The following is a 57,671-nucleotide window of genomic DNA, read 5'->3' as shown; positions in this document are numbered from 1 at the left end:
CAGCTTCGACGTGTCAATGCCGGGGGTGGGCTCTCTGCGCTGGCTCGATGTCACTTCCATCGCCTACTCCAATGGCACAAGTTGGCACGCCTCAAGCAAATCCGAGTGCCGGGCCATCCCCTCCAGCTTCGTCCTGGTAGGCAATAAGCAATAACGGCCGCGAAGAGTCCCCAGATGAAAATTTACAGCGGGATATTGCCATGCTTCCTGGCAGGATTTTTCTCTCGCTTCGTAGCCAGCATATCGAGCGCGGAGTTCAGCCGTCTGCGGGTCTCACTAGGCCGAACCACCGCATCGATGTATCCTCGCTCCGCCGCCACATAAGGGTTCGCAAACCGCTCGCGAAACTCCTCCACCTTGTCCTTGCGAGCCTCAGCGAGAACCGCCAGCTTCTCTTCTTCCGTAAACGCCTTCCCCTGTGGCCACATCGCCTCAGCCCGGCGCACGGTCGAATCAAGCTCCCGTTTGTAGACGATATTCACCGCGCCCTCTGGCCCCATCACCGCGATCTCCGCCGTAGGCCAAGCCAGATTTAAATCCGTCCGCAGATGCTTCGAGCTCATCACACAGTAAGCCCCACCATAGGCCTTGCGCGTAATCACTGTAAGCTTCGGAACCGTCGCCTCTGCGAACGCATACAGCAGCTTCGCTCCATGACGAATGATGCCGCCATGCTCCTGCTGAATTCCCGGCATGAACCCCGGCACATCTTCAAACGTAATCAGCGGAATATTGAACGCGTCGCAGAATCGCACAAACCGCGCACCCTTCACACTCGCGTTGATGTCCAGGACGCCCGCGAGAAACGCAGGCTGATTTGCAACGATCCCCACCGGCCGCCCCGCCATCCGCGCAAACCCCACCACAATATTCCGCGCGAAGTGCTCGTGCACCTGAAAGAAGTAGCCATCATCCACCACACGCGAGATCACATCCACCATGTCGTAGGGCTGGTTGCTCTCCTCCGGAATGATCGTGTCCAACGCAGCATCCGCACGCGCCGGATCGTCCTGCGTCGGCCTCCTCGGCGCGTCGTCGAGATTGTTCGAAGGCAGAAAACTCAACAACTCCCTCACCGTAGCCAAGCACTCCTGATCGTCGTGCGCCATAAAATGCGCCACGCCGGAGATCTCGTTGTGCGTCACCGCACCGCCAAGCGCCTCTTTGGTCACATCCTCGTGAGTCACCGTCTTGATCACGTCCGGCCCCGTCACGAACATGTAACTCGTCTTCTCCGTCATCACCGTAAAGTCAGTAATCGCCGGCGAATAAACCGCGCCCCCGGCACAAGGCCCCAGAATCGCCGAGATCTGCGGTACAACTCCACTAGCCAGCGTGTTCCTCAGAAAGATATCCGTATACCCAGCCAGCGAAACCACGCCCTCCTGAATACGCGCACCACCCGAGTCATTCAATCCCACTACCGGCGCGCCCACCCGCATCGCCATATCCATAATCTTCACGATCTTTGCGGCATTCGCCTCCGAGAGCGACCCACCAAACACCGTAAAGTCCTGCGCAAACACAAACACCACTCGCCCATGCACCCGTCCGTAGCCGGTAATAAATCCATCCCCCGGCACGCGCTGCTCAGCCATGCCAAAATCAGTCGCCCGATGCGTGACGAACTTATCTGTCTCCTCGAACGTGCCCTCATCCAACAGAAAATCGATCCGCTCCCTCGCCGAAAGCTTGCCCGACTTCCTCTCTCGCTCGCGTCGTTCCTCGCCGCCGCCCTCTTCCGCGATGGCATGGCGCGCGGCAAGCTCCGCGAGTTTACGTTGATGATTGAGTGACTTTGCCACAGGGATGTCTGCTTGAACCGGATGCTCAGCTGCTGCCATAGAACGGAATTCTAGCAGCGAGCCGCCAGTGCAGTCCTTCTATCGAGAAATAGACTGGACAGCTTCCATCCCGAAGTGATTACATCGACACCCTACCTCGAAGGGAGGATGCCGGAATGTTCAAGTCATCCGACTGCGTCGCAATTCACCTGCAGGACATCACGGCAGCCGAGAACTTCTACACCAACGTGATGAAGTTCACCCTCGTTAATCGCTCCGAAAGCCACCTCGAATACGACACCGGACTCTTCCGCCTCTGCGTCGATCGGGAGCTCAATGCTCGGCCACCACTCCCGAACTTCACCGTTCCGGACATCGGCAAAGTAAAGACAGGCCTGGTCGCAAACGGCTGCGTGATTCTTCGTGAAAGCCATAACTGTCTCAACTTCAGCGACCCCTTCGGCATCACCTATGCCATCGTCCAGGCGTGAGAACGGGAGCAAATAAAAGGCGAATATAATCCTCAGTACGAGCCGTGTCCGCCCACGTCCAACCCGACCGCTTCCACTTCCTCCATATCGACCTCAACAGCTTCTTCGCGTCCGTCGAACAGCAGCTCCACCCGGAGTACCGCGGCAAACCTCTCGCCGTCGTCCCCACCATGGCCGACACCACCTGCTGCATCGCCGCCAGCTATGAAGCCAAAGCCTTCAAGGTCAAAACCGGCACCCAGGTCGGCGAAGCCAAAAAGCTCTGCCCCGGCATCATCCTCATCGCCGGCGACCACGCCGACTACGCCAAATACTCCCACGACATCACCAAGGCCGTCGAACTAGCCTGCCCCGTCGCCCACAACCCTTCCATTGACGAGATGGTCTGCCAGCTCATCGGCCGCGAACAGGAACCCCCGCGCGCCCGCAAGATCGCCCTCGAGATCAAGCAGTCCATCTACAAAAATGTCGGCGTCGCCCTGCGCTGCTCCATCGGCATGGCGCCCAACCGCTACCTCGCCAAGATCGCCAGCGACATGCAGAAGCCCGACGGTCTCATCGGTCTGCTCCCCTCTCAACTACCCCGCGCCATCGCGCACCTCGAACTCCGCGACCTCCCCGGCGTAGGTGCCCGCACCGAACTCCGCCTGAACAAAAAAGGCATCACCACCATGGAGCAGCTCCTCGCGCTCGACCGCAACGGCATGCGCACCCTCTTCGACTCCGTCTGGGGCGATCGCATGTACCACTGGCTGCGCGGCGTCCAGACCGAAGACACCACAGGCAACAACGTCGCCCAGGCCGTCCAGAAGTCCCTCGGCCACTCCCACGTCCTCGCACCCGAACACCGCTCCCCCGAAGGCTCCTGGGCCGTCGCGCACAAGCTCCTCCACAAAGCCGCCATGCGCCTCCGCATGGAGCACTTCTACACCGGCTCCCTCTCCGTCACCATCCGCTACCAGCTCACGCGCGAACAAGCCGAAGCCAGGGCCGCGCACGGCAAAGTCAAGCAGCACTACTCCGGCATCAAAAACTCCGGCTGGGGCATGGAAGCCCGCTTTCGCGACTGCCAGGACACCCTCACCCTGCTCGAAATCCTGCGCTCTCTCTGGGCCCAGCGACCGCAAGGCGCCGAGTTTCAGAAACCCTTCTTCGTCGGCATCACCCTCCGCGACCTCATCCCCGAAGACGAGCACCAGCCCGAGCTCTTCGCCAACCCCAACAACCGCGCCGACCTCTCCGCCACCATGGACAAGCTCAACCTCAAGTACGGCCACACCACCCTACACTTCGCCGGCATGCTTCCCGCCCGCGAATCCGCCCCCACCCGCATCGCCTTCACCCAGATTCCCGTCCAGTACGGCGTCGACTACATGTAGCCTCGATCACCACAAAAAAGGCGCCGAAGGCGCGTCAGCCTCGATGGCAGATCGCGCCGTGCGCGCAGCACGCCTTTAATCTCCTAACCATCCGCATCAACCCTCTGCTTCTTAGCAGTAGTAATCAACACCACGCTAACCAAAACAAACGCAGTCCCCAAAACAGTCCGCATTCCAAGTCCTTCACCACCCACAAAATATCCCAGCATCACGGCCACCACCGGATTCACGTACGCATAAGTCCCAACCTTCGTAGGCGACTCATGATGAATCAGCCACACATAAGCCGTAAACCCAACGATCGACCCAGCAACAATCAGATACACCAAAGCGAACCAGGCCCCACGCGAAACACCTCCCGGATGAAAGTTTCGAAACTCGCCCACACCAGCCGCCACAAGCGCAAGCAGCAATCCCCCTGTCAACATCTGCGCCCCCGAGCTCATCACCTTCGACTCAGGCAGCGGCAGCAAACGCGACAACACCGAAGCCACCGACCAACTCAGCGATCCCACAATCAGAGCCACCGCGCCCGTAGTCTCAATCGCAGCCCCACCAAGGTTCAGCGAGTGGCTCATCAGCACAGCCACCCCGCCAACCCCGATCAGCAGCGCAAACGCCAGACGAACCGTAAGCCTCTGCGTCCGCAGAAACACAATCTCCGACAGCGCCATGAACACCGGAATCGTGGCCATCATTACCGCCGCAACTCCCGAAGCCACACGCTGCTCAGCCCAGAACAACAGCCCATAGTCGACCACGAAGATCAACAGAGCGATCAGCGATATCGAACCCCACTGCCGCACATTCGGCAGGCTCTCTCCTTTTGCAAGCATCCACCCAAAGAGCACAAGCCCCGCGACCACAAACCGCATTGCCGCACAGAGAAAAGGCGGGACCTCATGCACGCTCACCCGAATCGCAAGAAACGTCGATCCCCACACAAAATAAATAATCGCGAAAGCCAACAAGGTCTTCCACGCAGGACGATCAGTAACGGCTTCCATTGCCAATTTCTACCACGCGGTCGTGCCCAAAACTGTCACCAGTCTTCCGGCAACCGTTCATCCGCCCTTTTGTGACTCGGAACATGACATCTGTCACCCACAACTCCTGACGTCCCACACTACTGCCGCCGCGCAAACCATCGCATCATCATCCTGTAAACCAGACAGGAGACCGATCATGCCCTTGACCTCCATCGCTTACGAGACCGAAACACCGCCGGCCAACGGACCTCACATCGCGCACCGACAGCCCATCGCCACCCTCACCGGCGTCACCAAGCGCTACGGCAACGCCTCGGCCCCCACCTTCGCGTTGGACCGCCTCAACCTCGCCCTCCGCCCCGGCGAGATCGTCGCTCTCCTCGGCCCCAACGGCGCCGGAAAATCCACCGCCATCAAACTCCTTCTCGGCCTCATCGCCCCCACCTCCGGCTCCGTCCGCGTCTTCGGCAGCGATCCCCGCGAAGCTGCCACCCGCACCCGCGTCGGAGCCATGCTGCAGGTCTCGCGCATCACCGAGATGCTCAAAGTCCGTGAGCACCTCGACCTCTTTCGCAGCTACTACCCCAATCCCCTGCCCATCCCCGACATCCTCCGCATCGCCCACCTCCAGGGCATCGAAGATCGCCTCTTCGGCCAACTCAGCGGCGGCCAGAAGCAGCGTGTCCTCTTCGCCCTCGCCCTCTGCGGCAACCCCGACCTCATCTTCCTCGACGAGCCCACAGTAGGCATGGACATCGAAGCCCGCCGCGGCCTCTGGGCAGAGATCCGCGTCCTCTCCGCACTGGGAAAAACCGTCCTCCTCACCACGCACTATCTCGAAGAGGCCGACGCCCTCGCCGACCGCATCATCGTCATCAACAAAGGCCGCGTCATCTGCGAAGGCACCCCAGCCGAGATCAAACGCAACAGCGGCGGACGCCGCATCCGCTGCCACACAACTCTCTCAAGCGAACTCCTGCAAGCTCTCCCCTCTGTAACCAGCGTCGAGCGCAACGGAGAGACGACCATCGTCACAGCCGTCAACGCAGAAGACGTAGTCCGCGAAATGCTCCTGCGCGACGAGACTCTCACCGGTCTGGAGATCGCCAGCCCCGCACTCGAAGACGCCTTCCTCGCCCTGACAAGAAGCTAATGACGACGCAGACTCTATCCCGCCTTTGCTGTTCGAACTTAAGTCGCAGCCAAATAGATTTGCCAAGGAGCATCCAATGTCCACCTCCGCCATCACCCATCCTCTCCCGACTGCAACGAACTCCACCCGCACCATTCGCATCTTTCGCAAAGAATCAAAATACGAGTTCGTAAAACTCATCCGCACCCGCTCCTTCTCTCTTGCCACCATCGGCTTCCCGGTCATGTTCTACGTCCTCTTCGGCGTCGCCAACCGCCACGCCTACGAAGGCGGCATACACCTGGCAAAATATATGCTGGCCGGTTACGCCTGCTTCGGCCTTATCGGAGCGGCACTCTTCGGCATAGGCGTCGGCCTCTCCTCCGATCTCGCCGCCGGCTGGCTCGAACTCAAACGCGCAAGCCCAATGCCCGTCTCGGCCTACCTCTTTGCCAAATGCGCCTCCGCCGTAGCCTTCGGTCTCATCATCGTCAGCATCCTCACCATCATCGGAATCTCCTTCGGAGACGTCCACCTCTCCGCCGCCGAACTGTTCAAGATGCTCGGCATGACCGCCGTCGGTTCCATCAGCTTCGCCAGCATGGGCCTCCTCATCGCGCTCCTCGTCCCCGCAAACGCCGCACCCGGCATCATCAATCTCATCTACCTGCCCATGTCCTTCCTCAGCGGCCTGTGGGTGCCTATTCGCTTCATGCCTCACTGGCTGCAGGGCATAGCGCCACTTCTACCCACCTACCATCTCTCCCAGCTCATGCTCAGCATCTTCCACTACGGAGACTCGATGTCCCTCACCACTCACTGGAATGCACTCATCGGCTTCACCCTCCTAATGCTGGGAATCAGCCGCCTCCTCTTCCACCGAAAGGAACAGAACGCATAGCGCGTAAAGCGATACACTTTCGGCATCGGACGTACGTAGATGAGCTTCACGTCGAGCACACGATGAGCACAAACAACCAAAGGAACGACAGAAGGCATCCCCGATGATCTTTGGCGCGCACGTGGTCTTATACAGCACGGACCCAGCCGCCGACCGAGCCTTCCTGCGCGATGTCCTGGGGCTCGCCTCTGTGGACGCAGGCCATGGATGGCTGATCTTCGCATTGCCTCCCGCAGAGGTCGCCATTCATCCAGCCGAAGCGAATGGCCGGCACGAGCTCTATCTCATGTGCAACGACCTCAGGGCGGAGATCTCCGCACTCGCGAACAAAGCTGTCCAATGTTCCGAAGTGCACGAAGAGCGGTGGGGTTCTATCGTCAGAATCCGCCTTCCTGGCGGAGGCGAGGTCGGCCTCTATCAACCCAAACATCCAACAGCCTTCAGCGATCTTTCCGACTGACGCACGACCGTAATCTAAGCCACCGAAACCAACGGACCAACATGAGCGAAAGACCACAAAGATCGACCGATTCTCGGATTCAAGCGACTCCTCTTCCATCGCAAAGAACAGAACGAATAAACAGCAGAGGCACAAGACCACAGCGGCGTAAACTGCTCTGGAGCAATCCATGACCGGCAACGACAACATCTCGAGCGCGCGCGAAAGCAAGTGGCCATGGATTTGGTTGGCCTACACTGGCTTTCTCTTCATCGATCCCATCCTGGAGCCGAACCGGCATATCTGGCTCGGCACCATCGCAGTCTTCGTCACCTTTCTTGCGCTCTTCTTCGGCTACGTTCGCGCAACCGACGAGGGCCGCCCCCTCCGTTTCTGGATGATCGGCGCCACCTTTCTCCTCGGCCTCGTTACCTTCCCATGGAACTCCGGCGCCATAACTTTCTTCGTCTACGTCGCCGGCTTTCTTCCCTTCAGCGTCGAATCGAAGCGCCGCGTTCTCGCTCTCTTCTTCGTTGAGTCCCTCGCCATTCTCGGCGAAACCTATCTCTTCCGCGCACCGGGCCCACTACAGATCGGATGGCCGAACGCTATCATCGGAATCTTCCTCCTCATCATCATCGGCGGTGGCAACATCTTCTTCGCCGAGCAGAAACGAGCGGAATGCAAACTACGCGCGGCCCAGGAAGAGAACGTGGCCCTCGCCGCCGTCGCCGAACGAGAACGCATCGCCCGCGATCTCCACGACGTCCTCGGCCACACCCTCTCTGTCATCGTTCTCAAGGCAGAGCTCGCCGGCCGACTCATCGAGAGCGACCCGCAACGTGCAGTCCGCGAGATCGCCGACGTTGAAACTACCGCCCGAACAGCCCTTAGCGAAGTACGCGAGGCCATCGGCGGCTACCGCTCTCAGGGCCTCACCGCCGAAATGGAGCGAACCCGCAAAACCCTCCAATCCGCCGGTGTCGCGCTCTCCTGCGAATCTCCAGTCCCCCAACTCAACGCCTCGGAAGAGACCGTTCTGTGCCTCACCGTTCGCGAAGCCGTCACCAACATCGTGCGACACGCCAAGGCCACGCAGTGTCGCATCCGCTTCGCCCGCTCCGAAGACGGCTATCACTCCCTCCTCATCACCGACGACGGAAACCAGCCCAGGATCAGAGAAGGCAACGGCCTCCGCGGAATGCGAGAGCGCGTCCAATCGCTCGGCGGCCGCCTCTCCATCACAACCAGCCCAGGCGTCACGATCCTCATCGAGCTGCCTCACACTACTGACACCCAAAACGACCTGACACCGTCGACACATTCGAGTGAAATCAAAGCTCCCTTTGTGACCACATGAGCACAGCCATCCGCGTCATCCTAGCCGAAGATCAGGCCATGGTCCTGGGTGCTCTCTCCGCCCTCCTCGAGCTCGAAGCCGACATCTCCGTCGTCGCCACCACCGCCAACGGGCGCGACGCCTTCGAAGCCGTTGGTCGCCTGAAACCCGACGTCCTCGTCACCGACATCGAGATGCCTCACATGACCGGTCTCGAACTAGCCGCGAACCTGCGCACCAACCAACCCAACGTTCGCACCATCATCCTCACCACCTTCGCCCGTCCCGGCTACCTCCGCCGCGCCCTCGACGCCGGAGCTCGCGGCTATCTCCTCAAGGACCGCCCCGCAAAAGAATTAGCCGACGCCGTCCGTCGCGTCCATCGCGGCATGCGCGTCGTCGACCCCGCCCTCGCCGCCGAAGCCTGGAACGCCGAGCTCGACCCCCTCACCGACCGCGAGCGCCAAATCCTCCAGCGCGCCGGCGACGGCCGCAGCAGCACCGAAATCGCCAACGAACTTCACCTCTCCGAAGGCACCGTCCGCAACTACCTCTCCGAAGCCATCGCCAAACTCGGCGCCTCCAACCGCGTCGACGCCGCCCGCATCGCCCGCACCAAGGGCTGGCTCTAGCAACTCCCTAATTCCTTGCGCATGCAGCAGCCGTTCTTGCTGTTGTTGCGTTGAAGTTTCAGTTGCACCTTCAGTTTGGGTTCCGGTTGCCATTGCAGTTGTCGTTGCTTTTCTTGTTGTCATCCCCGAAGGGGATCTGCGTCTCTACTCTCCCATCAAAATCCCACTCAAATTGCCACACCCAAGGCAACCTTTCCCCGGTAAGCCGCGAACCACCTCTCCTGCATCCCACAATCTGAACAGGAGATACACATGAACATGCTTTCCATCCGCACCACCCTCCGCACAGCCGCCCTCTGCGGCGCACTCGTCGCACTCGCCTCCGGCTGCAACAAAAAGGCTGACAACACCCTCAACTTCACCAGCGCCATCAACACCTACTACTCCGCCCACCCTGCCTGCCTCTGGTCCGACCCCATAAAATTCCCCGTCCAGGCCGACACCTCCAATAACAGCAAGACCTCAAACTACGATGCCCTCGTCGATCAGGGCCTCCTCGTCCGCACCACCGCCGAAAAGAAGGTTCTCATCATCGCCAGCAAACAGGTCAACAACTACGATCTCTCCGACAAGGGCCGCGCCGCCTGGACCGCCGACACCACCCAACCCGGTTACGGAAACTTCTGCTACGGCCATCGCAAAGTCTCCAGCATCGACAGCTCCACTCCCACCACAAGCGACCCCGGTGCCACCACTCAGGTCACCTACCACTACAACATCCCCGACGCCCCCGCCTGGGCCACCGCCGCCGAAACTCAAAACGCCTATCCGCAACTCCAGACAGAACTGGCAGCCCCCCAGAACGCCCAGGCCACCCTCACCAACACCAGCAACGGCTGGCAGGTCTCCTCAGCCAAATCCACCAACTCCTCCAGCAACGACGGAAAGATCGTCGAATAAGCAGCCTTCCTGAATCAAAAATCTAAAGCCGACCAGCGGGAGGGCCCCACTCCCGCCCGGCCAGGACCGGTACACAAGCCACGAAGTGGCCGCGCGAATCGGGGTCCCCGCAAACAGGTCTTCGTTTGCGGGGTGACTGAGCGCAGCGGGCCTTTCACGCACTACCGATCGAAATCCTCCTCCGCATCCCCAGGCCCCGACCGCATCGCCGCCATCGCCGCAGCATACGACTTCATCTCGTACTCATGCGGCGGCACATCCCCCGCAAGATTCTTCACGAAATAATCCCACCGCCGCCGCGTCATGTACTGACTCGCCTCGCCATATCCATGAGCGACATTCGGAATGATCAGCAGATCAAAATCCTTATTCGCCTTGATCAACGCGTCCACCACCAGCAGCGTGTTATTCAACGGCACATTATTGTCCATCGAACCATGCGCCAGCAGCAGCTTGCCCTTCAGATTTTTCGCCACACTCTGATTCGCCTGGCTGTCATAGTTCGTCGTCCCATCGGCATTCTTCACCAGCAGCCCATTCCACTTCTCCGCCCAGTCATCTTCATAGTCCCTCTGGTCATGATTTCCACTCTCCGCAATCCCCACCTTGAAGAAGTCAGGATAATGAAACATTGCCGCGGCCGTGGCATTCCCACCGCCCGAGTGACCATACATCCCCGCTTTATCAATATCGATCCACGGATACTTCGCCGCCAGCTCCTTCATCCCCGCCACCTGATCCGGAATCGTGTTGTCACCAAGATCGCCGAAGTAAAACTCATGAAACGCCTTCGACCGGAACGACGTCCCCATCCCATCGATACACACCACCACAAACCCAAGCTCCGCCAACGACTGCATATCGCCGTGCGCCGCCGCGAAGCCCCGGCCACCGCACGAGCCCGTCTGCGGCCCAGGATAAACGTGGTTCACAATCGGATACTTCTTCGACGCATCCAGGTTCGTCGGCTTGAACATGTAACCGTACAAGTCCGTCTTCCCGTCCCGCGCCTTCACCACAATCGGCTCCGGAGCCACCCACCCCGCCGCCACCAGCTTCGAGATATCCTGCTTCGCCACCTCGACCACAACCTTGCCACTCTCATCCCGCACCACCGTCGTCTGTGGCTCGGTCGCAGTCGAGTACACATCGACAAAGTACCGCCCATCCTGCGACACCGTCACCGCATGATCCGCATTCTCCGGCGTCAGCAGCTTCATATCCTTCCCGGTAAACTTCACGCTGTAAAAGTGCGAGAAATAAGGATCGCGCCCAGGCTCCTTGCCCACCGCAAGAAAATAAATCGTCCGCGTCTTCTCGTCGACATGCAGTACCTGGGTCACATTTCCATCGCCGCGCGTAATCTTGTTCTTTAGACTGCCCGTAGCGGCATCGTACAAATACATCTGCCCCCAGCCATCTCGCTCGCTGAACCACAACAGCTCGTTCGTCTTCGAAAGATACTTCCAGTTCACCTTTCCGTTGCCGCTCTCGAAGAACTTCGATGCCGTCTCGCTCATCACACCCAGCACTTCGCCACTCGCAGCATCCGCAATCCGCACCCACTCCTGTTTGTGATCGCGGGAGGTCGAAACAAACATCAGCTGCTCCCCATCGTCGCTCCACTGCACATCATCCCACCCACTCCCACCGCGGCAACTCACGTCATCGCACAACGTCGAACGATGCTGATCAGGCGGCATCTTCAACCGGATCACCTTCGCCTTACCCACGTCGATGATCACCCGTTCAATCATCGTCACATCTGTATCTCCCACCAGCGGGTACTTCCACGCCTTCAGCTCCGGATGCCCATTCGTCACCGGAACCATGTACATCTCGCCGGTCTTCCGCTGATCCTGCTGAAATGTCGCGATCTTCTTTCCATCCGGCGACCAAACCAGGATCGGGTTATCGCTCATTGTCCACCCGGCGTTATCGGTCGCATAGCCATAGTCCTTCACACCATCGGTCGTCAGCTGCGTTTCTTTGCCGGTCGCAACCTCACGCACCCAAAGATTCCAATCACGAATAAATGCAGCCTTCGTCTTATCCGGCGAAAGTTCTCCATGCGCACCGTTCGCCTGCTCGCCATGAGACGCCTTCGCACCCGGCTCAATCACCTCGGTGCAAACGCCTACACCACTAAGATCACAACGAAACTTCCTCGAACCGTTCCCCACCACAATCGTCTTGTCGCCATCCGAAAAAACAATCTCCGAGATCATCAGGTGCTGTGCATCGGCCTTCATCTTGCCGCCCGTCGCACTCGTCAGCGCCGCCGCCAGCTTCTTCTGATCGAACGCCGGCGTCTTCGTCCCCCTCACGGGATCGACCACAATAAACGTGATCCCATCCGGCCCATTATCCCGATACCAGAACCGTCCGTCCCCCATCCACATCGGCCGCCGCCCCACACCGTGATACACCAGCGAACTGACGTTGTACCCCATGAACTTCTCTGCCCGCGCATAGTCCTCGGTCGTAAGCTGCTTGCCCTGCGCCATCCCACTCGCCGTGAAACAACACCCCACCACAACTCCCACAACAGCCGACAAACGCTGCTTCAAAAACATACTTAAAGCCTCCGGACGTTCCCGCCCTTCAAAATGTACGAATGACGCTTAGTCTACAGCCCGACCCGTTCCGGTGATATATGAAGTTGCATCTCCTCCCAGCGTTACTTGCCTTAGGCTTTATCTAAAAGAGAGGGCCCTTGTATTCGCGTTTGCTCACCTCATAGAAATTCGTCATCTCCACCGAAGCCGTTCACAGTCTCTCCGTGAACGGCGCAGTGGAGAGACCCCCGCATTTGCTGTTGCTGGTGCAGTTGTCTTTCTGGTTGTCATCCCATAGGGATCTGCTTTTGCATTTGCTTTTCTAGCTGTCATCCCCGGAGGGGAGCTGCGTTTTCACTCCCTTCCCTTCCACATCCGATCCACCCCCACCCACCTTCCACAACACCTGCCGCAGAATCCCCATCCAAATCGGCGCATCATTCGCCGTCACCCCCATCCTCAAAACCAGCCGCCGCACCTGCGCTTCATCGCAATTCGCAGGATGCCGCTTCGTATATCCAGTCGCCTCCAGCGCCTCAGTCAACAGTGCCGTCAACCGCTCCACCTCACCCGCACTAGCCGCCTTATCCGCACCACCCGCAGCAACCGCACTCCGCCCGCGCACCAGTTCATACAAACAAACCGCCACTGCCTGCCCAAGATTCATCGAAGGATGCCGAATCTCCTCCTGCTCCTCCATCGGAATCGTCAGCAGCCAATGACAGTAACTCAACTCATCGTTGCTCAGCCCCGTCTTCTCCGAACCGAACAGCAGCGCAACTCGTCCCTCACCCGCCAACTCGGAACTGATCTTCCCGCCCGCGTCCGCAAGCGCATATAAGGGATGCTGCAACGCCCGTTCGCCCACCGCCGTCGTACCCACCACCAGCGTGCAATCCCCAACCGCTTCGCCAACGCTGGCAAACACCTCCGCCCCCGCCAGCACCGCCGAAGCATCCACCGCCGACCGTGCAGTCTCGAACGGCACCGCATACTCATTCACGATCCGCAGATGGCGAAATCCAAAATCATGCATCGCCCGCGCCACCGCGCCGATGTTATTCGGGTTGCGTGCCCGCACCAGCACCACAACCACCCGATCCATCTCTTTCTTGACCATTCTTAAGATTCTAGGCACAAAAAAAGAGCGGTCGGCGAAAACCTCCGCCGGCCGCTCTCTCTTCGTTCTAAAACCGCCTACCGGTGCCCTTCATGTGCCTCGGCGTGCGGATGCTCCTGCGTGTTCGCATTGTGCTTATCGTTGTAGATCGACTTGCTGACGTTATTCTGACGTTGGTTGATCTGCTGGTGCTCCTGCGCGTTCAGATGTCCGCCGTTCGCCGCCCGGTCAGCCGCAGCCTGATGATTGATGCTCGCCTCGCGGTTCTCCAGGTTGCCCGTCTCATGCGCCGTCAGCTGACCCGACTGCACTCCCTGCCCGATACGCTGCTGCTGATTGGCCGCACGCACCCCGGGGCGAGAAAACGCTGCATTCTGCGGACGACCGCCGTTGACCGAAGCGAAGTTGCTGCGATCCGCGTGTGCCATCTGCACATGGCTCTGCTGCTCAGCCGTCGGTGCAATATGGTTCTCCCGCGCGAACGAAGCCTCCTGTGCCGACGGACGAGCCTGAAGTCCGCCGGTCCCGCCGTTGAAGCTCGTACGATTGTTAATCGCCGTGTGGTTGATCACCGTGTTATCGATGTACGTGTTGTGAATCACCGTCCGATTCACATTGACGACCGCGGTGTTATACGCAAAGCTGTTGCCCACCCAGCGTCCGCCCCCAAAACCTACGCCGCCGTAGCCGAACCCATAGTTCACGCCGCCGTAGAAGCCGACGTGCGGCCCCCAATAACCAGCGTGGAAGAGGTAAGCGCCACCACCCCATCCCCAGTAGCCCGGCGTCCACAGTAGTCCAACCTGCGGCGGACGAACCCACACACCCGGAACCCAGTAGTACCCCTCATCGCCATACGCCCAGTAGCCGGGATTCCACAGATATCCATCACCCGGGCAGATCGGCTGCGTATAAACCGGCAACACCGGCGGCGCAAAGCCCACCGAAATAAACACTCCCGCAAAAGAAGCCGCAGGCAAAAGCGCAAGAGCCGCGCCCACCACAAACTTACGGACTAAATTCGCCAATCTCATACATTCATCCTTTGGTTGGCCTAACGGCGCCTTGGCCGCGGCACTCAAGTTGTTGAATAGCCATGTATCTCAGCCGGCCATTCGCTCTCTACCCTCCATACAAACACACGCCTTCGACGGAAGTTCCGCACATGTACCGTAGGCCCGCGCGAATTCACGAAGATATCCCTCAATCGTTGTATGCAAACCGACTCCCGACCACCCAGTTCTCCCTGAACAGGAAAGGAGCAAAATAAAGTTCGAATTCGTGACGCATTTTTTTGACCTCAAAAGTGCACTGCTTTTTTTCCACGTTCACCATGCAGAACACCACGTTGTGACCAGCAAAAAACCATGGTCAAACACCCCAATCTGGCCCAACCCCCTCCAAAAAGCCCAGCAAATCCTCAAAGATCCAAGCCGCACCACGGCCAGAAAAAAATCTCCGTCTAAACTCATAAACAGGCCCAAAAAAACCTAAGCCCGTTGATCTGATCTCTCCAACTCCCATGTCCGACAACTTCGCACAAACCGTCAAGCAGCAGGCCGATATCGTCCGCATCATCGGCGACTACATCAAGCTGCGCAAATCCGGCGCTCAGAACTACACCGGCCTCTGCCCCTTTCACAAAGAAAAAACGGGATCGTTCTCCGTAAACGCCACCCATAACTACTTCTATTGCTTCGGCTGCCACGAAAAAGGCGACGTCTTCACCTTCGTCATGAAGCTCGAAAACATCAGCTTTCCCGAGGCCATCCGCGTAGTGGCCACCAAGTGCGGAATCCCCCTCCCCAAGCGCGAATTCAACTCCCCCGATGAGGTTCGCGAAGCCGGCATTCGCCGCCAACTCACCGACATTCACGAAGCCGCCACGCAGTACTTCGAAGCCGCACTCAAAGCTCCCGAAGCCGCACGCGCCCGCGAATACCTCACCGGTCGCGGCGTCACCGCCGAGACCATCGCGAAGTTCCGCATCGGCTACGCCCCCGACGACTTCAACCACATGCGCGAGCAGCTCGCCAAACACTTCCCCGACGAAGTCCTCCGCGCCAGCGGCCTCTTCAGCGCCAAAGAACAAAACGACGGCAGCCAAGGCCAGCTCTACGCACGCTTCCGCAAGCGCATCACCTTCCCCATCGCCAATGAACAAGGCAAAACCATCGCCTTCACAGCCCGCGCCCTCGACGCTGAAGATGAGAAGGGCCGCCCCATCGCGAAGTATCTTAACTCACCCGAAACCGCTCTCTACAGCAAAGGCCAGGTCCTCTTCAACCTCGATAAAGCTAAAGCCGACATCCGCGCCCTCGGCTTCGCGCTGCTGGTCGAGGGCCAGATGGACTGCATCTCTGTCTACATGGCCGGCATCAAAGGCGTTCTCGCAACCTCCGGTACTGCTTTCACAGAGATGCAGATCCGTCTCCTCAGCCGCTTCACCAAGCGCGTCATCGTCAACTTCGACCCGGACACCGCCGGCACCGCCGCTACCGAAAAATCCATCGCCCTCCTCACTGAAGAAGACTTCGAAGTGAAGATCGTCACCCTCGAAGGCGGTCTTGATCCCGACCGCTTCATCCGCGAGCAGGGCGTCCAGCAGTACATGGCAGCCCTGCGCGATGCGAAGCGCCACTCCGATTACCTCATCGACCGAGCCCGCGAACAATTCCCCACTCGTACTCCCGAAGGGAAGGTCAAAGCGATGAATTTCTTACTGCCGCACATCCGCCGTATGCCTTCAGTTCGACAGCGAGAAGAATTTGCAGTTGACGCGGCGCAGAAGCTTGGAATTTCGTTTGTTCACTCTAAAGAATTGAGTGACGCAGCGTCGAAAAAAGTTGAAAGCGTTAGTGCTCATCGGCTCGAACCGATCGATCGGAACGAGGAAATCCTCTTGCGCGTCCTCGTTCTCCCGGAGAACGACCCTGCGCGCATCCTGGCCGTCGAGCAGCTCACACAGCATCCGGAATGGTACGACAGCCTTTCGTCCGCCGCTTTACTTGAGTCACTCGCGAACGCGCCAGCACCCCCCAACCCTCTCGACGCGGCGCCCGACGAGCCCAGCCGAATTCTTCTAGCACGCACCCTTCAAAACGCCGAGAACCCTGATTCTGCCTCCACCAACGCGCAATCCATGACCGAGCTTGTCGAAAACGCGCTCGAAACCCTCAAGTGCCGCCAGCTCGAACGCCGCCAACGTGAGCTCCGCACCCTCATCGCCGAGGCAGACCGCCATGGCGACCATGAGATGCTGACTAAGCTCACCGCAGAAAAGCTTCAAATCGACCGTAAGCTGCGGGAGCAATAACGCAGCGATCGTCGATTTCTCGTGAACATCCTCCAAACCAACGGGTTATAAGAAAGTAGACTTGCCCTGTATCCGGGAAAATATTTAGGAAGCAAATCTCACTCATGAGCATGGACATCTCTACAAAGCGAAGGCTGATGCTTGGCTTCTTGACCAACTGGGTAGGGAAACTCTCCTCTACCGTGATTCAGTTCGTCCAGATCCCGGTCTTCCTCCACTTCTGGAGCGTGCCCCTCTACGGCGAATGGATGATCGTCAACTCCATCCCCGCCTATCTCAGCTTCAGCAATGTGGGCTTCGGCTCTGTCGCGGGCAACGAGATGACGATGCTGGTCGCCCGCGATGACCGTGCTGCCGCTCTCCGCGTCTTCCAGAGCTGTTGGTGGCTCATCGCCATCATCTGCACAGCGACGATCGTACTGCTCTCCGGAACCCTCTACTATCTTCCCGCCTCCCGCCTCCTCAAGCTCACCACGCTGGGTGAGGCCGACACCAAGTGGATCATCTTTTATCTCGGCGTCTCCGTCCTGCTCGGGCAATTAGAGCAGCTCCTTCAATCTGCTTACCGAGCCATCGGCCGCTACCCCTACGGCACCTTCCTCAAAAACATGTTCTCCCTCTTCGCCTTTGGCTGCATGATCGCCGCAGTCACACTGGGTGCAGGCGCACGCATGACAGCGTTGGTCTTTGCCTCGGTTAACGTAGCCATCACCATATTCTTCTGCATTCTCGTCCGGCGCGACATCCCCTGGATCGAATATGGGTGGCAACACGCGAGCTTCGCCGAGATTCGCAAGCTCGCCCGACCGGCCTTCGCCTACATGGGATTCCCCCTCGGTAACGCCCTCAGCCTGCAAGGCAGCCTGCTCGCCGTCGGATACGCTCTCGGGCCCACCGACGTCGTTATCTTCAGCACTGCCCGCACTGTCTCGCGGGTAGCCCTGCAGATGGTCCAAATGGTCAACAACACCTTCGAACCCGAGATGTCGATCGCCTTCGGAGCCGGAAACTACGAACTCACTCGAACTCTGCTCCGCCGCGCCTGCCAGCTGGCCCTGCTCGTAGCCCTGATCCTGGTTATCGTCATGCTCAGCTTCGGCCCATGGTTTCTGGTTCATTGGACCGGTGGCCACGTCCCACCCAGCCGACCCCTCCTCAGCATCCTTCTCGCCGTTGTCGTCCTCTACGCGTTGTGGTCCACCAGCGGCACGCTGATGACCTCCACCAACCAGCACCAGCGCCTGGCCACCTACTATATCCTTGGCACCAGCGTCGCCTGCGTTCTCTGCTACGTCCTGGCGCGAGCCTACGGGCTCTATGGAGCGGCGGCCTCACTCCTGATCTCAGAGATCGTCATGAATCTTTACGTCGTCCCTGCCTGCCTGCGCATCGCCCACGATACCCTGCCCGCCTTCCTGGCCAGCATGCTCCACTACCCATCCTCCCTCCGCCCTGCATCCCTGTTAGCCAGGATCCGCCGCTCAAAACCCGGCTTCGAAAGCTGAAATCACACCCGCAAATCACTCTGATCGGCTTACAGTAGCGGGTGATCGCGAGCGAACCGCCGATTCATCAAACACACGAAACCCTGCAAAAATGACCAACTTCCAGAGCACTACCCCCGGATACAAGAACAAACACGGCCAGATCGTAATCTCCCGGACCGGATTTCCCTCAGAATCCTTCCCCGGCCAGACCATCTACCACTTACGTTGTACCCATTGCCACCACGATTACGGCTCGGCTGGCAAAGATATTCACCTCCGCCGCTGTCCCCGCCACCAGAATGGCACCCAAGGCGAATCACTTCGCGCCGCTGCCCTGAATCTTTTTCCCTCGGAAAGCGTCTAACTTATGTGGTATCCTGTGATTCGCTGGGGACGTGTGCCTTCGAATGCCCGGACTCTCTTTAGGGTCATCGGGCTTGCCAACGCGGTCTAAACCGTAATCTGCTCCCTGCCCATTACGATACAACCAAGGGACATGTCCGCCTGAATACCACAATCGACACCAGCGGCATCCCAGTTATCAGAATCTTTCGCAGGAGTGCGCACAGCCGTGGCTGAAGAAATTGACAAGTACGAAGACGATATAGACAAGCTCATCGACACAGGGAAAGAAAAGGGATATCTCACCTACGGCGAGGTCAACGACCTCCTCCCAGGCGATATCACCACCCCCGACGATCTCGATGACCTTCTCACCACAATCAACACCCAGGGCATCGACGTCCTTTCAGGGGAAGAGCGCGCCAGTGGCCGCGACAAATACGAACCGGAAGCCGGCGAAGAGTCCGACGACGTAGAACTCGACCTCTCGCCCGGAACCCTCGAGAAGACCAACGACCCCGTCCGCATGTATCTCCGCGAGATGGGAACCGTTCCCCTGCTCACCCGTGAGGGAGAAGTCGAGATCGCCAAGCGCATCGAGCGCGGACAGCTCCGCGTCATGAAGGCCATCTCGCGCTCGCCCATCGTGATCCGCGAGATCGTAGGCCTGGGCGAAGACCTCCGTCGCGGCGTCCGCAACATCAAGGAAGTCGTTACCTTCGATGAAGAAGAGCTCACCGAAGAGATCCTGCAAGCCCGCGTTCGCGCAACCGCCGGCCGCATCGACGTCATCGTCAAGCACCAGAAGAAGCTTCACGGCCTTGAAGAAAAACTCGAAGCGCCCGCAGGTAAAGACGCCAAGGCCAAAGCCAAAGAGACCCGCAAGACCCGCTGGCTCATCGGCCGCGAGCACGTCTACATCAATCGCATCGTTCGCGAGCTGAAGTACACCAACGGCGAGAAGAAACGCCTGCTCGACAAGGTCAACAAGACCGTCGACGCCATGCGCACCCTGGAGCGTCAGATCAAGACTCTCGAGGTCAAGCACGAAGCCTCGAAGTCCGAAGAGCTGCGCAAAGAGTACCGCCGCCAGCAGAAGAACTGCCGCACCGACCTCGAACGCGTCGAAGCTGACGCCGGTATCTCGCTGGTCGACCTCAAGCGCACCCAGCGCGAGATGATCCAGGGCGACATGGACGCGGAGCGCGCCAAGCGCGAGCTCATCGAGGCCAACCTTCGCCTTGTCGTCTCCATCGCCAAGAAGTACACCAACCGCGGCCTCCAGTTCCTCGACCTCATCCAGGAGGGCAACATTGGCCTCATGAAGGCCGTCGACAAGTTCGAGTACCGTCGCGGTTACAAATTCTCGACCTACGCCACCTGGTGGATCCGTCAGGCCATCACCCGCGCCATCGCGGACCAGGCCCGCACCATCCGTATCCCGGTGCACATGATCGAGACCATCAATAAGCTCATCCGCACATCGCGTCAGCTGGTGCAGGAGCTTGGCCGCGAAGCCTCCTCAGAAGAAATAGCCCGCCGCATGGACATCCCGGTCGCCAAGGTCCGCAAGGTCCTCAAGATCGCCCAGGAGCCCATCTCCCTCGAGACCCCCATCGGAGAAGAGGAAGATTCGCACCTCGGAGACTTCATCGAAGACCGCATGGCCGTCTCCCCGGCTGACGCAGTCATCAGCGTCAACCTCAAGGAGTACACCTCGCAGGTCCTCCGCACCCTGACCCCGCGCGAAGAGCGTGTGATCAAGATGCGCTTCGGCCTCGAAGACGGCTCCGAGCACACCCTTGAAGAGGTCGGCCAGTCCTTCCAGGTCACCCGCGAGCGCATCCGCCAGATAGAGGCCAAGGCACTCCGCAAGCTCCGTCACCCCAGCCGCAGCCGCAAGCTGAAGGCCTTCGTCGACGGCGTCAAGGACATGTAACTCCATTCATCACAATTCAACACGGACGACGGGCGCCAACGAAAGCTGGCGCCCTTTCCTTTGCAGCAAACAAACGCCATCTCTCGACCAGCGGGAGGGCCAACCGAAGGAGTATATAAGTCACGAAGTGCCCGCCCCGCGCGGAGCGGGCACTTCCGGCAGGACAAAAGATTTACAGGTTCTTTCTTTTCTTCTGAGATGATAAGAAAGATCGATCAGCAACACGGAGGACCCCGCCCCCGCATGACACTCCCCTCGTCGGAGCCCAACCGTCTCCCCTATTGGCTGCGTCGTCTCTGGCCTATCTACTGCTTCCTCGCCGCCCTCGTCACCTTCGGCTACGCTCTCTACGATCCCTACCAGATCGACGGCGACGCAGTCTCCTACATGGATATCGGCGACCTCATCCGCGCTCACAACTGGCACGCCGTCATCAACGGCTACTGGAACCCCCTCTATCCCGCCTTCCTTGCCCTCGGCCACACCCTCTTCCACTCCACCCGCTACACCGAACTCCACGCCTACTACATGGTCAACTTCGGCATCTTCCTCCTGGAGATGCTCGCCATCATCGCTTTCACAGACGCCCTCATCCAACTCCGCGACCTCCGCGAAACCTCGACTCACCCACCAGGCGCAGCGTCCTCCCTTCCAGCATCTTTCCTTTTAGATCACTACACCCTCCGTTACCTCGGCATCGGCCTCCTCGTCATCTCCACCCAACGCGAACTCAGCATGGGAAAGGTCCGTCCCGACGCGCTCCTTCAAGCCTTCCTGCTCTTGGGCGTAGCTGCGCTCCTGAAGCACCTCGCAACCAGCCATCTGCGTTACGCCACTCTCATGGGCATCGCGCTCGGCCTCGCCTATCTCACTAAATCCTTCGCCTTCCTCTTCACCTTGCTCTGCATTCTCGCGCTGATCCTCTTCCGTACCTTCTGGCAACGACACTCGGCCGCTCGGGTCGCCGCAGCCAGTCTCCTTGCACTGGTCTGCTTCTCTGTTATCGCCGGCCCCTACATCGCCGCGCTCTCCAAACAGAAAGGCCGCTTCGACTTCGGCGACTCTGGCAGCCTCAACTACGCCTGGTTCATCAGCGGCACCGAGAAGATGCACCTCCAAGCCAACCAGACATCTCTCTTCGGCTCCTCCGAAGTTCACCTCAAACATCCTGAGAAGCAGCTTCTGCAAGCGCCCGCCATCTTCAGTTACAAAGAACTACCCTACGGCACCTATCCTGACTGGTTCGACAACTCCTACTGGAACGATCAGGTCAAGGCGCACATGAACCCGCGGCTCGAAGTCGTCGTCATTGGTCAGTGCATCGTGCGCATCATTCGTTACATCGCGAACCACCCCGAGGCCTGGATTCTCCTCATTGTCACGTTCCTTCTGAGCGCGCGTCTTCACCGCGACTGGCAACCTGCTGCGAATGCTTTCTGGCTCGCGCCGATGCTCCTTGGCCTCGGCATCTTAGGCATCTACGGCATGGTGAACATCGAAGACCGCTACATCACCGTCGGCCTCCTCGCCATCCTGCTACCGCTCTTCGCGTCGCTCCGTCTACCCCCGTCCGTTCAAACCGTTGCCGCCCGCACCGCAGTTTCAGCCGCCGTCGTTCTCCTCGCCCTGCTGGCCGTGGCAGAGTCCGCCCGCACGGTCGGAGAACTCCGCCGCGAACTTCCCTTTGCCGGGTTGCCGGTCGGCTGGTACAGCCCAAGCATCTTCGGAGCCGCCCACGCACTCAACGACCTCGGCGTAGGCCCTGGCGACACCGTTGCCTGCATCGGAACCATAGCCTGCCTCTATGATCCCTACTGGGCTCGTTTGGCTGGCGTCCGCGTCCTCACCGAGATCTACGAACCGAACACCCCTCTCTATCCCTCCTTCGCCGCCATGCCCAACCGCGCTGAAGCCTTCGATGTCGTACGCCGTCAAGGAGACAAGGTCCTCGTCGGTTACTTCACCCCCGGCCTGATGACCGGCACCAACCCTATCTCTGCGGGCTGGCACGAACTGGACAGCTCCCCCTTTTACGCTCTCCCCCTCAACCTTCCTGCGACGACTTCCACGGAAGGGATTCAGCCCTGACGCCGCAAGTCCCACACCATCACTTTGGTAGCATGCAAACAATGAGCGATCTGACCGTAACCATCCTTATGCCATGCCTCAACGAAGCAGAGACGCTCGCTTTCTGCGTTCGCCAGGCGGTCGCCGCTCTCCGCGACAACAACGTCGCCGGCGAAGTCGTCGTCGCCGACAACGGCAGCACCGATGGTTCGCAAAAGATCGCCACCGATGAAGGCGCTCGCGTCGTCAACGTCCCCGTCCGTGGCTATGGGGCAGCCCTCATCGCCGGTATCGAGGCCGCGCGCGGCAAATACATCTTGATGGCCGACGCCGACGCCAGCTATCACTTCGAACATCTTCCCCGCTTCCTCCCAAAACTCGACGAAGGCTACGACCTCGTTATGGGCAATCGCTTCTCCGGCACCATCGAGCCCGGCGCCATGCCACCGCTCCACCGTTATCTCGGCAATCCGGTTCTCTCTTCCATCGGCCGCATCTTCTTCGGCATTCCCGTCCGCGACTTCCACTGCGGACTCCGTGCCTTCCGCCGCGACCCCATCCTCGCGCTCAACCTCCGCACCACCGGCATGGAGTTCGCCTCAGAGATGGTCGTGAAATCCTCCCTCGCCGGCCTTCGGATGACCGAAGTGCCCACCACCCTCTCGCCCGATGGCCGCAGTCGCCCGCCCCACCTTCGCTCATGGCGCGACGGCTGGCGTCATCTGCGCTTCCTCCTTCTGTTCAGTCCCCGCTGGCTCTTCCTGATCCCCGGCGTCGTCACCTTCTTCGTCGGCATCATCCTTTCGCTCTGGCTCATCCCAGGCCCCCAAACCGTCGGCCGATGGACCTTCGACGTCGACACCCTCACCTACGCGCTCGGCCTCGTCCTCATTGGAGCCCACATCTCCGTCTTCGCCGTCAGCGCACGCGTCTTCGGCACACAGGAGGGCTTCCTGCCGCCCAATCCAAAGTTCGAACGCATCTTCAACTACATCAATCTCGAAGTTGGCCTGCTCTTCGGAAGTGCTCTCCTGTTGGTCGGCCTCGGAATCCTCGGCTACGCCATTCATATATGGCATAGCGCCGGATTCGGAAATCTCTCCGCCCAGCGCATGCTTCGCCTCACCTTACCGTCGGCAACCTGCTTCATGTTGGGGGTAGAAGCCATCTTCGGCAGCTTCTTTTTAAGTCTGCTCGGAATGAACCGCCGGTGAGAAAGCTCTGTTCGAACGTAACGCGACACAGCCGAGTTTGATGCCCAGCCGGTCACTTTCAATGCAGATTTAGGCCTCTGCAGCCGGTACAAATCCATCGCATCGCTGATGGGTGAAACCTTCAGGTGCAGCGCCGCATGCTTCGGATGACCGCACTCATCCAGCAGGTCCGCATCTGCTTTTTTGCTGCTAAGTATAGTGACCAAACACCGAACTCTTCGCGTGATGCTCGCCAAAGTGATTGCAAAGTCCGCACTATCCGTTGTGAACCGGCTGCATAACAACCTCCTGCTTTCTTTAGATCAGAGTCACGAACGCGTCGCGCCGTTGATTCGCACATCATGATTTGCTGCAACTCTACGCCGCATAAAACCCTATGTAAATTGCAACTGTGCAGCCCTAATCAGACGTCGAACTCTGCCCGGTCCCTCCCTAAATTGGGAACCATCATGCCTGTCGCAGCGTACCTCTCCTCGAAGTCATCAAGAGGAGCAAAATCATGCAGATCACCGACCCCCTCTACACCGCCAGCATGACCGACCAGCAGCGCGCCTGGTTTTACGCCGAGTACGAACGCGCCCACAAGGACGAGGTTGTCGGCTTTCTCCTCGCGCTCTTCCTCGGCGACTTCGGTATTCACCACTTTTACCTCCGCCGAAACACTGCCGGCATCATCTATCTCATCTTCTTCTGGACCGGCATCCCCGCAATTCTCGGCATTATCGAATGCTTCTTCATGCCAGGCCGAGTCCGCCAGTACAACGCTGCTCTGGCGCTCTACATCTCCAACCAGATCCTCGCCAGTTCGACCCCCCACAGCGAACCGGCACCTGCAACCTCGCACTGTCCCGACTGCAGCAGCCCCATCGACCCTTCCGCATCCTTCTGCCCCCACTGCGGAGCCACAATCACCCACAATCACCAGACCACACAGGCCGCGACCTAAATCCATCGACACGACCCAACCCACGATCCCAGCGCAAGGAAAAGGGCTCCATCAGGAGCCCTCTCTTTCTCAACATCGGAATTTAATCGCTGCGCCGTAACTACGCGCCAGTGCTGTGCTTCACCGCAGCTTCATACCCAGCGGTAAAGTTCGAGCGGTACTCATCGCGAGCCGCACCCTTCACCGGTGGGTGAACATACAGGTGAGACGCCTTCGCGTCGATCTTCCGCTTCGCCGTCATGTCCAGCTGGGCTGCTTCAACCCCGTCGCGGTAGGCTGACTGCGCCTGCTCCGTGCCCGGAGGAGGCGTATTCCAACTCCGGCTCTCTGTCGTGGGTGCCTGGTTCGTCTGGGCGTGTGCGAAAAATGTTGCACCGCTCATAAGTGCCACTGCGATCAGTGGTGTTGCAATTCGAGTTCGCTTCATCGTGTTTCCTCTTTCCTTCCAGGTCAATAGATGCACCTGGAGGCCAGAGGGAACTTACCATAACCCAGTAATTACTGGCAAATTCACGCTCGGATGCTGCCTCAGCCCTGTGAACACTACATATTTGTGTGGCCGCCGCGCATCTCTTCATTGAACGTGGGCTTGATGAACGCCAGCGCATGCACCAGTTCCGCCTGATACTGCGCACGATGCCCCATCAGAGCCTCGGTCGGCGTCGCATATTCAGTATCCGATGCAAGATGAATCAGCCCCTCACCCGCCAATGCCGCTGCCGTCTTTTTCAGTTCCTCAACGGTCGAGTTCAGATACTGCGCATCCCGAGGATCCAGCAGCCAAACCGGCTGTCCGCCGCCCAGCACTCCCGACAGCCAGAACACCTTCGCCGCCAGATACTCCTGCCGCTGCCCATCCGTCGTGTCATTGAAGTTGAAGCGCTTCTTCCACGGGCTGTAGAACCGCGTCGTCACCGGAACAGGCTGCCGATTGCCGCTCTTCACCAGCTCCAGCTGCCCCTGATCCATCGTCTTCCGCACTGCGTTGTAGATAAATCCCTCGGCAAACGGCTGCTCCGGAGCCTTCACGATCTCCGCAAACGTCACCGTCATCGACGCCGCAACCTTTGCGTGAAGCGGATTCTCCTCACCATCCTGCAGCCGAACCTCGCCATGCACCAGGAACGTATCCGCGCCCGAGGTCGACTCATGGAACGGCCACGTAAACTTCTCGAAGCTCAGCGGCAGCCCATGCAGCGTCAGGTAGCAGTCCGGCCTCGGATTCTTCAACCGCTTCGCAGCCTCTGCCAGATAAACCCCAATTTCGGCCAGCATATCGGCACGGCTGAAGTCGAATTTATCGCTCAGCTCCAGCACCTGCGTCTTCGTCATCGGAGCGGAGGTGCCAGGAAGCTTGCTATGCGTCGGCACCTGCGTCTTCGCCTTATCCGCAACCAGCGCTAGCAAGAACCGCGTCGTCGGATTACCGGAAAAATCCTGTCCAATCGCACTCGAAACCACTACCAGTCCGGCTACCTTCGCCGCAGCATCTACATGTCCAGCCAGTACCTCTTGCGTCCCCATTACCATTTGCCCCAATCAGTTTTTTCTTATATCTCTCCATTTTACGACCTATCCAGCATTTCGCCCATTTTTGCCTAAGCACCAATCCGATGCGGACAGCCTTTTGTCCGTAAACGGTAAGTGCTGATAGATGCCGACTTACGACAATTCTTTAAGAGCAAATCAATTCCCTTTTTCTGCAATTATTTGCACATCGCACCGGGCAACCTTCCCTCTTCAAAAGGTAACCACGGCGATTCAAACGACTACTCAGTGACGACTAGAGCCCTTCGATGGCCATCAACCTGCACTTAAGTAAACCCGTAACCGCTTGTATTTAGGCCCATTGGAGAAGCTTCTTGAAAAAAAATCGTAAGTATCTCACTGCCCTGGTTGCCCTTGTCTTCGGGACCTTTTTCGCCGCTCATGCTGACACGCTGTCACTGGCCAGTTACTCCGGATCTTCTTCCGCACCCGATGTAGCCAACACCGCGACGACCTACAACTCGGCCGCCTCCATCGTTAACAGCGGTTCCACCTCTACCTTCGACATCGCTTCAGGTTCTGTTTGGCATTCAGCCTTGGGCAGCTCAAGTTGGGTCTCCTTCAACGCTCTCACCGGACCAACCTCTGGCTTGGTCGTCCCTAATGGCGATTACCTCTACAACACGCAGTTCAACCTTGGGTCTTCTGCTTCAAACTACGTTGGCTCTCTCAGCGTGCTCGCCGATGACACGGTTTCGATCTACCTCAACGGCAAACTCATCCTGGAGGCCGCAGGTCCCCTGAGCGCAAGCAATGATTACTCTCATTGCTCTGACGTAGGTCCTAACTGCGTTACGCCGCTCACCTTCAGCTTTACTGGATTCGACCAGGGAATGAACGACCTCACCTTCGATGTCAAACAGGTCGCCGGAGTCGACGAAGGTCTCGACTTCGCTGGCACCATCTCCTCCGTACCCGAACCCGCCTCGCTGATGCTGTTTGGTACAGGTCTGCTTGGCATCGTCGGAGTGACACGATGCTGTATCGCAGGAAAGTAATCGACCTCAAAATTGGAGATGTGCCACAACATCGCCTTTCCAACTTCGCCGGCTGAAAAGATCATGGGTCCCCTGCGGCTAGAGCCTTGCCGCAAGTGAAAGAAAACAGATCTTCGCTACGGATGTTTTGCCGCGGCAGCCTTATCAGCCGCAGCCACGGCCTTCTTAAACTCATCCACCGCAGGAACGTTATGCGAACGAAGCCCATCCTTTGCGACATTCCTCCAGCCCGCCGGGCTGTCCAGAGGAAGATTCGTATCGCCGTTGTAAACAGTGAACGAATCGCCTACGCCCCCAATCTCCGTCTGTGGATGCGGCGTTCCCTGCTCACTCGCCTCAGGAACGCCTGCCCCGGACATCTCCGGCTGCCTGCCGTGCTGAGCCCCCACCGACACCCCATTCGCCGTTGGGTCGATCACTCCCACTCGGTTGTTCTGCCGCGGATCGCTGATCGTCGTGTCGACCACGCCCTTGTGCCCCTTGCGAATCACGATAATCAGGTCCGCGCGCTGAGTGCTGATCGTTGGCTGAAATCTTCCCCAATTCAACAGCGCCGTCTCAACGTCCTTTTGCGCTACTTGATTGGCGCGCGGGTCGTCAACGTCAATTCCTGCTTGAGGATCGATAATCACGGCAACAGTCTTCGCGCTGAGAATGTAGTCAGGTAAACTCTTCTCAGCCTTGTTCTTCGCACCCGCAAAGGTCACCATCAACAAGCCCGCGATCAGAGCCACAAACATTCGCCTCGGCATATCCCCTCCTTCATACTCGGCAAGATTTTACGCCGCCGGCGCCAAGACCACATGGACGGCTCGATGGAAGCCGCCGATGCCTGCTGAAGCGAATTGATTCCAGGCACCCCAGCCCTCAATTCAGCATCGAACGACAAGAATCAGCAAAAATCAACAAGGATCAGCGACGCCTAACTCTGATCTAACCCAGTCCCGTCCGTGAAGGTGTCCAGTGATAGCCGCCGTTCTACGATCCGCCAGCCAGCCTCTTTGCATGGAAGAGGTCCCCATGCCCGTCCTCACCGAGGGCCATCTCCTCCTCCGCGTTCTCGCCTGCGGAGTCTGCCGCACCGATCTCCATATCGCAGAGGGCGACCTCTGTCTCCTCCATCGGCCGCTTATCCTAGGCCATCAAATCGTCGGCAAAGTCGTCGACGGCGCCACACCGAATCGCCCCAACGACATGCGCGTCGGCGTCTCCTGGATCGGCGGAGCTGACGGCACCTGCCCCTTCTGCCTCCGCGGCGAGGAAAACCTCTGCGACAACCCCGTCTTCACCGGCTACACCATCAACGGCGGCTACGCCGAGTACGTCCTCGTCCGCTCCGACTTCACCTACCCACTCCCCAACGCCCTCGACGAGACCCACGTCGCCCCCCTCCTCTGCGCCGGCATCATCGGCTTTCGCAGCCTTCGCGTCGCCGGCACTCAGCCCGGAGAGCGCGTCGGTCTCTTCGGCTTCGGCTCCTCCGCCTCGCTCGCCATCAACGTCCTGCGCCACTGGAACTGCGAGGTCTACGTCTCCACCCGCGGCGAAGCCCACCGCACGCAAGCGACTGCTGCGGGCGCCCAGTGGGTCGGCACAGAAAACGACAAGCCGCCCGTTCAGCTCGATCGCGCCATCACCTTCGCGCCCAGCGGTGCTGTCGTCGTCAGCGCACTCTCCAGCCTCCGCAAAGGCGGCGTAGTCGCCATCAACGCCATCCACCTCGACCAGATGCCCGCCTTCGACTACGACAAGCTCCTCTGGGGCGAACGCCAGATACGCAGCGTCGCCAACATGACCCGCCAGGACGCAACCGACTTTCTCAAAGTAGCTGCCGAGATCGGCCTGAAGCCGCAGATCCAAACCTTCCCGCTGGAGAAAGCCAACGACGCTTTGATAGCCGTCAAAGATGAGACCGCCAACGGCTCCTGCGTCATCGTCCCTTAGCAGTCTTGACCTGACTGCGAACTCATTTCGACCGAAGCCACTCGCGCAGTTTGCGAGTTGCGAAGTGGAAAAACCCGCTGTTCTCCTCCGCGTCAACGCACTCCAGGCGACTGAGGCATACTTGCAGTTAGGAAAGTGAACCGCTAACGCATGGAAACTAAGTCGACCCTCGCTCATCTCGCCACCGAAGCCCGCAACTCCCTCACAGAACACATCGACGAACTCTCCACCCTGGACATGCTCCGCCTCATCAACGAGGAGGACGCCAAGGTCGCCGCCGCCGTGGCTGCCGTTCTTACAGAGGTCGCCTGCGCCGTTGATGCCATTGCCGAACGCTTCGCCGCCGGCGGCCGCCTTTTCTACATCGGCGCAGGCACCAGCGGCCGTCTCGGCGTCCTCGATGCCAGCGAGTGTCCCCCAACCTTCTCCGTCCCCCCAACTCTCTTCCAGGGCATCATCGCCGGCGGCGACGGCGCCCTCCGCAAGTCCAGCGAACAATCAGAAGACTCTCCCGAACAAGGCGCCACAGACATCGCCGCTCACGCACTCACCGTCAACGACACCGTACTCGGCATCGCCGCCAGCGGACGCACCCCCTACGTCCTCGGCGCCCTCGCCCACGCCCGTAAACTCGGCGCTCTCACCATCGCCCTCGCCTGCGTACCAGACTCGCAGATGGCTGCAAACGCCGACATCTCCATCGCTCCCATCACCGGCCCCGAGATCCTCACTGGCAGCACCCGCATGAAGGCCGGCACCGCCACCAAGCTCGTCCTCAACATGATCTCCACCGGCGTCATGATCAGGACAGGCGCAGTCTACGGAAACCTCATGGTCAACATGCAGGCCAGCAACGTAAAACTCATAGACCGCGCCCAGCGCATCATCATGGCTACCACAGGCATCGACCAACCCACCGCCGCGAAGATCCTCGATGAAGCCGGCAGCGTGAAGACCGCCATCGTCATGCAGAAGCTCTCCATCGACCGCACCAGCGCCGAAGCAAAACTGAAAGCCCACCGCGGCAATCTCTCCGCGCTCCTGAATCAGAAGTCCTGAACCGCACAGTCTTGCGGCGAGAGGCAGCGGTAGACTGAGGGGATGAAGACCGGCCGCGTGATGGCGTTGGACGTGGGAAAGATTCGTGTGGGCGTGGCCCTATCCGACCCACTCGGTTACACCGCGCAACCCCTACTAACACTGTGGCGCAAGACCAGGGGCGAGGATCTGCGCAGCCTGCTACGCCTAATTCGAAAGCATGAAGTAGTCAAAATCGTGGTGGGCAATCCGCTGCACATGTCAGGCGACGTAAGCCCCTGGGCCGCGAAGGTGCATGAGTTCGCCGACGAATTGCATAAGCGCTCTGGCCTTCCCGTGCAGCTCTGGGATGAACGCCTCAGCTCGGTCGCAGCACACGAGATCCTCAACGAAGCAGGGCACGGCCGCCGCGAGCGCAAGTACGTCATCGATCAGGTCGCCGCAGTCGTCATCCTGCAAGGTTGGATGGAGGCCACAGCACAGGCCGCAGCAAAGGCAGCGCTGCAACAGAGCGACATAAGCGATGAAGATCGTGGCGAAGGCAAGTAACGCCTTGCACGGTTAGAGCTGCATCTGCTATCCCTTGTTCGGTATATGGGCGAACTCACAAGCGACGCCATTCAAGAGATCGTGCGGATCCATTCAGACTGGATCGCTCACGAAGTCGCCGGAGAAGCTCACAAATTGATCGCATTGTGCGCCGACGACATCGAACTGTGGCCGCCTGACGCCGAGCCCGTGCTCGGACGCGCCGCAGTCGCAGCGAAGATAGCGACCGGAACCACAAAAATCCACTCCATCGAGATCACCGATCGTCGCATTCGAGGTTCCAGCGACATCTCTTACCTGACCGCGAACTACAAAACCACCCTCTCCTCCGCAGAAGACTCCACTCCGCGACAACTCCTCGGCAGCCACCTGTGGATACTACGAACTCGGTCCGGCCCATGGACCATCCATCTCATAAGCTGGTCGTCGTGGGACCACGAACCGTGATTCTCCAACCCATTCGCATTCACACCGGAGCAACCTCAACCCGCTATCATCATCGGTTATGTTAGCTTCCATCCGAACACGAATCCTGATCAAGGCCCTCCTCACCACCGGAACCCTCACCGCCCAGCAGGCTCCCATGCAAAATCCCTTCCTCGCCCTCATGACCGCTGCCAATGCCCACGCGAAGGCCCACGGCGCGCAGACGCCCGTCCTCTCGCCCGTCGACGCTACCCTCATCGGCCCAAACCCCTCCGTCGACGTCGCCCAACTCCTCAAAGCCGGCTTCAAGGTCATCCCCTGGACCACCAACGACCCCGCCAAGATGCGCGCGCTCATCGACCTCCGCGTCGACGGCATCATCTCAGACCGCCCCGACCTGCTTCAACAGGTGGTCAAAGAAGAGGCCGCAGCTCACCCCGACGAAGCCGCTTACTTCAAAAGCTTCGACGTGTCGGCCCATCGTGGAGGCCGCGGCCTGCGCCCTGAAAACACGCTCCCCTCCTTCGAGGACGGCCTTGATCATCTGAGCACAACGGTCGAGACCGACACTGGCGTTACGACGGATCACGTCTCGCTCATCTGGCACGATCAGTTCCTCAATCCGGAGTCGTGCCGGCGGGTGGACGGTACTCCTTACACGCTCGAAAACCGCGTCTACACTCGCGATATCTCGCTTGCCGAGGCGCAGAGCACGTTCATCTGCGACAAGCTGCATCCGCAGTTCCCCGACCAGAAGAACGATCTCGCGCTCTCGCCCGTCGCTGTAGCCTTCGCGGCACAGGAGCATCTCATCAGCCCCTATGTCCCAACACACGCCGAGCAACTCTTCCGGTTTACACGCTTCTACGCCGCCTACTATCGCAGCGGAGCGGGCAAGTCGCATCCGGACGCGGCTGCGCGCGCGGCTAACGCGGAGAGAGTTCGTTTCAACCTTGAGACGAAGATCCTGCCTCTGCCCAATGATCCCGTTGGGCCGAACCCGCCATTGGCCAACTCCCATGCCGAACCGGCCAGCAATCACACAGTAGACCCGCAAACCTTTGTCAATACGCTGTGCGGGGCGATTGTGCGCAACCACATGGAGTCTCGCGCCGAGGTTCAGAGCTTCGACTTCCGCACCCTCATCCTCGTCGAGGAGCAGTTTCCGAAGATCCCCACCTACTACCTGACCGAATCGCCAAAGATGCTGAGTTCGGAGTTCGTCCCGGCTGCTTTGCGGCAATAATTTGGTGTTCTGTTGCAGGGTTTTTTTCTGGCGTGGTGGTTGTGGTGTTTTGCAGGGGTTTTTCGCAAATTATGGTTGCGTAACGTGGTGTTTTGGCATGGTAAACGTGGTGTAGATCGTGGTGAATGTGTGGCTGGAAACACCACAAATTTTTGCGACGAAAAATACGCCACGTTTTTCAACTTTATTTTTGGGCAACAGACGGCTCCAGAAGATGTGTCCTGCCCGGACGGGCCTCCTGCGCGGATGGCGGTCACTTCGTGACTTGTATACCGGTCTTGGTGAGTGGAGCGCCTGTGTCCTCCCGTTGGTCGGGTCTAGAAGAGGCTTAGTTTGCGGGGCATCTCTATGCCGAGGTGCTCGTAGGCCAGGCGTGTGGCTACCCGGCCGCGGGGGGTGCGGTCCAGGAAGCCTATCTGGATGAGGAAGGGCTCGTAGACCTCTTCAAGGGCGTCCTGCTCCTCGGCTAACGCTGCGGCTAGTGTGTTGAGGCCTACTGGGCCTCCGTCGTACTTCTCGATGATGGTGCGGAGAAGGCGACGGTCCAACTCGTCGAAGCCGTGGGCGTCTACCTCGAGCAGGGACAAGGCGGCCTGCGCTGTGGGCCGGTCGATGATGCCCTTAGCTCGTACCTGGGCGTAGTCGCGGACGCGGCGGAGGAGACGGTTGGCGATACGTGGGGTTCCGCGGGAGCGCATGGCGATCTCGGCAGCGCCGTCCTGGTCGATGGGAACGCCGAGGACCTCGGCGGAGCGCTCGACTACGAAGCGGAGCTGATCGTCGGTGTAGAACTCGAGGCGGAGAAGGATGCCAAAGCGGCTGCGCAGCGGCGAGGAGAGCAGGCCGGGGCGCGTGGTGGCGGCGACGAAGGTGAAGGGCCGGATTTCCATCACGTGGGTGCGAGCGGCCGGGCCCTGGCCAATGATGATGTCGAGTTTGTAGTCTTCGAGGGCGGTGTAGAGCTTTTCTTCGAGGACGGGCTGGAGGCGGTGGATCTCGTCGAGGAAGAGGACCTGCTTCTCGCGCAGGTTGGTGAGGATGGCGGTGAGGTCGCCTTGAATCTGCAGCGCGGGCCCGGAGGTCTGCTGGTAGCCGACGCCCAGCTCGTTCGCGATGATGGTCGCCAGCGTGGTCTTGCCGAGGCCGGGAGGGCCGAAGAGGAGGACGTGGTCGAGGGCTTCGCCGCGTGACTTTGCCGCTTCGAGTGCGATGGCGAGCTGTTCTTTGGCCTTTTCCTGACCGATGAACTCGGCGAGGCGGGTTGGGCGCAGCTTGAGCTCGAAGGCGTCATCGTCGTCGGCTTTGCCGGCAGAGACCAGACGTTCCGCTTCGGTGGATCTTGCTTGATTGAGGTCTATCTTCGCCATGCCCTGAGGGCGATACTAAGGCGAAGGGCGGCCGGAAGCAACTGTGAGCGCCCGATATCTTTTCGGATGTTCGGGCTGAATGGTTTCGCCAGCTATGCCAACGATCGGACAAGCCGTTCTGGAGGGAGCCGGGAGCCTGATTGCTCTTGGTGGCTTGTATGACGTCTTTGTTCCCGCTTGCCTGCGAATCTGGCGGTTGTGTGCGGAGGTGATCCTCATAGCTCCAAATTGGTTCGGGAGCTGCTGCGTGCACTGGGTGGAACGCTGGTTGGGATCGGCGTGAGTGTGGTGGTGCTTGCCAGCAGAATGGAGCTGCGGATAGAGCGCTCTTGAAGTTGGTGATACTCGTGGTGGTTCTGCCGTCGGAGGGAGTGAATGCGTTTGGGATGTTTCGAGTGGGCTCGCCGTATTACCTGCCGCTTGCGCTGATCGTGATTACGCTGGTGGGATTGGCGATCTGTTAGATCGTGAAGAGAATCGTGTGAGTGAGATCGACCTTGGACTTGCTTTTGAAAGGTTCCGCTTGAGGGCGATGGTGCGGCGAAGATGGTCTGGGATGTAGCTGTTGCGTCCGGGGCTTTGGGTGCGACGCGGGGATGAGGACAACTGCAAATGCGGGGGTCTCTCCACTGCGCGACGGACGGTAAAGCTGTCCGTCGCTTCGGTCGAGATGACGAGTGTTTGGGGTGGTCGAGATGATGAGGTTAGTCGTGGAGGGAGTAGACGGCTGAGCCATGTGGAGGGAGATCGACCTGGAAGGAGTTGAGGAGGCCTAGCTCTTGTCTCTGCCAGAGGTCGCGGACCTTGTACTGCGCTTTGTCGATGTAACCGTACTCTGCGAAGGTCTTGTCGACGTGGACGGGCGTGTCGCTGACGTTGAAGATGGCGAGGTACTGCTTGTCTCCGCGAATGGAGCGCGAGGTCCAGGTGACGAGGGGACCGTCCTCTGTATTCATTTCGCTGGCGATGGAGTCGTGGTCCATCTCGATGACGGCCTGATTGGTGAGAAGTGACTTGAGAGCATCGTCCATCTCGGTGAGATTGCCTCCAAGGAAGAGCGGTGCTCGCGCGATGGCCCAGAGGGTGATCATGGTACGCTGCTCATCTTCAGTGAGTCTTGAGTTGCGTGGTTTGCCTTCGCCGGGGTTGGGACGGAGCTGGCCGAGGGGGAGCATATCCGCATCGGGCCAGCTTCCTGGCTTTGCCTGATCGGCCCACTTCGCGAGGATAGAAAACTGATCCTTTACGCCCTGCGACCACGTGGCGTCGGGGTCCTTATCCCAGTGATCCCAGACGTCGCTCGAGATGCGCCACATCTGCGCGTTCTTTGCCACTTCGCCGGCGTGCTCGATTGGCGTGGGCCCGGGCGAGAGGCTGAGCACGATGGGGCGGCCAGATCGCTCGATGGCTTTGCGAATCATGCGAATCTCGGCGCTCTTGTAGGGGTGCGCGATGCAGTCCACCTTTAGGAAGTCGACGCCCCAGGAGGCGTATTGCTTCATCAAGGCGTCGTACCAGGCTTGTCCGGCGAGGTTGGCTTTGACGCCGAAGTTGTCCGGGTTCCAGGAGCAGGTGTCGGTGGTGTCAGCCGCCATGCTGGCGCGATATTTCGTGGCGCCGATGTAGGGGTTGGCAAAGACAGTCTTTTTAGGGATGCCCCGGAGCATGTGGATTCCGAACCTGAGGCCGTCGTCATGGACGGCATCGCTGAGTGGTTTGAAGCCGCTGCCGGTGGCGGAAGAGGGGAAGCGGTTGGGAGCGGGCTCGTACTGGCCGCGGAGGTTGACGGTGTAGTGCAGAGCCTGCGGCATGGACATGTTTTCGGGGTTCTGCAGATACCAGCCTTCATCGATGACGACGTACTCCCAGCCGAACTCCTTGAGTTGCGCTGCAAGAACGACCATGTTGGCGCGAAACTGGGCCTCGTTCACAGTGGGGCCGTAGGCGTCCCAGCTGTTCCATCCCATGGGTGGTGTAGGAGCTAGCGCTTTGTCCTGTGCTGTTGCGGAGACTGTGAGCAGAAGTGCCAGAGCCACGCTAAAACGCTTCATCACCATGCGAATAAACATATCAAAGTCAGCGTGCTCCGTTCGGTCGGGAGCGGAACTCTGCGATGGAGGCGAAGGCTGCGCTAAGTTGCGATTAGACTGGACGCATCCGTAAAGTCTTACAGGAAGTCTTAGAAGACTTACGCCAGGAGTAGGAACGTGATCCAGATTCGCTCGGCCGTCCGTGTTGCAGCCTTCGTTATTTCTCTCTCCACAGCGCTGATTGCGCAGTCGATTCCGCCTGCCGTGAAGGCAGCGGAGGCATCCATTGACGGCGAAAAGATTCGCGCGCAGGTGCGTTTTCTGTCGGACGATCTGCTGGAGGGCAGGGGGCCGGGGCTGCGGGGGAGCGAGATTGCAGCGAAGTATATTGCGACGCAGTTTGCGCTGTACGGGCTGAAGCCGGGCGGGGACAGCGGAACGTATCTGCAGCAGATCAACTTCGTTGGAATGAAGGCGATTCCTGAGAAGACGACGATGTCGCTGATTCCTGCGAAGCCTGCGGGCAATTCGATTGATCTTTACTCGATCGACCTGAAGTATGCGGACGACTATACGGTGAGCAATCGGATGCTGACGCCGAGCGTGGATATCGATGCGCCGATTGTGTTTGTTGGTTATGGCGCGATTGCTCCGGAGTTTCAGTGGGATGACTATGCGGGCGTGGATGTGAAAGGGAAGGTGATTCTGTGCATTGTGGGGGATCCGCCTTCGACGGATCCGAACTTCTTTGGCGGCGATGCACTGACTTACTACGGGCGCTGGACGTACAAGTTTGAAGAGGCAGCGCGAAGGGGCGCGGTGGGCGCGCTGATTATTCATCGCACCGACCTGGCGAGCTATGGCTGGGATGTGGTGAAGAACTCGAATACGAGTGAGAAGACTTATTTGAGAGACGATAAGAATCCGCAGCTGGAGGCGGCTAGCTGGATACAGCTGGATGTAGCGAAGAAGATCTTTGCGGCGAGTGGGCTGGATGCGGATGCGGAGATCGTTGCGGCGGGGAAGCGGGGCTTCAAGGCGGTGGAGCTTCCGGTGAAGCTGAAGGCGCATGTGGAGAGCACGGTGCGGCCGTTTCAGTCGCCGAATGTGGTGGGGATTTTGCCTGGGGCGAATGCTGGCGGCAAAGATCAGGCGGTGATGTATACGGCTCACTACGATCATCTTGGGTTTGTGCCTGGGATGGCAGGGGACAATATCTACAACGGCGCGGCGGATAACGGCACAGGTTGCGGGATGCTGCTGGAGATGGCGCGGGCGTGGGCGCAGTCGGGCGTGAAGTTGCCGCACTCGCTGATCTTCGCTTCGGTGACGGCGGAGGAGCAGGGGTTGCTGGGATCGGAGTATCTGGGGCAGCATCCGCCGATTCCTGCGGGGCAGATTGCGCTGGATATTAATTACGACATGATTCTGCCGATCGGCGTGCCGCTGGAGACGAATGTGAATGGGGCGCAACGGACGACGTTTTATCCGACGGTGGAGGCTACGGCGAAGAGGTTCAACCTGGCGATTGTGCCGGACCCGAAGCCTTCGGCGGGGAGCTACTATCGGTCGGATCACTTCAGTCTGTCGCGGGTGGGAATTCCGGCGTTCTCGATTGAGACGGGGAATCTTTATGAAGGGCATGATGCGGCCTGGGGACATAAGCAGCATGAAGATTTCACCGCACATGACTATCACAACTTCAGCGACAACTTTCATGAGGACTGGGACTTCAGCGGGAACGCGAAACTCGATCGCTTTGGCATGGAGCTGGGCTGGGAGGCTTTGAGCGCGCCGACGATCATTCAGTGGAAGCCGAAGGATGAGTTCGAAGCGGCGCGGAAGGCTAGCCAGGGAACGAGATAGGGTCGCGTGGGGTGGACGGCGCGGGAAGAATCTGCGGACTAGTAGAAGTCGGCGCAGCTGAGGAAGTAGCCGCAGGTTCGGCAGACGAGCTTGCAGCGGCTGTCTTCGAGCCGAGAAGAGCAGGTGGGGCAGAAACGGGAGTGGTGTTCGGGCGCGAGCGAGGAGATCTGGCAGGTTTTTGCTGCGTGATCGGCGGGGGCGGGCGCTGGGGTTGAGGACATCTCGAAATGCTATCGCATGCGGGATTTTTTCAAGGTCCTTTGGTTCAAGCCGCGCATCGAAGAAGGTACTGTTGAAAGGTACCAATTAAGAACAAAAGGAGAAACAAGATGGATCGCACTGGCAGCGCAGTTTGGCACGGCAAGATTATGGACGGCACCGGCACCATTTCCACGCAGAGCGGCACGTTGAAGGACACGCAGTACAGCTTCAAGACGCGGTTTGCCGACGGTGTGGGGACTAATCCCGAAGAGCTGATTGCGGCGGCGCACGCTGGCTGCTTCACGATGGCGCTTAGCGGACAGCTTACGGAGGCGGGCTTTACTCCCGATACCATTGAGACGACTGCGGTGCTAACGCTCGATGTTCATGGCGCGCCAACGATCACCAAGATTCACCTGACCACGAAGGCGAAGATTCCTGGGATTGATAAGGCTAAATTCGATGAGCTTGCGCACAATGCCGAGGTTGGATGCCCGGTGTCGAAGGTGCTGAAGGCGGCGACGATTACGCTCGACGCTACGCTGCTTTAGAAGAGGGGCTGTCCTGCCGGACGGGCCCGCTACGCACGGGGCGGCCACTTCGTGGCGGGTGTACCGGTTTGGGGTGGACAGACTGCATTGGTCCTCCCGTTGGTCGGATCTAACTTCCTTCCGACCAACTGGAGGACCGCCATTACAAGGTATAGAAGTCACGAAGTGACCGCGCCGCGCGCAGCGGCCCCGTCCGGGAGGACTAATCAGTGAGCGTGGCCGTGATGGTCATGCCCGTGACTGTGGGCACCGATTGCCTCGAGTTCGGGAGGCGCAGCGCAACCATGCGTGGTTTCGCAGCCGGTGATCTCGAACTGGATGGTCGTGTGAGTGATGTGAAAACGGTCGCGCAGGGCGCACTTGATGTCTGCGAGGATGCTGCTGCACTCGGACATAGGCATCTCGGCGATGGTGACGTGACTAGCGAGTGCGTGCGACTGTGAGCCGAGGCTCCAGACATGGAGGTCGTGAACGTTGAGGACGCCGTCAACCGAGGCCATGGCCTGACGAATCTCGCCGAGCTTGAGATTACGCGGCGTGCCTTCGAGCAGGATGTTCAGGGTCTCGCGAATGATGCCGATCGAACTCCAGAGGATCATTCCGGCAATCAGGATAGAGAGCACCGGATCGATCCACGACATGTGGGTGAAGAAGATGGCTGCGCCTCCGGCGATCACTGCGGCGGTGGAAAGCGTGTCGCCAAGCATGTGCAGGAAGACGCTACGAATGTTGACGTCGCCTGAAAACTTCCAAAGCAGGGTTGCGATAGTGCCGTTCATTAGCACGCCCGCCGCAGCCACATACATCATCAGTTTGGGCTGCACCTCGACCGGCACGCTGAAACGATGGATGGCAGCGAAGGCGATCCAGATAGAGAGCACGATGAGGGTTGCGGCGTTGACGAAGGCGGCCAAAACGCCCGCTCGCTGGTACCCGAAGGTCTTCTGGTCGGTTGCGGGACGTGCTTGAAAATAAACGGCTACGAAGGACAACACGATGGCAAGCAGGTCACTGACGTTGTGTCCGGCCTCAGAGATAAGGGCCAGGGAGTGTGCGCGCAGCCCGAAGTAGAAAGTCGCCCCGACGTATGCCAGCGTGAGCACCATGGAAAGCTGCAGAACGCGCTGCATCTTGCTGTTCGGGCTGGCAACCATGTGCATAACAACAAGTGTAGTCTGCGCGCGGTCCGGGTTCAATCAAACGAACCACACCGGTGCGACTTCTCAGCGTTTATTCCTTATCCGCTTCGAAACCCGAGGACTTATTACAAAGAGGATGAAGGCGCTTTGCAGCGGCAATCTGGCGGGACTGGCCGACTAGATCGCATCGCGGCGCTCAACTTCGGTTTGATTGGGGTAGGTGCCTAGCCGCAGGCCGCTCCATGTTTCCGCTACGACGATGCTGTTCGCAGGGTTTTGCGGGGCGTAGCGTACCTGAATGGGAAGGTCGGTGCGAATGCCATGGACCAGGTCGGCGAGCATGGTGACGTCCTGCGCGCACTCGTAGGTTACGCCGGCGATGCGGTAGACATAGACGATCATGTCTGGTGTCAGAGGACCCGGACGGACCGGCTCAGGATCGTCTGCAAGGTCCAAAGCGGGCTGACGAACCTCCGCAACCATGGTGTCCATGATGGTTCCATCGGTGATGCGTCCAACTCGCGCCAGCAGCTCTCGACGCTCTCGCTCTATCTCTTCGGCAGAGGGCCTGCGACGGGTAAGGGCGTAACTGGCGACGCCTATTGCTGCCGCAGTCGTTGCTCCAATGGCGATGAGGACTCGCGGCGAACGGAGGGCAAGCGGCAGGTGAGTTGGAATCAGCGAAAACACAGTCTCTGCCCAAAAGCATAGACCATGCCGAGGCGGTCGTGAGGGGAAGGTGCTGTCTCAGTAACGTTCTTTTGGGGGATTGCGATGCGGATTCGACCCCCAGAAAAAAAATGGAATTGCAGGTTCCCCTTTGTGGGCAGGGTGGAGTAGTATTACGGCGAACTTCGAACTAAATAATGCGGATGATCAAAAATGGCTAAAAATACATGGTTTACCTCCCTGCAGGGAGTTCTGTTGATCGCGCTCGGCTTGCCGCTGAATGCCTTCGCTCAGACACCGGTTGCGATTTCGCCTGCGAAGATGCCGAAGACCGGCACGGTCGACGAGCGCTTTCAATCGTTCAACATCGAGATGGTTGAGGTAACAGGCGGTCGCTTCTGGGCACCGTATAAAAAGCAAGGCACCGCTGACCAAGAGGTGCCGGCAAGCGCGAAGAACTCGGCGCCTGCAGGGATGGATCCGTCGGCATTTCGGTACAGGGAGCCGATCAACCTTGCGAACCCGCGGCTGCGCAAGCTTGCCGCGGGGTTGGCGCCGTCTTATGTAAGGGTGAGCGGGACCTGGGAGAACACGACTTACTTCCATGATTCGGATGATGCTGCGCCGGTGACTCCGCCAACGGGTTTCAACAGCGTGCTGACGCGACCGGAGTGGAAGGGTGTCGTCGATTTTTCAAAGGCCGTGGATGCGAAGATCGTTACGTCGTTCGCGATAAGTCCTGGCGTGCGAGATGCGGAGGGAGTGTGGACTCCGGTAGAGGCGAAGAAGGTGCTTTCGTATACGAAGTCGGTTGGAGGCAGCATCGCGGCAGCAGAGATGTTCAATGAACCCACCTTTGCAGGGATGGGCGGCGCGCCGAAGGGATATAACGCGGCGGCGTATGGAAGAGACTTCAAAGTGTTTCGTGGCTTTGTGAAAGAAGCTGCGCCGGAGATGACGATTCTCGGTCCGGGATCGGTGGGGGAGATAGGGCTCGCAGTGGGCCTGCCCCCGGATTCCCTGATTAAGACCGAGGACATGATGGCTGCGTCCGGGCCCGGGGTGGATGCGTTCTCGTATCACTTCTACGGGGGCGTGTCGCAGCGATGCAAGATGATGGGTCCGGCGGCGCAGACAACACCGGAGGCTGCGCTGACGGATGATTGGCTGTCGCGAACGAATCGGGATGAGGATTTCTATGCGCAGCTGCGCGATCGGTTCGCGCCGGGGAAGCCGATGTGGTTGACCGAGACCGGAGAGACAGCGTGCGGAGGCAATCCTTGGGCGTCGGACTTTATTGACAGCTTTCGGTATCTGAACCAACTTGGAAGTTTGGCAAAGCGGGGTGTGCAGGTGGTGATGCACAACACGCTGGCAGCCAGTGATTATGCGCTGGTGGATGAGACGACGCTAATTCCCCGGCCGAACTACTGGTCGGCTCTGTTGTGGAGGAAGATGATGGGAACGACGGTGCTCGACGCTGGCGCTTCCCCTTCTCCGAATCTGCATCTGTACGCGCATTGCCTGAGGAAACAACCAGGAGGCGTGGCGTTGCTGGCGATCAATGCGGATCGTACGGCACCTCAGGCGTTGGATGTGCCTGTGAAGGGGATGCGCTACACGTTGACGGCGAAGGACCTTATGGACAACAAGGTGGAGTTGAACGGGGCGGAGCTGAAGGTGAGTTCCGACGGCGATCTTCCTTCGCTTGAAGGGCAGGCGCAGGCCGCGGGAGCGGTTCAGCTTGCCCCTGCCAGCATCACGTTCCTGGCGTTTCCTAACGCGAAGAACGCGGCCTGCCGTTGATTCAGGCTTTGATTAAGGATCGCATTCGGTTGAGTTTGGCAGGCGTGCAATGGAGGGAGATCGACGTTATAGAGGATTGAGGGTTTGAAGATATACTGAAGGTTGCCCATGAAGCCTCTCTCCTCTTCCAGCACCAGGTCTGTTGTTGTTAAAAAAGTCTCCACTCTGCCATCCGCTGTTGCCCATCCGCTGGATCTGGGCGAAGGGCGGCGAATTCGTTCTACGACAGTGATCTGTGTGCGTCGCGGCGACTCGGTGGTGATGGCTGCCGATGGGCAGGTGTCGCTTGGCGCGACGATTATGAAGGGGACGGCGAAGAAGATCCGCCGCCTCTATCAGGACAAAGTGCTGGCGGGATTTGCGGGATCGACTGCGGATGCGTTCTCGCTGTTTGCGCGTTTTGAAGGAAAGCTGGAGCAGTATGCCGGCAACCTGGGACGAGCGGCGGTGGAGCTGGCGAAGGACTGGCGCACGGATAAGATGCTTCGTCAGCTGGAAGCGCTGTTGATTGTGGCGGATCCGAAGCAGACTTTTTTGATCTCCGGTACTGGTGACGTAATCGACCCGGATGAGGGGATCGCGACAATCGGGTCGGGTGGCAGCTTTGCGCTGGCAAGCGCGAGGGCTCTGATGGAGAACACAGATTTAAGCGCCCGGGAGATCGCGGTGAAGAGTCTAAAGATCGCCGGGCAGATCTGCATCTATACCAATGATCAGATGACGGTCGAAGAGTTGAAAGCCGAGACGCCGGAGAACCAGTAGCGTCGACTGTTCGTAGAAGTTTTAGAGAAGGTTCGTCGCTGGGATATGCGACAAGGAGTACCGCACTATGGCAATTTTTCTACCTGGAGCTGCTGAAGATCAGGCACTCGCACTCGATGAGATGACGCCGCGCGAGATCGTCACCGAGCTTGATAAGTACGTTGTGGGGCAGCATGCGGCAAAGCGGGCCGTGGCGATTGCATTGCGTAATCGAATGCGCCGGCAGAAGCTTCCGCCGGAGCTGGCTGATGAGATCATGCCGAAGAACATCATCATGATTGGGCCGACAGGCGTCGGAAAAACGGAGATCGCTCGGCGTTTGGCTAAGCTGACGAACTCTCCGTTTTTGAAGGTGGAAGCCTCGAAGTTTACTGAGGTCGGCTATGTGGGGCGGGATGTCGAGTCGATTGTGCGTGACCTGGTGGAGATCGCGATCGACATGGTTCGCGAAGAGAAGATGGAAGAGGTGGAGGATAAAGCGGAGCTTGCGGCGGAGGATCGGCTGATCGATCTGCTGCTGCCTCCGACGCCTAACGCGGCATCTGCTGCGACTGCTGCTGCGGCCACGCACGAGCCGGGGAGCAATCTCATTCAACTTCCGGTGGCTGCGCCTGTTGATGACTCTGAGGAGAAGCCGGGGGATCGGGAGCATAGGACGAGAGAGAAGCTCCGGCAACAGTTTCGCGAGGGCAAGCTGGATGAGCGCACGGTGGAGCTGGATGTACGCGACCGCAACCAGCCCAGCTTTGAGGTGATCTCCAATCAGGGCTCGGAGGAGATGGATATCAACCTGAAGGACATGCTGCCGGGGCTGTTTGGACAGCGCACGAAGAAGCGCAAGATGAAGGTGGCAGAGGCCTTCGACTACCTGGTGCAGGAGGAGGAGAACCGGCTAATCGATATGGATCAGGTGACTCGGCTTGCGGTGGAGCGGGTTGAGGACTCGGGGATCGTGTTTCTGGATGAGATCGACAAGATTGCCGGGCGTGAGGGTGGGCATGGGCCGGATGTCTCGCGGGAGGGCGTGCAGCGCGATATTCTGCCGATCGTTGAAGGGACTACGGTTAGCACGAAGTATGGGATGGTTTCGACAGATCACATCTTGTTCATTGCGGCTGGGGCGTTTCATGTGTCGAAGCCCAGCGATCTGATTCCGGAGTTGCAGGGACGTTTTCCGATTCGCGTTGAGCTGAACTCGTTGACGGTGAATGACTTTATTCGCATTCTGACGGAACCGAAGTCGTCGCTGGTGAAGCAGTCTACGGCGCTCCTGGAGACGGAGGGGTTGAAGCTGGAGTTTACGAAGGAGGCGATTGCGGAGATGGCGCAGTTTGCTTTCAGGGTGAACGAAACCACCGAAAACATTGGGGCTCGGAGGCTGCATACGATTCTGGAGCGGGTGCTGGATGAGATTAGTTTCCAGGCGCCGGATTTGTTCAAGAGTCCGCGGGCGGAGATTACGGAGGAGGGTGTTGTGGGCGAAGTACCTGTGTCTGCATCGCTTACGTCGGAGCCGCAGATGCCGTCGCCGCCTCTGCCTGTGATTGAGCGGCAGACTGCTACGGGCGTCGAGAAGGTGATCGTTGTCGATCCGGAGTATGTGCGGCAGCAAGTGGCCTCGATCGTGAAGGATCAGGATCTTTCGCGGTATATTTTGTAGTTTTTTTTCGCGTGGTGGAGGTGGTGCTTTTGCAGGGGTTTCTGCGTTTTACGGTGTCCAAACGTGGTGTTTTGGATGGTAAAACGTGGTGAAGTTGTGGTGTTTTGTGTGGCTGGAAGTGCAGGAAAGAGCTGGCGTAAAAATGCGCCAGCTCTTTCACTTTAATTTTCATGATTGATCGCCTGGTTCAACGGCTTCTGAGAAGACATAACTTTTACAACTGACTTCGAGCTCTATTTCCGCGGTTTTTGGCGTTGGAAGGCTCGTTTTCGGGGCCTTTGGTGGAGTATTGTCTCGGCGTTGTCATTCGTCGGTCAGCGGTAGCAACTTGTTGAGCTACATCGGGTTCAATGGTCAGGCACAGTTTGAGCCTACTGTGACTTTTCCTCCTCTGTTTCATCTAAAACAACAGAGGTTTTTGAATATGTCAGGGCTCAAATCAATTCTTCTCCTTTCCCTGGCGACTCTGTTTACGCCTGTCTTTGCACAGCAGCAAGGCGCGAACCCAGCCCGCCCGGGAACTCTCAATTATGTTGAAGGCCAAGCCTCCATCGATGGACACCAAGTCACGGCGCATTCTGTGGGCCAGGCGGAGGTGGGGCCGGGTCAATACCTTGCGACTGCCGACGGCAAGGCGGAGATGCTGCTGACGCCAGGCGTGTTTCTGAGGCTGGATAAGAACAGCACAGTGAAGATGATCAAGCCGGACCTGACCCATACCGAGGTGAGCATCGAGCAGGGGCGTGCCGAGGTGGAGGCGGATCAACTCTACCCGCAGAACATGATCCTGATCGATCAGAAGGGCGGTCAGACGCAGATTCTGAAGAACGGGCTGTATGAGTTCAACGCGGATGCGAATACGGTACGCACCTTCGACGGGAAGGCGGCGGTTTATCCCGGCAATAACCTCGAGAGCAATGTAAAGCCTGTGGATGTGAAGGGCGGCAAGCAGATCACGCTCGTTGGGGAGGCGGTGAAGCCTGTGAGCTTCAACAAGGACCGCTCGGAAGACGATCTGTATCGCTGGAGTCAGCTGCGGTCGCAGTATCTGGGCGAGGCGAACGTAAATCTTGCGGCGGAGTATGCCGGGTATGGACCGGAGTACGGCTACGGCGGGTTCGCGCCTGGCTGGGCCTGGGATCCTTATCTGTATGGGTATGACTGGCTGCCTGGTGGCGGCCCGTTCTTCAGCCCCTTTGGATATGGCTTCTACTCTCCGTACTACCTGTATGGCGGCGGCTTTGTGTATGGCCGCGGCTTCTATGGGCGCGGCTACGGCTACCGTGGCGGATATGGATTCCGCGGCGTCAGCGGAGGCTACCGTGGGGCGTCGGTTGCTGGTGGAGGATTCCATGGCGGCGGATTCCAAGGCGGGGGCGGAGGGGGCTTTCACGGAGGCGGCGGTGGTGGCGGTGGCCACCGGTAAGTCAGACAGGAAAAGGAGTTAGAGCAAGAAGGGCTGGATGACCGAAGACGGTCTCCAGCCCTGTCTATTTCGTGGGGATAGGTGGCGATTTGAATCGACTGAAATCGATGGCCTTCCCTATCTCCGATTGTCCTCAACGAGGTGAGTGCTGTTTCTAAACGAATTGTTGTGTAACGTTTTGAACTTAAGGGTCACTACCAGTGCGTTGCCACTCTTTCGCCAGCCTGGTGTTTTAGCGGAGCAGGCTGGCGCGGAGGAGTGGCGTATCCGATTGAAGGGCTTGAGTTAGCTGAGTTGGAGACAGAATCCGGCGGCTTGCAGGAGTAATTTCGAGGCGTCGGCGTAGTTGATTTTTATGTTTGACTTTGTCAGGGATACCGCATAATTGTGCAACAAACAGCGTTTCTATCTCTGTAAGACCGACGAGTTACCAGGGCCCCCGCGAAGCAGCTGCAGTGAATTTTAAAGACCCGGCGGGAGGGTCAGAGATTTTGCTCTGTAATTTTTCTGCTGTCTTTAGAAGAGTTGACCGAGGCAGCAATTCGCCCATTGCAGGAAGGCTCTGCACAGTTCTTATTCTGGACTGTTGTTTGTTTCAAATCTCTCAGTCCTGAAATAAATGACTTTTGCCATCGCGCTGATGATGCTTTGTGGACTATTGTTCTGGTTCAGGGTTTGAGGATTAAAGGTGACGGCACTCGTTCTGTCACCGAAGAGGTAGCAAACGCATCCCGCGTGGCCTGCAGTTGGGGCCAAATCCAAGTGCGACGATGCCCGGGTCCGCGATGAACTTTGCGTTTCTTCCCGATCTTCTGGCGTTGATGATCCTGATTGTGATCCTGATGCTGCTGCGAAAACGGCATCCTCAGGAGCGAGCCGATCTGTGGCTGCTGGGCCTTTTCTTTACGCTGGTGGAAGCGGCTGCGCATACGTTTTACGCAGCGAATGGACCGCCGCAGAAGATTCTGCATGTGATCGTGATGGACTGCTACCTGCTGACGGGCATGATCTTTGTGTGGGCGTCGGGAGTTTACCCTGTCTCCAAGGCTTCGCGTCTGCTTTATCTCTCGCTGAATTCGCTGCCACTGCTGGCGTTGTGCACGGTCTATGGGTTGCACCTTAACCGGGGGATTGTCTTTTTCCCGTGCATGGCCGCGGGTATGGTGATTGGCGTTTCGACCTCGCTGTATCTTCGCCGCAGCTGGGTTGCGGCGGTGCTGCATGTGTGCGGATGGATGGCGATGGGCTATCTGATCCACATCTCCGACTACAGGTCGGCAGTGTATTGGAGCCTGTGTTGCGTATACGCAACCGCGGCGGTGAACTTCCAGCGGCGGCTGCCGACGGGAAGCACCGGCAGGCTGGCGATTGTAACCGGCTTCACGATCTGGGCGCTGTGCCTGTTTCTGCATCCGTGGATTGTGCAGTATCGCGAGTATGCCGATATCGCTTCGCACATATGGAATATGCAGAAGTCGCTGATCTCGATCGGCATGATTCTGGTGATGCTGGAGGAGCAGGTTTCGAGCAACGAGTGGCTGGCGCTGCATGATGAGTTGACTGGGCTGCCGAACCGGCGTCTGTTTGCGGACCGGCTGATGATGGCGCTCGACCGCGCTGAACGCACGCACAACCGGCTGGCGCTGATCGTTCTGGATCTGAACGGCTTCAAGAGAATCAACGACACGATGGGACACCAGGCGGGCGACCAGGTGTTGCGCGAGGTCTCAGCGACTCTGCGCAGGGGCGTGCGAGCGTCGGATACGCTGGCGCGGCTGGGCGGAGATGAGTTTGTGATTGTGGCGGCGGATGTGGAACCGGGAAAGTCACTGGATCACCTGTTGGAGACGGTGCAGAGAACGCTGGACCGTCCGATAGTGGTGGAGGGCAAGCCGATGGTGCTGTCGGCGAGCGTAGGCATGGCCGTATATCCGGAGGATGCCCACGACTCGATCCGGTTGCTGCGGGTGGCAGACCAGAGGATGTACGCATCCAAGCAAAGGCCGGGAGTCCAGACGGCTAAGGCCGTTACTCCGCTGACGGCCGCGGTGACCGATTCGCAGATGGCTGCGGTGGCGAGTGCGCAGAGGTAGGGCGTGGTTCTATTCGAGTGTGTGACGAGGTGAAACGAAGAAGGGCAGAGACCTGGCTTGATCGGTCTCTGCCCTTTTTGTAACCGTTTTGTGACGAATCGAATTAGTGGTGTTCGCCGCCTACATGACCGTGGCCGTCGCGCATCTCGTTGCCGTGGAAGTTCTCATTGTGATCGACGTGGTACTCGGGTCGCGGGGCCTCGCCACGGGCAGGGTATGGGCCGTGATATCCGTGCTCGGGATGGTAGTGGTTATCGACGTGTCCATAGAAGTGTTCGGGGCCGTGAAACCAAGGACCGGCACCGATGAAGACCCCACTGGTGAACCACTCGGGACCGTAGTAGCCATAGGGAGCACAGTTATAGGGAGGAGCTTCATAGTAGCCGTATGGGCAGCTGGGAGCGGGTCCAATGTTGACGCTGATCTGAGCCTGGGTTTTAGGAGCTGCAACTGCGAAGCTGAAAACAGCAACTGTAGTTGCGGCGAGAATTTTTGCAACGTGCATTTTTCACCTCTGCCTGTTTAGAGCAGAACGAAAGTGTGGGGGGTTGCCAAAAATAAATCCCGTTCTAAGGCAACTCGGCGGCCCTTTGATAGGCCGCCGAGAGATATGCAATGGATTTTGTTGAGGATTAGCGAGTTGCTGCGGCGGGTTCGCCGATTTCGCTGAGACGTTTTTCGAGGATCACTTCGAGATCGACGATGGCCTTGGAGAAGCCGTCGATGCCTTCCTTCAGCTTGTCGGTGGCCATGCGGTCTTCGGCGTGCATCTTGTCGAAGGCGGCTTTGTCCATCGGGATCTTCTTGATGTCCAGGCTCTGTGCTTTGGCGGGATCGAGCTTGCGGGGCAGCGGGGCCTGAGTGCTTTCAAGCTCGGTGAGCAGCTTCGGTGCGATGGTGAGAAGGTCGCAGCCGGCGAGTTCAGTAATCTCGCCGATGTTGCGGAAGCTCGCACCCATGACGACAGTCTTGTAGCCAAATTTCTTGTAGTAGTTGTAGATGGTGGTGACGGACTCAACGCCGGGGTCGTCGGCGCCAACATAGTCCTTGCCGGTGTCTTTCTTGTACCAGTCGAGAATGCGTCCGACGAAGGGCGAGATAAGGGTGGCCTTGGCTTCGGCCGCAGCGACGGCCTGATGAATACCGAAGAGCAGGGTCATGTTGCAGTGGATGCCCTCCTTCTCGAGGATCTCAGCGGCACGGATCCCCTCCCAGGTGGAGGCAAGCTTGATGAGGACGCGGTCGCGTGAGATACCGGCCTTGTCATAGAGAGCGATGATGGCGTGGGCCTCGTCGATGGACTTCTGGGTGTCGTAGGAGAGGCGGGCGTCAACCTCAGTGGAGACGCGACCGGGGACTATGTCGAGGATCTTGAGGCCGAAGGCGACTTCGAGAGGCCGGAAGGCGGTTGCGGCGATTTCTTTGTCCGAAGCGTTGGGGCCTGCTTCTTTGCGCACTGCTTTGAGCACGTCGTCGACGACGGACTGGTATTCAGATTTCTCGGCGGCGGCGGCAATCAGAGATGGATTCGTGGTCGCATCCTGCGGGCGGAACTGCTGGATGGCGTTAAAGTCTCCGCTATCGGAGACGACGGTAGTGTATCCGCGAAGCTGTTCGAGTAACGATGCCATAATCTTTCTCCTTGGCTGTTGGTACAGATTTTATCAAGCTCTGAGGGATTGCGCTGTCTGTTAGAGCGCGGCGGATGCTAACTGGCGGCAAACTGATTTTCGAGCACGCCCAGGCTGTCTATTTCCACTTGGATGCGGTCACCGGGCTGAACGGCTCCTACTCCTGCGGGAGTTCCTGTGGGAATGAGATCGCCGGGCTCGAGGGTCATGGTTGCTGTGATGTAACGGAGGAGATCGGCGATGGGGAAGATGAGGTCGCGGGTGCTGCCCTGCTGCTTAACGATGCCGTTGAGGCGGGTGGTTACGGTGACGGGCGAGGGATCCTTGTCTCCGAAGCCGACGGGGTCGATCTCGTCCGAGACGATGGGGCCGACGGGGCAGAAGGTGTCGAAGCCCTTGCCGCGGGTCCATTGGCTGTCGGACTTCTGGATGTCGCGGGCGGTGACGTCGTTGACGCAGACGTAGCCGCGAATGTAGGGGCGGACGTCTTCGTCGGGGCCGATCCGGTAGCAGCGACGGCCGATGACGATGCCTAGTTCTCCTTCATAATCAACGCGATTGGAGATCGCAGGGATGCGGATGGTTCCTTTGGGGCCGAGCAGCGAGGAGGGCGGCTTGAGGAAGAGGAGGGGTTCGGCGGGGACTTCGTTGCCGAGCTCCGCGGCGTGGTCGCGGTAGTTGCGGCCTACGCAGAGAATCTTCGAGGGGGTGACCGGGGGCAGGAGATGCAGGTCGTCGAGGGGAGTGGGTTCGAAGTCGACGGCGAGGGTTGGGACGGGAACTCCGCCGAGGATGCGGGCGGTCAGGTCTTCCTGCGGGGCTTGCATGGGAAGCGTGGCCCAGAGGATGCCATTGCGCTTCTCTACCAGGGCGTAACGAGGGAGAAAGGTGCCGTTTTCAGACGACAGGTACTTACAGTAACGCATGTGTTTTTTATTGCTCCCTTAATGTTTCCTGCACGTCGGCGCTTGGGGCGCTCTCGTTTCCGGTGGCATCGACCGCGGTAACGCGATAGGCGTAGCGATGGCCGGGGATTGCGGTTTGATCGCGGTAGGCAGGACCGACGATCGGGGATGGGTTCAGGCGCGTTGCTGGTCCCGCAACTTGGCCTGTCGAGGTAACTTCCTGTCGATACACACTATACCCGGCGAGATCGGGATCTGTGTCAGGGGTCCATGAAAGATCGATGGAGCGGTCTGATGGGGTGGCTCCGTCGGGGACGGCCTCAAGCCCAGTCGGGATCGCGGGTGGGAAGGTGTCGAGCATGGCGACCGTGACCGGAGCGGAGAGCTCGCTGCGAACTTCGAGCGCGTGGCCTGCGAGGGAGATCTCGCGAACCCGTCTGGCCGTGTAGCGGTAGCTCTCGCCCTTCTGCGTGGTCTGGTCGATCGTGCCGCCTGCGTCTGCGGCGCGTTTGGGAGTTTCCAGCTTCACGTCATCCGGAGTCTCTGGCTTGGTCGTTGACGTCGCCTGCGGCTTTGCAGAGGCGAACGCGGCGGGAGGAGAGGTCTTTCTGGATTTGCTTCGGAGCGTGGGTTTCAGGGCGGTGGAAGAGGTTGAATTAGACGGGGCAGAAGTTGCAGCGGTAGCGGCGGGTGCGACCAGATGGCGGTCAAGCTGCACCTGGGAGTACCCCGGAGCGGCGTCCTTCTGCTGCTGCCACTCGAGCTGAATGCCCTCGCGGATGGACGTCGCCCGGAGCTGCTCGACCGGCGGAGGGGCAGCGCCGGCGGCGGCGAAGGCTTCGGACGAAGAACCTGCCGAGCGCTGGTGGACGTTGAAGAGCTGAACCCTGTAGGCGAGGAGAGAGGCCGGATCCGCGGTCAGGGCTGGAGGGAGAAGCTCCTCCGCATGGCTCGATCCGCTTTGTACCGGGAGGCGCTTAACTACGGCACAGGCTGGAGTTGCAGGGGAGGCCGAGACGGAGTAACGGCAGATCTCCGCGGTGATTGTGCCTTTGATGGCGATGTGATCGGTCGTCTTCTCCGGGGTCGTCCAGTGGAGAGTGACCGTGTCGCCCACCCTCTCAGCGGTGAGGTCCTTGACGACCTCGGGCAGATCGAGGGATGGGGCATGAGGCGGTCCCGGACTGGCGCAGCCCGCAGCAAACACAATCGATAGCGCGACGGCGCTGAGGGATAACCATCGCCGGATCTGCGAATGGCAAGGGATGAGCAAAAACTTCATGGTCTGTGACCATCATAGGCCAGAGAGTTAGAGAACCTGGGGTCCGGACCTGCACGGTGCGGTCAGGAAGACCGCCGAGATCGAGATGACGAACGCGAAATCTTCTGGCCGAAGATCTTTTTGCGAAGAGGGGATGTGTGCAGGTAAAAATTTCGCATCCAATCCAAAAAGCGAGCTAATCCGTACATCTTTTGATCGGGTTTCAACGTCTGTTGGTGTAGCGAATAAATCTTATGAGCAAAACAATCTCTTCCCCTACTCTTGCCACTGCTGAGATCTCAGTTCAAACCGATAGCTTCGTCCCCGGCGGCGAAGCAAATTCGGCGGTAAACGTCCGGCACCTCCAGGTCGACGGGGAGGCGGCTGAGTCGTTCATCGCTGAAAAGCGCATTGGGGAACGGATCAAACACCTGCGACTGAAGAAGTCGATGGGCCTGGTGGAGCTGGGTCGCCATACCGGACTGTCGGCGAGCTTTCTGTCGCAACTGGAGACGGGGCGCGTGGTGCCGACGCTGCGGAACCTGGCGCGGATTTCGATGGTGTTCTCGAAAGACCTGAGTTATTTCTTCGATCCGGAGCCCCAGACCCTGTTCCGGGTGCATCGCCGCGATGAGCGTGTGCGCCTGCCGCAGACCGGGGCTGACGACCCTGCCTACTTCTTCGAGAGCCTGGGATACCTGGTTCCCGACCGTCAACTCGATCCTTACTTCGCGGAGTTTCTGCCGGAGAAAGAGGGCCGTTCGCCGCGCGCTCACCAGCACGTCGGGTGCGAGTTTCTCTATTTGCTCTCGGGAACACTCGATGTGCGGCATGGCGAGACGGTTCACCATGTAGGGGCGGGCGATGCGATCTACTTCGACGCGAACACGATCCACAGCTACATGTGCACCGGCAAGACGGCCGCCACAGCCGTGATCGTAACGTTGCAGCATCCGTTGTTGCTGCAGCTCGGGAGTGGCACGCGGTCGTCGAATACGACCAACGGGAAGGTGCGCGGCATTCCGGGCTCGATTCTGCCGCAGACTCCTGCTGCCAAGAAGATGTCTTCGCAGATGCAGTAGTTCGGACGACCCTATACCGGCAAAGCTTTTGCGAGTGAGGCTTCTCAGCGTGGGGGCGAGAAGGTTTTCACTCCCGGCAGCTTCGGTAGATTTACTTTCATGACGTCGAGACGCTGAAGGACTTTGCGCGTCAACCCAGTCAAGGGCTTTGAGTTCAGCCTGCTGGTCAGGACCCAGTGCAGATCACTCTTTGCAGCCGGAACAGCCCGGCGAAGTCCACGATCCTGCGGTCCGCTGGCAGCGTAGACCTGCACGTAATAGTTCGTGGTTGTGATGGAGTGCCGGATACGCAGCATGGGTTCTCGGCCCTGGACTGCGTCCTGCGGCAGCGGTGGCAGCTCGTACATGTTCGGCATCAGGCTGGCGTCTTCGGCGCGAAGCTGCAGGAGAACTTCGGTGAGGGTGCCGCGCTTTCGCAGGCTGAGCAGGTACGCGGCGGGGCGGCTGAGCTGCGCGACACGCGGCGGCGTAAGGTGTTCGCCGCGAGTTTTGCACATTGCGTACACAGGGCAATTGAGACAGAGGGGAGCCTTGGGCAGACAGATGGTCGCGCCGAGTTCCATCATGGCCTGGTTGTGATCGCCGGCGGCGTTGGTTTGTTCGCCGATGCGCCGGTTTGGTACAAGGGCAGACGCCTGTTTCTGGACGAAGGCTCGACCGGCGGCGTCTCTTTGCTCTGGCCGTCCGGTGAGGCGCAACAACACTCGCTCCACGTTTCCGTCGACGACGGCGATACTTTCTCCAAAGGCGATGCTGGCGATGGCGGCGCTGGTGTACTCGCCGATGCCAGGTAGGGTGCGCAGCTCCGCGGCAGTGCTGGGCAGGATGCCGCCGCGCTCCTCGGTGAGAAACTGCGCGGCCTTGTGCAGCATGCGCGCACGACGGTAGTAGCCGAGGCCCGACCACATGGCGAGAACTTCGGCCTCAGGCGCGAGCGCGAGAGCAAGGATAGTAGGGAAACGCCGGAGAAAGCTCTTATAGTGATCGATGACAGCGGCTACACGCGTCTGCTGCAGCATGACCTCGGAGAGCCAAGTCCGATAAGGATCGCTGACGTGGCGCCATGGAAGCTCGCGTGCGTGGGTCCGGTACCAGCTCATCAGTCTTCGCCGGAAGAGAGCGGGGTCGAGGGATGCGCTTCTCGGAACAGCGGGGTGCACTCGATCCTCGTTCGTGATTGCTGGCCTGGGCAGAGAAGACATCGCTGCAAGTCTATAGCGTCGTGGAGGGATACACCCTGAAAATTTTTTATGGATGAAGTAGCGTTCGGTGCGGCAGTGATCGTAAGCGATGAGGCGAATCTTTGTGCGAAGGTCCTTAGCAGTTCTGATACTTCCAGTTGCGCTGCTTCCCTTCGGCGATCCATTCGACTGCGGTTGCGACGCGCTTTTCGCGTGTCTCGGGACGCTTGGCGTCGGCGATCCAGTCGGTGTACTCGCGTTTGCAGCTTGGGCTGAAGGCGGCGAAGACTGAGGCGGCTTTCTTGTTCTTCTTCAAGGCGGCGGTGAGCTCCTCGGGTGTTTCGACTGCGGGCTTTGGAGCTTTTACGACTTTGCCCCTGGCTGCCATGGGGCTGGTGTACTCGCCGCGGTCGATGAAGGCTGTGGCCTGCCGGATGAGGGAGAGCATCTGTTTATCGGAGGGGAGGTCTTTGATGCTGGTGATGCGGCCGAGCGTGCCCATGCCGCCGCGCTGGACGATGCCGGCCTCGGTCAACACGGCGCCGATCTCTTTGCCCCAGAAACCGAAGCTGCAATGCTCTTTGAATGCTGCCATGTTGCCGAGGATGACGCCGCCGTACTCGAAGAACGGCATGCTCCACTTGATGGTCTCTTCGACGCGTGGACAGCTTTTATGAATGAGCTCGCGGAGATGCTCGAGGATTGGTTGCGCGAAGGGTTTGGACTTCGCGATGTACATGTCTACTCTGGCGTTGAAGTTTGCCGCTGGCATGCGTTCTCTCCCTGTTTTCAGGACAGCAGTTTACACGGCGCTAGACCGTGTCGCCCTCCTTGGTTTTGGGCACGATGGGTTCAGGCTTGATCGGATAGGGCGGCCCTTTGGAGAAGACCTTCTGCATCTCTGAGTCGTAGCCGTAGATGTCGTCGAAGAAGTGGACTTCGCCGCCGTCTTCGACGATGGCGGTGAGATAGAAGATGACGATGGGCAGAGGAGTTTTGAGGCTGACGGTTTTGTTGTCCGGGCCGCTGTTCATGGCTTCGTTCACCTTGTCGAGATCCCAGTCACCCTGGCCCTGGAGGATCCAGGCGGCGAGGTCGGCAGGTTTCTGGACGCGGATGCATCCGTGGCTGAAGTCGCGGCGAGTCTGCTCGAAGAGCGAGACGGCCGGCGTGGAGTGGAGGTAGATGTCGTACTGGTTGGGGAAGATGAACTTGACCAGACCGAGCGAGTTCTTGGGGCCGGGCTTTTCGCGCACCATCACGGCTCCTTGCGCCACCTGGTGGGCGGTGTAGTCGGTTTGAATGACGCCCTTGTTGTTGGTGACCTCGAAGTTCTTGCTGGTGAGATAGCCGTGGTTGGATTCGATGTGCGGTACCAGCTCCTTGCGGGCGATGTCGACCGGAACGCTCCAGTAGGGGCGGAAGACGAGGTACTTCATCATGTGTGTGAAGACAGGGGTTTCGTGCTGGCCCATTACTTTGCCTACGACGACGCGCATGGTGAAGTCGAGCTTGTGGTCGGGGTCATAGCCGCGCAGAACGAACTCCGGCAGGTTCACCATCAGGCGGGCGTGCAGGTAGGGCTCGGGGAGCCAACGCCAGCGCTCGAGGGAGTCCTGCAACTGGGCTACGCGGAGGTCCATGGGGACGTTGAGAGATTTGATGGTCTGCGGCGTGAGCTTGCCGTCTTCGGTGAAGCCGTGGCGATGCTGATAGTGCTTGACTGCGTCGGAGAGAGTGGCGTCGAAGGTGGCGGGAGACGCGAGGGTGGCGTTGGATTCGGCGTCGCCTTCGAGCTGGAGCCTGGCGAGCAGGGCGGGTAGCGCGGGATAGGCGCCACCCGTTGAGATCGCCTTTGGCACTGTGGGCAGTGGCTCTGCCTGCGTCTGGCCTTGTCGCTTCGCGAGATCCATGTAGTGTGCCAGGGCTGCTTCGGTCTGGCGGTACTCTTCGGAGCCAGGTTCGACGCCAGCGATAAGCTTCGGCACGTCGGCAGCGTCTACAGCGTTGTCGGAGACGAACTCGGCGAGGTCGTACTTCTTGTCCTGGACGGGAATCTCGAAGTTGAAATGCGATGGGTTGACGCGGCCTATGCGCAGATCGGAGATGTAACGCATGACGTTGACAGTCATCGCCACGTCGAAGAGCGAGATGGCGTCCTCGGATTTACTATTTAGAGCCTGCACGCGGTCGGCCCAGCGCGGCGCATCATAGTCCTCGGGGATGAGGCCCTTCGCTGCGGCGTCCTGAAATGCCTGGATGAAACCCTTTGCGGAGGTGGTCGGCGCGCCGTCGCGGGTCCACGCGACCTCGTAGTTGCGATCGTCGTAGAAGGTCTTGATGATGGATTCGTAGTCGGAGAAGTTTGGCCAGCGGAGATTGGGGACTTTGGTGGTGTCTACCTTCTCGGGCGGCAGCGCTTTTTTCTCGACGAGCTCGTGCAGCTTATCCGCGTACGCCGTCGTGTTGGGTTGAGACTTCGACTTACGGTGGCGATGGCATCCGCCGACCAGCAGCAAAACAGTAAGGGCCGATGCGGTACAGGCGGAGCGAAGAGAGACTTTCATCATTACGGACAAGACCATCCTTCAGGACGCGACAATTTATGAGGGTGCGGACCTATTATGCAGTATCTGCAGAGAATTTCGCGCAAATCAGCCGGCTAACCAGTAGCGAATCGGGATACAGGCGGCCCTCGCTACGGGGAGAGGTCTAACGTGCGATTTCCGGTAACAGCGACAGACAGAGAATGAATTGCATGAGAAGGATTGCCCCTGACAGAGCTAGAAACATCTTCCGTTGACGCATCTCCAGGACATCTGCGAAGACTCCGCCGACAAAGGTGAAGAGGAATGGGAGTGCCCACAGCCATGGTTGCGATATAGTCTGCGTCGTTACTAGCGGAAACAACAGGAGAACCATGACGAGCGGCGCGGTGTTGCCAAAGTAGCGGCAGCGGCGGGTTGAAATGTAGAGCAGGAGCGATACAAGCGTCGCTACTATGATGGGTGCATTCGCCGTGCTCAGGAAGAAGCGTTTTGCTCCATCGAGCGCAAACCAGAAACGTGCGCCGCCGCCGGTGAAGACGTAGCTGAATGGCGCTGGACGGAAGGCGTAAGACGCGAAAAGAATCGCCAGGGCGCCGATCGCAGAGAAGACGAGGATCTGCATGACATAGCTGCGGCGACGCTGCGCGAGATACATCATCCACACGACTGCCATCGCGAAGCCGATGATTGCAGCGAGTAGATGCGCGGCCGCTGTAAGTCCCAGTGCGAGGGTGAGCAATGCGATTCGCGGCCGCCACTTGCTTCGCG

Annotated in this window: 51 protein-coding genes (2 of these 51 running past the window's edge); 30 read left to right on the top strand and 21 right to left on the bottom strand. The window is 59.1% G+C overall.

Translation table 11 applies throughout. From position 1 onward, the window contains the following. Positions 1–154, top strand: partial view of a hypothetical protein gene (locus RBB81_RS05845; RefSeq protein WP_353073037.1) — the 3' end only. 368 nt of this gene lie to the left of the window's left edge; 154 of the gene's 522 nt are visible here — the last part of the coding sequence; its start codon lies beyond the left edge, outside the window; its stop codon occupies positions 152–154. A gap of 28 nt (positions 155–182) precedes the next feature. On the opposite strand, the gene RBB81_RS05840 is transcribed toward RBB81_RS05845, so the two are convergent. Then, complete coding sequence (locus tag RBB81_RS05840) at positions 183–1,844, bottom strand: acyl-CoA carboxylase subunit beta (RefSeq protein ID WP_353073036.1); 1,662 nt, start codon at positions 1,842–1,844, stop codon at positions 183–185. Between the two features lie 116 nt (positions 1,845–1,960). Between RBB81_RS05840 and RBB81_RS05835 the strand changes: the two genes are divergently transcribed. Both RBB81_RS05835 and RBB81_RS05830 read left to right on the top strand, forming a co-directional pair. After that, positions 1,961–2,275: a VOC family protein gene (locus RBB81_RS05835; RefSeq protein WP_179581020.1), complete on the top strand. Its 315-nt coding sequence runs from the start codon at positions 1,961–1,963 to the stop codon at positions 2,273–2,275. Between the two features lie 44 nt (positions 2,276–2,319). Further along, a complete protein-coding gene (locus RBB81_RS05830) occupies positions 2,320–3,654 on the top strand; it encodes a DNA polymerase thumb domain-containing protein (RefSeq protein ID WP_179581018.1) in 1,335 nt (444 codons plus the stop codon). Positions 3,655–3,737: 83 nt separating this feature from the next. Here the strand turns inward: RBB81_RS05830 and RBB81_RS05825 are convergent, their stop codons facing one another. Then, complete coding sequence (locus tag RBB81_RS05825) at positions 3,738–4,661, bottom strand: EamA family transporter (RefSeq protein WP_353073035.1); 924 nt, start codon at positions 4,659–4,661, stop codon at positions 3,738–3,740. Between the two features lie 178 nt (positions 4,662–4,839). On the opposite strand from RBB81_RS05825, the gene RBB81_RS05820 reads away from it, so the two are divergent. The 6 genes from RBB81_RS05820 to RBB81_RS05795 all read left to right on the top strand — a co-directional run bounded on the left by RBB81_RS05820 (position 4,840) and on the right by RBB81_RS05795 (position 9,986). Then, positions 4,840–5,796, top strand: coding sequence for an ABC transporter ATP-binding protein (locus tag RBB81_RS05820; protein WP_179581013.1), 957 nt, complete (start codon positions 4,840–4,842; stop codon positions 5,794–5,796). Positions 5,797–5,872: 76 nt separating this feature from the next. Continuing rightward, a complete protein-coding gene (locus RBB81_RS05815; RefSeq protein WP_179581011.1) occupies positions 5,873–6,676 on the top strand; it encodes an ABC transporter permease in 804 nt (267 codons plus the stop codon). A 103-nt stretch (positions 6,677–6,779) separates the two neighbouring features. Then, a complete protein-coding gene (locus tag RBB81_RS05810) occupies positions 6,780–7,136 on the top strand; it encodes a VOC family protein (RefSeq protein WP_353073034.1) in 357 nt (118 codons plus the stop codon). Between the two features lie 169 nt (positions 7,137–7,305). Next, on the top strand, positions 7,306–8,475 hold the full coding sequence (locus RBB81_RS05805) for a sensor histidine kinase (protein ID WP_179581009.1): 1,170 nt from the start codon (positions 7,306–7,308) through the stop codon (positions 8,473–8,475). Continuing rightward, positions 8,472–9,086 (top strand): response regulator transcription factor, encoded by a 615-nt coding sequence (locus RBB81_RS05800; protein WP_353073033.1) that lies wholly within the window; start codon positions 8,472–8,474, stop codon positions 9,084–9,086. The genes RBB81_RS05805 and RBB81_RS05800 overlap by 4 nt, the downstream gene beginning before the upstream one ends. 252 nt (positions 9,087–9,338) lie before the next feature. Beyond that, the gene (locus RBB81_RS05795) at positions 9,339–9,986 is read left to right on the top strand and encodes a hypothetical protein (RefSeq protein ID WP_353073032.1); all 648 of its coding nucleotides are present in this window, start codon (positions 9,339–9,341) and stop codon (positions 9,984–9,986) included. 161 nt (positions 9,987–10,147) lie between these two features. Here RBB81_RS05795 and RBB81_RS05790 read toward each other — a convergent pair whose 3' ends face one another. The 3 genes from RBB81_RS05790 to RBB81_RS05780 form a co-directional block, all read right to left on the bottom strand. After that, positions 10,148–12,562, bottom strand: a complete 2,415-nt coding sequence (locus RBB81_RS05790) for a S9 family peptidase (RefSeq protein WP_246373682.1) — start codon at positions 12,560–12,562, stop codon at positions 10,148–10,150. 304 nt (positions 12,563–12,866) lie between these two features. Continuing rightward, a complete protein-coding gene (locus RBB81_RS05785) occupies positions 12,867–13,664 on the bottom strand; it encodes an RNA methyltransferase (RefSeq protein ID WP_353073031.1) in 798 nt (265 codons plus the stop codon). Positions 13,665–13,741: 77 nt separating this feature from the next. Continuing rightward, positions 13,742–14,698, bottom strand: coding sequence for a YXWGXW repeat-containing protein (locus RBB81_RS05780; protein WP_353073030.1), 957 nt, complete (start codon positions 14,696–14,698; stop codon positions 13,742–13,744). 488 nt (positions 14,699–15,186) lie between these two features. On the opposite strand from RBB81_RS05780, the gene dnaG reads away from it, so the two are divergent. The 6 genes from dnaG (at position 15,187) to RBB81_RS05750 (ending at position 24,975) form a co-directional block, all read left to right on the top strand. Further along, the gene (gene dnaG / locus RBB81_RS05775) at positions 15,187–16,980 is read left to right on the top strand and encodes a DNA primase (RefSeq protein WP_353073029.1); all 1,794 of its coding nucleotides are present in this window, start codon (positions 15,187–15,189) and stop codon (positions 16,978–16,980) included. A 110-nt stretch (positions 16,981–17,090) separates the two neighbouring features. Beyond that, entirely contained in the window at positions 17,091–18,485 is a 1,395-nt protein-coding gene (locus RBB81_RS05770; RefSeq protein WP_353073028.1) for a lipopolysaccharide biosynthesis protein, read from the top strand. Positions 18,486–19,038: 553 nt separating this feature from the next. Further along, on the top strand, positions 19,039–20,748 hold the full coding sequence (gene rpoD, locus RBB81_RS05765) for an RNA polymerase sigma factor RpoD (RefSeq protein ID WP_179580996.1): 1,710 nt from the start codon (positions 19,039–19,041) through the stop codon (positions 20,746–20,748). A gap of 243 nt (positions 20,749–20,991) precedes the next feature. After that, a complete protein-coding gene (locus tag RBB81_RS05760; RefSeq protein ID WP_353073027.1) occupies positions 20,992–22,836 on the top strand; it encodes a hypothetical protein in 1,845 nt (614 codons plus the stop codon). Between the two features lie 41 nt (positions 22,837–22,877). Continuing rightward, a complete protein-coding gene (locus RBB81_RS05755; RefSeq protein WP_218892285.1) occupies positions 22,878–24,029 on the top strand; it encodes a glycosyltransferase family 2 protein in 1,152 nt (383 codons plus the stop codon). A 499-nt stretch (positions 24,030–24,528) separates the two neighbouring features. Beyond that, positions 24,529–24,975, top strand: coding sequence for an NINE protein (locus RBB81_RS05750; RefSeq protein ID WP_179580993.1), 447 nt, complete (start codon positions 24,529–24,531; stop codon positions 24,973–24,975). Positions 24,976–25,075: 100 nt separating this feature from the next. Here RBB81_RS05750 and RBB81_RS05745 read toward each other — a convergent pair whose 3' ends face one another. Both RBB81_RS05745 and RBB81_RS05740 read right to left on the bottom strand, forming a co-directional pair. Further along, a complete protein-coding gene (locus tag RBB81_RS05745; RefSeq protein ID WP_179580992.1) occupies positions 25,076–25,402 on the bottom strand; it encodes a hypothetical protein in 327 nt (108 codons plus the stop codon). Between the two features lie 116 nt (positions 25,403–25,518). Next, positions 25,519–26,499: a hypothetical protein gene (locus RBB81_RS05740; protein ID WP_353073026.1), complete on the bottom strand. Its 981-nt coding sequence runs from the start codon at positions 26,497–26,499 to the stop codon at positions 25,519–25,521. A gap of 338 nt (positions 26,500–26,837) precedes the next feature. Here RBB81_RS05740 and RBB81_RS05735 point away from each other — a divergent pair, with 338 nt between their 5' ends. Continuing rightward, the gene (locus RBB81_RS05735; RefSeq protein ID WP_353073025.1) at positions 26,838–27,521 is read left to right on the top strand and encodes a PEP-CTERM sorting domain-containing protein; all 684 of its coding nucleotides are present in this window, start codon (positions 26,838–26,840) and stop codon (positions 27,519–27,521) included. 116 nt (positions 27,522–27,637) lie between these two features. Here the strand turns inward: RBB81_RS05735 and RBB81_RS05730 are convergent, their stop codons facing one another. Next, positions 27,638–28,273 carry a hypothetical protein gene (locus RBB81_RS05730; protein WP_353073024.1) on the bottom strand — a complete coding sequence of 212 codons (636 nt, stop codon included), beginning with the start codon at positions 28,271–28,273 and terminating at the stop codon, positions 27,638–27,640. Between the two features lie 268 nt (positions 28,274–28,541). Here RBB81_RS05730 and RBB81_RS05725 point away from each other — a divergent pair, with 268 nt between their 5' ends. The 5 genes from RBB81_RS05725 (at position 28,542) to RBB81_RS05705 (ending at position 32,724) form a co-directional block, all read left to right on the top strand. Next, complete coding sequence (locus tag RBB81_RS05725) at positions 28,542–29,465, top strand: zinc-binding alcohol dehydrogenase family protein (RefSeq protein ID WP_423248050.1); 924 nt, start codon at positions 28,542–28,544, stop codon at positions 29,463–29,465. A 150-nt stretch (positions 29,466–29,615) separates the two neighbouring features. Then, positions 29,616–30,524 (top strand): N-acetylmuramic acid 6-phosphate etherase, encoded by a 909-nt coding sequence (gene murQ / locus RBB81_RS05720; RefSeq protein ID WP_179580991.1) that lies wholly within the window; start codon positions 29,616–29,618, stop codon positions 30,522–30,524. Between the two features lie 42 nt (positions 30,525–30,566). Further along, positions 30,567–31,052 carry a Holliday junction resolvase RuvX gene (gene ruvX / locus RBB81_RS05715; RefSeq protein ID WP_353073023.1) on the top strand — a complete coding sequence of 162 codons (486 nt, stop codon included), beginning with the start codon at positions 30,567–30,569 and terminating at the stop codon, positions 31,050–31,052. Between the two features lie 81 nt (positions 31,053–31,133). Then, complete coding sequence (locus RBB81_RS05710) at positions 31,134–31,499, top strand: DUF4440 domain-containing protein (RefSeq protein WP_179580987.1); 366 nt, start codon at positions 31,134–31,136, stop codon at positions 31,497–31,499. A gap of 58 nt (positions 31,500–31,557) precedes the next feature. Continuing rightward, the gene (locus tag RBB81_RS05705) at positions 31,558–32,724 is read left to right on the top strand and encodes a glycerophosphodiester phosphodiesterase family protein (protein ID WP_353073022.1); all 1,167 of its coding nucleotides are present in this window, start codon (positions 31,558–31,560) and stop codon (positions 32,722–32,724) included. A gap of 317 nt (positions 32,725–33,041) precedes the next feature. Here RBB81_RS05705 and ruvB read toward each other — a convergent pair whose 3' ends face one another. Then, complete coding sequence (ruvB, locus tag RBB81_RS05700) at positions 33,042–34,091, bottom strand: Holliday junction branch migration DNA helicase RuvB (protein ID WP_179580982.1); 1,050 nt, start codon at positions 34,089–34,091, stop codon at positions 33,042–33,044. 329 nt (positions 34,092–34,420) lie between these two features. On the opposite strand from ruvB, the gene RBB81_RS05695 reads away from it, so the two are divergent. Continuing rightward, positions 34,421–34,555 (top strand): hypothetical protein, encoded by a 135-nt coding sequence (locus RBB81_RS05695; RefSeq protein WP_353073021.1) that lies wholly within the window; start codon positions 34,421–34,423, stop codon positions 34,553–34,555. 240 nt (positions 34,556–34,795) lie between these two features. Here RBB81_RS05695 and RBB81_RS05690 read toward each other — a convergent pair whose 3' ends face one another. Further along, positions 34,796–36,160, bottom strand: a complete 1,365-nt coding sequence (locus RBB81_RS05690; protein ID WP_353073020.1) for a glycoside hydrolase family 27 protein — start codon at positions 36,158–36,160, stop codon at positions 34,796–34,798. A gap of 138 nt (positions 36,161–36,298) precedes the next feature. Here RBB81_RS05690 and RBB81_RS05685 point away from each other — a divergent pair, with 138 nt between their 5' ends. Next, on the top strand, positions 36,299–37,987 hold the full coding sequence (locus RBB81_RS05685) for a M28 family peptidase (protein WP_353073019.1): 1,689 nt from the start codon (positions 36,299–36,301) through the stop codon (positions 37,985–37,987). Positions 37,988–38,025: 38 nt separating this feature from the next. Here the strand turns inward: RBB81_RS05685 and RBB81_RS05680 are convergent, their stop codons facing one another. Continuing rightward, the gene (locus tag RBB81_RS05680) at positions 38,026–38,208 is read right to left on the bottom strand and encodes a hypothetical protein (protein WP_179580969.1); all 183 of its coding nucleotides are present in this window, start codon (positions 38,206–38,208) and stop codon (positions 38,026–38,028) included. A gap of 108 nt (positions 38,209–38,316) precedes the next feature. Between RBB81_RS05680 and RBB81_RS05675 the strand changes: the two genes are divergently transcribed. Beyond that, positions 38,317–38,739, top strand: a complete 423-nt coding sequence (locus tag RBB81_RS05675) for an OsmC family protein (protein ID WP_179580966.1) — start codon at positions 38,317–38,319, stop codon at positions 38,737–38,739. 206 nt (positions 38,740–38,945) lie between these two features. On the opposite strand, the gene RBB81_RS05670 is transcribed toward RBB81_RS05675, so the two are convergent. Next, positions 38,946–39,899: a cation diffusion facilitator family transporter gene (locus RBB81_RS05670; protein ID WP_353073018.1), complete on the bottom strand. Its 954-nt coding sequence runs from the start codon at positions 39,897–39,899 to the stop codon at positions 38,946–38,948. Positions 39,900–40,055: 156 nt separating this feature from the next. Beyond that, positions 40,056–40,568, bottom strand: a complete 513-nt coding sequence (locus RBB81_RS05665) for a hypothetical protein (RefSeq protein WP_179580960.1) — start codon at positions 40,566–40,568, stop codon at positions 40,056–40,058. A 192-nt stretch (positions 40,569–40,760) separates the two neighbouring features. Between RBB81_RS05665 and RBB81_RS05660 the strand changes: the two genes are divergently transcribed. The 5 genes from RBB81_RS05660 (at position 40,761) to RBB81_RS05640 (ending at position 48,294) form a co-directional block, all read left to right on the top strand. After that, positions 40,761–42,353, top strand: a complete 1,593-nt coding sequence (locus RBB81_RS05660; RefSeq protein ID WP_353073017.1) for a hypothetical protein — start codon at positions 40,761–40,763, stop codon at positions 42,351–42,353. A 261-nt stretch (positions 42,354–42,614) separates the two neighbouring features. Beyond that, a complete protein-coding gene (gene hslV / locus RBB81_RS05655; RefSeq protein ID WP_423248065.1) occupies positions 42,615–43,115 on the top strand; it encodes an ATP-dependent protease subunit HslV in 501 nt (166 codons plus the stop codon). Between the two features lie 67 nt (positions 43,116–43,182). Beyond that, positions 43,183–44,775, top strand: a complete 1,593-nt coding sequence (hslU, locus tag RBB81_RS05650) for an ATP-dependent protease ATPase subunit HslU (RefSeq protein ID WP_353073016.1) — start codon at positions 43,183–43,185, stop codon at positions 44,773–44,775. Between the two features lie 424 nt (positions 44,776–45,199). Next, a complete protein-coding gene (locus RBB81_RS05645; protein WP_353073015.1) occupies positions 45,200–46,201 on the top strand; it encodes a hypothetical protein in 1,002 nt (333 codons plus the stop codon). Positions 46,202–46,971: 770 nt separating this feature from the next. Then, positions 46,972–48,294 (top strand): GGDEF domain-containing protein, encoded by a 1,323-nt coding sequence (locus RBB81_RS05640; RefSeq protein WP_353073014.1) that lies wholly within the window; start codon positions 46,972–46,974, stop codon positions 48,292–48,294. Between the two features lie 103 nt (positions 48,295–48,397). On the opposite strand, the gene RBB81_RS05635 is transcribed toward RBB81_RS05640, so the two are convergent. The 4 genes from RBB81_RS05635 to RBB81_RS05620 form a co-directional block, all read right to left on the bottom strand. Then, complete coding sequence (locus tag RBB81_RS05635) at positions 48,398–48,799, bottom strand: hypothetical protein (RefSeq protein WP_179580949.1); 402 nt, start codon at positions 48,797–48,799, stop codon at positions 48,398–48,400. Positions 48,800–48,926: 127 nt separating this feature from the next. Then, entirely contained in the window at positions 48,927–49,925 is a 999-nt protein-coding gene (locus tag RBB81_RS05630; RefSeq protein WP_179580948.1) for a transaldolase, read from the bottom strand. Between the two features lie 77 nt (positions 49,926–50,002). Next, positions 50,003–50,851 (bottom strand): fumarylacetoacetate hydrolase family protein, encoded by an 849-nt coding sequence (locus RBB81_RS05625; protein ID WP_353073013.1) that lies wholly within the window; start codon positions 50,849–50,851, stop codon positions 50,003–50,005. Positions 50,852–50,858: 7 nt separating this feature from the next. After that, a complete protein-coding gene (locus RBB81_RS05620) occupies positions 50,859–52,112 on the bottom strand; it encodes a fibronectin type III domain-containing protein (protein ID WP_353073012.1) in 1,254 nt (417 codons plus the stop codon). A gap of 233 nt (positions 52,113–52,345) precedes the next feature. On the opposite strand from RBB81_RS05620, the gene RBB81_RS05615 reads away from it, so the two are divergent. Next, positions 52,346–53,173: a helix-turn-helix domain-containing protein gene (locus tag RBB81_RS05615; RefSeq protein WP_179580944.1), complete on the top strand. Its 828-nt coding sequence runs from the start codon at positions 52,346–52,348 to the stop codon at positions 53,171–53,173. Positions 53,174–53,217: 44 nt separating this feature from the next. Here RBB81_RS05615 and RBB81_RS05610 read toward each other — a convergent pair whose 3' ends face one another. The 4 genes from RBB81_RS05610 to RBB81_RS05595 all read right to left on the bottom strand — a co-directional run. Continuing rightward, on the bottom strand, positions 53,218–54,273 hold the full coding sequence (locus RBB81_RS05610) for an A/G-specific adenine glycosylase (RefSeq protein ID WP_353073011.1): 1,056 nt from the start codon (positions 54,271–54,273) through the stop codon (positions 53,218–53,220). Between the two features lie 217 nt (positions 54,274–54,490). Next, positions 54,491–55,126: a YdeI/OmpD-associated family protein gene (locus RBB81_RS05605; RefSeq protein ID WP_179580940.1), complete on the bottom strand. Its 636-nt coding sequence runs from the start codon at positions 55,124–55,126 to the stop codon at positions 54,491–54,493. A 40-nt stretch (positions 55,127–55,166) separates the two neighbouring features. Further along, complete coding sequence (locus tag RBB81_RS05600) at positions 55,167–56,924, bottom strand: L,D-transpeptidase family protein (protein WP_353073010.1); 1,758 nt, start codon at positions 56,922–56,924, stop codon at positions 55,167–55,169. Between the two features lie 142 nt (positions 56,925–57,066). After that, positions 57,067–57,671: the 3' portion of a hypothetical protein gene (locus RBB81_RS05595; RefSeq protein WP_179580936.1), read on the bottom strand. The gene runs 598 nt beyond the window's last position; the window shows 605 of its 1,203 coding nt (coding positions 599–1,203); its start codon lies beyond the right edge, outside the window — the gene reads right to left on this strand; the stop codon is at positions 57,067–57,069.

This window comes from Tunturibacter gelidoferens, assembly GCF_040358255.1.
Lineage (GTDB): Bacteria > Acidobacteriota > Terriglobia > Terriglobales > Acidobacteriaceae > Edaphobacter > Edaphobacter gelidiferens.
The sequence above is the reverse complement of the archived record's forward strand: the minus strand, read 5'-3'. Positions and strand labels throughout refer to the sequence as shown.

Bases quoted from the DNA above. Each gene is read 5' to 3' on its own strand.
- RBB81_RS05840 (WP_353073036.1), bottom strand. From the start codon at position 1,844: ATGGCAGCAGCTGAGCATCCGGTTCAAGCAGACATCCCTGTGGCAAAG.
- RBB81_RS05835 (WP_179581020.1), top strand. From the start codon at position 1,961: ATGTTCAAGTCATCCGACTGCGTCGCAATTCACCTGCAGGACATCACG.
- RBB81_RS05825 (WP_353073035.1), bottom strand. From the start codon at position 4,661: ATGGAAGCCGTTACTGATCGTCCTGCGTGGAAGACCTTGTTGGCTTTC.
- RBB81_RS05820 (WP_179581013.1), top strand. From the start codon at position 4,840: ATGCCCTTGACCTCCATCGCTTACGAGACCGAAACACCGCCGGCCAAC.
- RBB81_RS05815 (WP_179581011.1), top strand. From the start codon at position 5,873: ATGTCCACCTCCGCCATCACCCATCCTCTCCCGACTGCAACGAACTCC.
- RBB81_RS05810 (WP_353073034.1), top strand. From the start codon at position 6,780: ATGATCTTTGGCGCGCACGTGGTCTTATACAGCACGGACCCAGCCGCC.
- RBB81_RS05805 (WP_179581009.1), top strand. From the start codon at position 7,306: ATGACCGGCAACGACAACATCTCGAGCGCGCGCGAAAGCAAGTGGCCA.
- RBB81_RS05800 (WP_353073033.1), top strand. From the start codon at position 8,472: ATGAGCACAGCCATCCGCGTCATCCTAGCCGAAGATCAGGCCATGGTC.
- RBB81_RS05795 (WP_353073032.1), top strand. From the start codon at position 9,339: ATGAACATGCTTTCCATCCGCACCACCCTCCGCACAGCCGCCCTCTGC.
- RBB81_RS05790 (WP_246373682.1), bottom strand. From the start codon at position 12,562: ATGTTTTTGAAGCAGCGTTTGTCGGCTGTTGTGGGAGTTGTGGTGGGG.
- RBB81_RS05785 (WP_353073031.1), bottom strand. From the start codon at position 13,664: ATGGTCAAGAAAGAGATGGATCGGGTGGTTGTGGTGCTGGTGCGGGCA.
- RBB81_RS05780 (WP_353073030.1), bottom strand. From the start codon at position 14,698: ATGAGATTGGCGAATTTAGTCCGTAAGTTTGTGGTGGGCGCGGCTCTT.
- dnaG (WP_353073029.1), top strand. From the start codon at position 15,187: ATGTCCGACAACTTCGCACAAACCGTCAAGCAGCAGGCCGATATCGTC.
- RBB81_RS05770 (WP_353073028.1), top strand. From the start codon at position 17,091: ATGGACATCTCTACAAAGCGAAGGCTGATGCTTGGCTTCTTGACCAAC.
- RBB81_RS05760 (WP_353073027.1), top strand. From the start codon at position 20,992: ATGACACTCCCCTCGTCGGAGCCCAACCGTCTCCCCTATTGGCTGCGT.
- RBB81_RS05755 (WP_218892285.1), top strand. From the start codon at position 22,878: ATGAGCGATCTGACCGTAACCATCCTTATGCCATGCCTCAACGAAGCA.
- RBB81_RS05750 (WP_179580993.1), top strand. From the start codon at position 24,529: ATGCAGATCACCGACCCCCTCTACACCGCCAGCATGACCGACCAGCAG.
- RBB81_RS05745 (WP_179580992.1), bottom strand. From the start codon at position 25,402: ATGAAGCGAACTCGAATTGCAACACCACTGATCGCAGTGGCACTTATG.
- RBB81_RS05740 (WP_353073026.1), bottom strand. From the start codon at position 26,499: ATGGGGACGCAAGAGGTACTGGCTGGACATGTAGATGCTGCGGCGAAG.
- RBB81_RS05730 (WP_353073024.1), bottom strand. From the start codon at position 28,273: ATGCCGAGGCGAATGTTTGTGGCTCTGATCGCGGGCTTGTTGATGGTG.
- RBB81_RS05725 (WP_423248050.1), top strand. From the start codon at position 28,542: ATGCCCGTCCTCACCGAGGGCCATCTCCTCCTCCGCGTTCTCGCCTGC.
- murQ (WP_179580991.1), top strand. From the start codon at position 29,616: ATGGAAACTAAGTCGACCCTCGCTCATCTCGCCACCGAAGCCCGCAAC.
- ruvX (WP_353073023.1), top strand. From the start codon at position 30,567: ATGAAGACCGGCCGCGTGATGGCGTTGGACGTGGGAAAGATTCGTGTG.
- RBB81_RS05705 (WP_353073022.1), top strand. From the start codon at position 31,558: ATGTTAGCTTCCATCCGAACACGAATCCTGATCAAGGCCCTCCTCACC.
- ruvB (WP_179580982.1), bottom strand. From the start codon at position 34,091: ATGGCGAAGATAGACCTCAATCAAGCAAGATCCACCGAAGCGGAACGT.
- RBB81_RS05690 (WP_353073020.1), bottom strand. From the start codon at position 36,160: ATGTTTATTCGCATGGTGATGAAGCGTTTTAGCGTGGCTCTGGCACTT.
- RBB81_RS05680 (WP_179580969.1), bottom strand. From the start codon at position 38,208: ATGTCCTCAACCCCAGCGCCCGCCCCCGCCGATCACGCAGCAAAAACC.
- RBB81_RS05675 (WP_179580966.1), top strand. From the start codon at position 38,317: ATGGATCGCACTGGCAGCGCAGTTTGGCACGGCAAGATTATGGACGGC.
- RBB81_RS05670 (WP_353073018.1), bottom strand. From the start codon at position 39,899: ATGCACATGGTTGCCAGCCCGAACAGCAAGATGCAGCGCGTTCTGCAG.
- RBB81_RS05660 (WP_353073017.1), top strand. From the start codon at position 40,761: ATGGCTAAAAATACATGGTTTACCTCCCTGCAGGGAGTTCTGTTGATC.
- hslV (WP_423248065.1), top strand. From the start codon at position 42,615: ATGGCTGCCGATGGGCAGGTGTCGCTTGGCGCGACGATTATGAAGGGG.
- hslU (WP_353073016.1), top strand. From the start codon at position 43,183: ATGGCAATTTTTCTACCTGGAGCTGCTGAAGATCAGGCACTCGCACTC.
- RBB81_RS05645 (WP_353073015.1), top strand. From the start codon at position 45,200: ATGTCAGGGCTCAAATCAATTCTTCTCCTTTCCCTGGCGACTCTGTTT.
- RBB81_RS05640 (WP_353073014.1), top strand. From the start codon at position 46,972: ATGCCCGGGTCCGCGATGAACTTTGCGTTTCTTCCCGATCTTCTGGCG.
- RBB81_RS05635 (WP_179580949.1), bottom strand. From the start codon at position 48,799: ATGCACGTTGCAAAAATTCTCGCCGCAACTACAGTTGCTGTTTTCAGC.
- RBB81_RS05630 (WP_179580948.1), bottom strand. From the start codon at position 49,925: ATGGCATCGTTACTCGAACAGCTTCGCGGATACACTACCGTCGTCTCC.
- RBB81_RS05625 (WP_353073013.1), bottom strand. From the start codon at position 50,851: ATGCGTTACTGTAAGTACCTGTCGTCTGAAAACGGCACCTTTCTCCCT.
- RBB81_RS05620 (WP_353073012.1), bottom strand. From the start codon at position 52,112: ATGAAGTTTTTGCTCATCCCTTGCCATTCGCAGATCCGGCGATGGTTA.
- RBB81_RS05615 (WP_179580944.1), top strand. From the start codon at position 52,346: ATGAGCAAAACAATCTCTTCCCCTACTCTTGCCACTGCTGAGATCTCA.
- RBB81_RS05610 (WP_353073011.1), bottom strand. From the start codon at position 54,273: ATGAGCTGGTACCGGACCCACGCACGCGAGCTTCCATGGCGCCACGTC.
- RBB81_RS05605 (WP_179580940.1), bottom strand. From the start codon at position 55,126: ATGCCAGCGGCAAACTTCAACGCCAGAGTAGACATGTACATCGCGAAG.
- RBB81_RS05600 (WP_353073010.1), bottom strand. From the start codon at position 56,924: ATGATGAAAGTCTCTCTTCGCTCCGCCTGTACCGCATCGGCCCTTACT.